The following is a 56,388-nucleotide window of genomic DNA, read 5'->3' as shown; positions in this document are numbered from 1 at the left end:
TCGTGGTCTTCAGCGAAGAGGTGCCGGCGGATAGCCGCATCGATAAAGAGAATACCGTGCTCTCTGTGGGTTCGCTGCTGAATAACATCCGGCCGAAAACCGACGCTAAGCCTGGCGAAATGCGCGCGGTGAGAAAACTGGCGATCACCACTTTCCAGGGAACGACGCTGATCTTCTCGGAAGATGAGATCGACGTAGATGCCACAGCGAAAATGCTCAAGGTCTGAGATACGGCAGACAGTCCCGCAAGTACAACAGGCGTTATCCTGGAGACTCTTTATGAACGATGAAATACCAATCAGATATTACGACGTTGCGGATGAGTATGCGACGGAGAGCGACAAGCCGGTTAGCGACTCGGAACGCGATTCGCTGGCGCGCTATTTCCAGCTGCTGATTACGCGTCTGATGAATAACGAGGAAATCAGCGAAGAAGCGCAGCAGGAGATGGCTGTGGAAGCGGGCATCGACGCGCAGCGTATTGACGAGATCGCTGAGTTTCTTAACCAGTGGGGCAACGAGTAACCTCGCAAGGCGCGCCTGACATCGACAAGCGCGCCGCTTTCTTTACGACTTCACGCTGCCGACCAGCTTCTTGCGCTGATCTTCAAGGCTAATCACGCGGTTACAGACTTCCTGGCCGAAGTTTTTGAAATCCTGCTCCTGATTGCTCCACTCCGCCTGAATCGACTGCTGTAGCCCGCCCAGGTTGCCCATGATCGCCTGTAGCGGATTACTGCCGCTCGCCTGCTTGCTGCCCATCTCGTTCAGGCTGTCCTGCAGCACGCCGCCCATGGTGCTCTGAACCAGACGTTCGCCGTCGGCGCGCACCTGGTCGATCGCCTGATGATGGAAGGTCAGGCCGTCGTCGCGATGTTCGATAATACGGTTCATCTGCTGCTTCAGCTGACCGTTGAGCGTGGTAAGGCGGTTACGCACGTTGCTGTCGGCGCCGAGCTTCTCGACAATCACCTTATCCAGCGCGATGCGGCCTTTTTCCAGGCGCGACGAGGCGCCGGTATCGATCCACGGCAGATCGCGACGCAGCGCGTTCTGGTAGTCGATAGCCTGCTGACGCTGCGTATTGTTCACCGCCACCTTCTGGCCGTTGAACTGCACATCGCCCTGCGGGGAGATCTGCAGGTTGCCGTTTGCGCCAACCACCTGCACGCTTTGCGGCTTAATCACCACGTCATCCTGCGGTTTGACGCTGCACTCCCAGGCAGCCTGCGCCTGCGTCGCTGCCAGCAGCAGCGCGGCGATAAGCGTTTTACGAACCATAATCTCTCCCTACTATGTGAACCAGGCGCTGTAATGACAGGTCGGCCGTCGGCGGCGCAGCGCTATTGGCGACGGCCAGCGCACAGCCTCCGGAGCGTACTGCAGTACGTGAGGAAGGCGAGCACTGCCCGGCGTCAATAGCGCAAGCAAGCCAGGCCGATACGGAACTTAGTCCCACCAGACGTCGAAAAGTTCGGTAACCTGCACATCACTCAGCTGACGATCTTCCAGCCACTTGCGCACCAGCTCGCGGTGCTCGTCGGTGCACTTGCCGGTCTTCTGCAGGCAAATCAGCCCTTCCCATACCAGATAGCCGCTGCCGTCATAGGCCAGTCCGTTCGGCGCGATCACGTCGTTGATAAAGTCGTCGACGGTTTTATCAATCTGCTGTTCCGTGGTGCCGTCGGCGAAGCGCCAGGCGACCGAGAAGCCCAGCTCCTGAAATTCGTCGATATGCAGTTTTTTACGTAAACGGCGGCTGCGATGTGTGGCCATTATTTAATCCTCTCAAACATTAAGTCCCAAACGCCGTGGCCCAGTCGCTGCCCGCGCTGCTCAAATTTGGTCAGTGGACGCGTCTCAGGACGCGGCACGTAATCCTGCGTTTCCGACTGATTTTTATAGCCGTCGATGCCGTTCATCACTTCCAGCATATGTTCGGCGTAGGCTTCCCAGTCGGTCGCCATATGGAACACCCCGCCCAGCTTCAGCTTGCGCATCACCAGTTCGGCGAAAGGCGTCTGCACGATGCGGCGCTTGTTGTGGCGCGCTTTATGCCAGGGATCGGGGAAGAAAAGCTGCACCATGCGCAGCGAGTTATCCGGGATCATCTTCTCCAGCACTTCCACCGCGTCGTGACACATCACGCGCAGGTTCTCGACGTTCGCCTCTTTCGCGGAGGCGAGACAGGCGCCCACGCCCGGCGCGTGCACTTCGATGCCGAGGAAGTTCTGCTGCGGATTATTCTGCGCCATGGTCACCAGCGACGCGCCCATGCCGAAGCCGATCTCCAGCACCACCGGCGCGTCGCGGCCAAACAGGCGCGTCAGATCCAGCGGCTCGGGTTGAAACTCAACGCCCATCTCCGGCCAGTATTGGTCGAGCGCCAGCTGCTGCCCTTTGGTCAGACGCCCCTGGCGGCGCACAAAACTGCGTATACGGCGCAGCGGCCGCCCGTTCTCATCAAATTCCGGAGTGATGACGTCATTAATCATGTTGTAGCCTGCTGAGTAGCCTGTTTGGGGAAAGGCGCATTATGCAAAGTTAATTAGCAGAAGCAAGCCCTTGCGATCTTCAGGTTTACACCGGGGCCGCGCCTGTGCTGGAATGCCTGCCTGAGTGTAGAGTAATCACGGAAAATTTCCTTCTTATGATGCAAGCGCCGCAGTTCGCGCAACAGGTGCTGGACTGGTATCAGCGCTTTGGCCGCAAGACCCTGCCGTGGCAGCAGGAGAAAACGCCCTATAAGGTGTGGCTCTCTGAAGTGATGCTGCAGCAAACCCAGGTCGCCACCGTTATTCCCTATTTCGAACGCTTTATGGCGCGCTTTCCCACCGTCGCCGATCTGGCCGCCGCACCGCTCGACGAGGTGCTGCACCTCTGGACCGGGCTCGGCTACTACGCCCGCGCGCGCAACCTGCATAAGGCGGCGAAGCAGATAGCCGACCAGCATCAGGGCGAGTTCCCGCGCAACTTCGACGACGTTGCGGCGTTGCCTGGCGTGGGACGCTCCACCGCAGGCGCGGTGCTGTCGCTGTCGCTCGGCCAGCACTTCCCCATCCTCGACGGCAACGTAAAGCGCGTGCTGGCCCGCTGCTACGCGGTCGGCGGCTGGCCGGGTAAAAAGGATGTCGAGAAGCGGCTGTGGGAAATCAGCGAAACGGTCACGCCGGCAGAGGGCGTCAGCCAGTTCAATCAGGCGATGATGGATCTCGGCGCGCTGGTCTGCACCCGTTCGAAGCCCAAATGCGACATCTGTCCGCTTAACAGCGGCTGTATCGCCTACGCCAACAATAGCCAGGCGAGCTATCCCGGCAAAAAGCCGAAGCAGATCCTGCCGGAGCGCAGCGGCTGGTTTTTGCTGCTGCAGGATGGCGACGATGTCTGGCTGGAGCAGCGTCCGCCGGTGGGATTATGGGGCGGTCTGTTCTGCTTCCCGCAGTTCACTACAGAGGATGCGCTGCACGACTGGCTGCAGGCGCGCGGCATCGCGGCGAAGCCGCAGCAGCTCACCGCTTTTCGCCATACCTTTAGCCATTTCCATCTGGATATCGTGCCAATGTGGCTATCGTGGTCATCTGTCGGGGCGGCGATGGATGAACCCGGCGGTCTCTGGTATAACTTAGCCCAGCCGCCGTCAGTGGGGCTTGCGGCGCCGGTTGAGCGGCTTCTGCACGAGCTACGTCACCCGCAACAGCTGGCCCTGCACCGGCATGAGATTAGAGAGGAAAAGTAATGAGCCGCACGATTTTTTGTACGTTTCTACAGCGCGACGCCGAAGGGCAGGATTTCCAGCTCTATCCGGGCGAAATCGGTAAGCGCATCTACAATGAGATCTCGAAAGAAGCCTGGCAGAAGTGGATGGCCAAACAGACCATGTTGATCAACGAGAAAAAGCTCAACATGATGAATCCGGAAGACCGTAAAGTGCTGGAGAAGGAGATGGTGAATTTCCTGTTTGAAGGCAAAGAGGTCCACATCGAAGGCTATACGCCGCCAGAAGCATAAATTTTAGGGCCTCAGCGTTGAGGCCCCTCTCTTTTCCGGGTCAGGCACGTATTTACAATGAATAAGAAATTACTCGCACTGCTGGTGATCGCTCCTCTTTTGGTCTCCTGTTCAGGAAAGAAGTCTTCGCAGTATCACGAAGAGTGGGTAAAGGACACCAACGGCTTCGATATTTTAATGGGCCAGTTTGCGCATAACATCGAGAACATTTGGGGTATCAACGAAGTCCTGATCGCCGGACCGAAAGATTACGTCAAATACAGCGACAACTATTACACCCGCAGCCATATCAACTTCGAAAGCGGCAACATTACTATCGAAACCATTTCTGGTACCGATCCGATGGCAAGCCTGCGCCAGGCGATCGTGACCACGCTGCTGATCGGCGACGATCCAGGTAATGTCGATCTCTATTCCGACGCCAACGATATCGTCATCAGTAAAGAGCCGCTGCTCTACGGCCAGGTGCTGGACAACACCGGTCAGCCGATTCGCTGGCAGGGCCGCGCGGGCAGCTTCGCCGATTACCTGCTGCAAAATAAACTGCAGCGTCGCGTTTCCGGCCTGCATGTCATCTACTCGGTCACCATACCGATGGTGCCTAACCACCTCGACAAGCGTGCGCACAAATATCTGCCGATGGTGCGTAAGGCCGCCGAGCAGTATGGCGTCGACGCGTCGCTGATTCTGGCGATTATGCAGACCGAGTCGAGCTTCAACCCCTATGCGGTCAGCCATTCCGACGCGCTGGGGCTGATGCAGGTGGTGCAGCATACCGCAGGCGTCGATGTGTTCCGTATGAAGGGCAAGTGGGGCAAGCCGAGCCGCAGCTATCTGCTCGATCCCGAGAACAATATCGATGCGGGCACCGCCTATCTTTCGCTGTTGCAGAAAAGCTATCTGGGCGGGATTCAGGATCCGCTGTCGCGTCGCTATGCGGTGATTACCGCCTACAACGGCGGCGCGGGCAGCGTGCTGCGCGTCTTCTCCAGCGATAAGGATCGCGCCTTTAACGCCATTAATAATATGTCGCCGAGCCAGGTTTATAACACGCTGACGACGCAGCATCCGTCTGCGGAGTCGCGCCGCTATTTGTATAAGGTGAGTACGGCGCAGCGCAGCTATCGACGTTATTGACAGGGTGGCTGCTGCGCAGGCGGACTCTGAGCGGGTTCCGCCCGCCAGGCGGGTTGGCCTGCTGCGCAGGCGGCTCTGAGCGGGTTCCGCCCGCCAGGCGGGTTGGCCTGCTGCGCAGGTGGCTCTGAGCGGGTTCCGCCCGCCAGGCAGGTTGGCCTGCTGCGCAGGCGGCTCTGAGCGGGTTCCGCCCGCCAGGCGGCAGGGAGTTTCAGCCGCTCCGCTGCTGGCGTGCGTGTTAAGGGGCTCGCCAGCCCCTTAACAATCCCGGCTTCCGGCAGCCTCCACGCCGCGCTCCGCGCGGTCCCTTCGTTGCTTACGTCGGCCGCACGGACCCGTCGGGACAGGCCGTCCTGGCCTGGCCCTCCCTCTCGCCGACCTCCTGCCGGCTCGTCCTGGCCGCCGTGCGCGCCTCAGCGTGTCGGATGCCTCTACCAACCCCTCGCCTGTAATTTCCTTATTTTTTATTAACGACTGTGTCGTCTGATCACATGGCTTGCGCTTTCAGCGACGAAGTTGCGCCTTCAATAATCAGAACGTGCAGCGGGGGTTGTGGGGGCCATCGCAGCCGCTGAGCGAAGGAAGGATTTCAGGATGAGGCGACAGGACGTCGCCGAAAGCGCAGGCCAGGCCAGGACGGCCTGTCCTGCGCGGTCCGTCCGAAATCCTGACGAAGCGAAGGAACCCGCGCAGCGGGCGGGTGAGCTGGCCCGGGGCGCGGGTGCAGGGCCGGCGCCTACCGGCCCTGCTCGGTCGCCCGCAACGGGCGAAATGAAACTGCCCAGTTATCGGGCGAACGAAACCTGCACCAGGGCCCGTCTGCGCAGCAGACAATTTCCCATTGGGCAGAACCGCTTATAGCCGGTTCGCGCAGCGAACACCGAGCCCGCCTGCGCAGCAGGCAAACTTCCCGTCAGGCGGGACGGAACCCGCCGCCGCTACCGCCCGGCCTGGCGCCCCTCCACCATCATATTCGCCACCAGCTGCAGACGCCCCTGCCCGTCATCTTCGGTATAAACTCCCTGCAGCTCCGGCGAGAAGCCCGGCAGCTGATTGACGCCCTCTTCCAGCGCCAGGAAATAGCGCTGCACCGCGCCTCCCCACACTTCGCCCGGCACCACGCAGAGCACGCCTGGCGGATAAGGCAGCGCGCCTTCGGCGGCGATGCGCCCTTCGGCCTGCGCGATCGGCACCAGCTCGACGTCGCCGCGAATATAAGCCTGATGCGCGTCCTGCGGGTTTACCTTCACCGCCGGGAAACGCTTCTGGCGGAACATCGCCTTCTGCAGATCCTTCACGTTGAAGCTGACGTAGAGATCGTGCATCTCCTGGCACAGCTGACGCAGGGTATAGCCCTTGTAGCGCGCCTGATTCTTGCGATAAATCGTCGGCAGCACCTCCGCCAGCGGCGCATCCTCTCTGACGTGCTGTTCGAACTGCGCCAGCATCGCCACCAGATGCGCCATCTTCTCCGCGCTCTCTGCCGGCGTCAGCAGAAACAGAATAGAGTTAAGGTCGCACTTCTCCGGCACGATGCCGTTTTCGCGCAGATAGTTCGCCAGAATCGTCGCGGGAATGCCGAAGTCGGCATACTCGCCGCTCGCCGCGTCGATGCCCGGCGTGGTCAGCAGCAGTTTGCAGGGATCGACCAGATACTGATCCTGCGCGTAACCGGCAAAACCGTGCCATTTCGCCTCTGGCTCAAAGCTGAAGAAGCGGCTGTCGCGGGCGATGGTCTCCGTGGGCGCATCCTGCCAGCGCATGCCGTCTACCTGCTCCGGTACAAACGGCAGGATCATCTCGCAGCGATCGAGGATCGCCTTGCGCGCCTCGATGCCGAGCGTCACGCACGCCTGCCACAGCTGGCGGCCCGCTTCGCCCTGATGCATTTTGGCGTTAACGTCCAGCGCGGCGAAGAGCGGATAAAAGGGACTGGTAGAAGCGTGCAGCATAAAAGCGTTGTTCAGCCGCTTGTGCGGGCAAAAGCGTTTCTGACCGCGAATATGGTTATCTTTTTTATGGATCTGCGACGTCTGCGAAAAACCGGCCAGCTGCTTATGCACCGACTGGGTAACAAAGATGCCCGGGTCTTGCGCGGTGAGTTCCAGCGTCAGCGGCGAGGTGCCCGCCATCACCGGAATAAACTGCTCATAGCCGAGCCATGCGGAGTCGAACAGAATGTAGTCGCAGAGATGCCCGATGCGATCTACCACCTGACGCGCGTTATAAACCGTGCCGTCGTAGGTGCCGAGCTGAATAATCGCCAGCCGGAAAGGACGCGCCTCTCCGGCGCGCTGCGGCGCCACCTCTTTGATGCGCTCGCGCAGCCAGCCCTCGTCGAAGCAGTGCGCGTCGATGCCGCCGATAAACCCGAAAGGATTACGCGCCGCCTCCAGATAGACTGGCGTCGCGCCCGCCTGAATCAGCGCGCCGTGATGGTTCGACTTATGGTTATTGCGGTCGAACAGCACCAGATCGCCGCGCGTCAGCAGCGCGTTGGTCACCACCTTGTTGGCGCTGGAGGTGCCGTTCAGCACGAAGTAGGTTTTATCCGCGTTGAACACCTTTGCCGCGAATTTCTGCGCATCTTTCGCCGAGCCTTCGTGGATCAGCAGATCGCCGAGCTTAACGTCGGCGTTGCACATGTCGGAGCGAAAAACGTTCTCGCCGTAAAAATCGTAAAACTGCCGTCCCGCCGGATGCTTACGGAAAAACGCCCCGCCCTGATGCCCCGGACAGGCGAAGGTGCTGTTCTGCATATCGACATAGCGCGTAAGGGTATCGAAAAACGGCGGCAGCAGGTTCGCCTCATACTCCGCCGCGGCCGCTTCCAGCGCCGCCCACTCTTGTGCGGAGCCGTTCAGCTCGCCGGTCACGCCCGGCAGATGCAGCACCTCCTCCTCATAGGCGTTGGCGACAAATACCGGCAGATTGAAGCCGGTATGGCGCAACAGCGCCAGTACGCCGCTGCGCGTATCGGCCAGCGAGACGACCACCGCCGCCACGTCGGTAAAGTCGGTGTTGTCCAGCGTCACTACGTCACGCCCGGTATTCAGGGTAAGGCTGGGAGCCACAGCGGCGCTGGCGGCAATTTTCAGTGGTGTCATAACACAAATCCCCAACGGTGAAGGATGAGTGGGTGCCAGAGGCACGGCAATAGGGAAGATTCCCCGGCGAATAACGTCAGGCGGAAGCGGAGACGAAGCAAAAGGTAAAGCCGCACCCGATAGACATCAGTAAAGCCAGATCGCGTCTGTCTTTACGCATGCCCAACAGCGAACGTTTAGCTGGCCTCACCGCATGACGCGCGGGAACGGCTGAAAGCGGCGAGCAGAGAGGAGTGCCGTGCGCACAGGGTAAAGCGAGCGGAGGCAGGTGCGGCTGCGCATTGTTTCGGCCATAGCGACATCCTCGACGAACAGGCAAAAAGAGGCGCAATCATGTCATTTTTTTAGCATGGGAACAACCCGCCCAAATTAATAATCCCGCAACAGCATAAATCATAAGCTAATGATAAATAAGAACTTAAAACAGGGGTGCATTAAATAAATGCTTAATTATCTTTGCTTTATGAAAGATTATGCATTTATTAGCGCTTTCAGGCAGCGCCTGCGCCCTCTCTACCCCTTCCCGTCGAGGAAGAGTAGACTGGCCGGCACATTTCCTGATTGCCGGAGGCTGCATGTTTACAGCATTAGTCATTGAAAATGATGAGCAAGGCTACCGCACCAACCTGAAAGATCTCAACGAATCCCAGCTGCCCGACCATGACGTCACCGTCGATGTCGCCTGGTCCACGCTGAACTACAAAGACGCACTCGCCATCTGCAATAAAGGCCCGATCGTGCGTCAGTTCCCGATGGTGCCGGGCATCGATTTCGTCGGCCGCGTTACCGCCAGCCGCCATCCAGAGTGGCGGCTGGACGACGTGGCGCTGCTGACCGGCTGGGGCGTCGGCGAGAAACAGTGGGGCGGCCTGGCGCAGAAGGCGAGCGTGCCAGGCGACTGGCTGGTTGAAGTGCCCGCCACGCTTAGCCCGCTACAGACCATGGCGATCGGTACCGCGGGCTTTACCGCGATGCTGTGCGTGATGGCGCTGGAGAAACAGGGCGTGACGCCGGATCGCGGCCCGGTGCTGGTCACCGGCGCGAGCGGCGGCGTCGGCAGCTTCAGCGTCAGCCTGCTGGCGCGCCTGGGTTTTGAGGTAATCGCCGCCAGCGGACGCGCCAGCGACGAAGGCTATCTGATCGATACGCTCGGCGCGCGTTCGGTCATCGACCGCAGCGAGCTGTCGCAGCCCGGCAAGCCGCTGGCGAAAGAGCGCTGGGCGGCGGCGATCGACAGCGTCGGCAGCCATACGCTGAGCAACGTGCTGGCCGCCACCCAGCGCGACGGCGTGGTCGCCGCCTGCGGCATGGCGCAGGGGCTGGATCTGCCCGCCAGCGTCGCGCCCTTTATCCTGCGCGGCGTGACCCTGACCGGCGTCGACAGCGTGATGTGTCCGAAACCGCTGCGCCAGCAGGCGTGGCAGCGCCTCGGCGAACTGCTGAACGGCGACACGCTGACCCAGCTGACGACGCTGATCCCGCTCAGCGAAGCGAAACAGGGCGCGCAGGATCTGCTGGACGGCAAGGTGCGCGGCCGCCTGATTGTCGACTGCCGTTAAGCGTTCTGATGCAGGGCGGCGTCGCGCAGCAGCACCGCAAGACGCTCGAGCGCGAACTGCGCGCCCTGCTCCATCACCGCTTTCGGCTCGCCCTCGAAGCGTCGCATCTCCGCCACCACGCTGCCGTCGGGCAAGGTCCAGCCAAACCAGATGGTGCCTGCGGGCGTGCCGTCTTCGCCGCCGTCCGGTCCGGCATAGCCGGTAATCGACAGGCTGACCGGCTCGCCGGAGCGCTCGCGCGCGCCGATCGCCATCTCGCGCGCCGTCTGTTCGCTCACCGCGGTATGCGCCTCCAGGGTCTCCGGCCGTACCCCGAGCAGCTGGCTTTTCGCATTATCGCTGTAGGTGACGAAGCCGCTGGTATAGAAGTTGCCGCTGTTTTCCACTTTCGCCAGCGTCATGCTGATCAAGCCGGCGGTGCAGGACTCGGCGGTCGCTAACCGCCACTCAGAGGAGAGAAGCCGCTCGCCAAGCTGTTCGGCGGCCTGATCTAATGCATCGTTCATATCTTGCTTCCCTGTTCAGTGATTCAGAGTAGAAAGTATGGCCGAAAATCGGCGCGCCGCTAAGCGCTAACGCCATGAATAATAAGCCAAACGGCTTTATGCGCGCAGCTGAATCGTCGGCCTGCCGCTTTCATGATGAGCAGAGACGCGCAGATCCGCCCGATACCAGCGCGTCAGCGTCGCCTCGGTCATCACCGCCTGCGGCGAGCCCTGCGCCACCAGACTGCCCTGATGCAGCAGCAGAATGCGATCCGCCCAGAGCGCGGCCAGGTTGAGATCGTGCAGCACGGCGCAAACGCCGAAATCGCTCTGGCGCGACAGCTGGTGCAGCAGCCGCAGCGTCTTTTGCTGCCAGTAGAGATCGAGCGCCGAGGTCGGCTCGTCGAGAAACAGCCAGCCGCGCGGCGCCCCGTCGCGCCAGAGCTGCGCCAGCACGCGCGCCAGCTGCACGCGCTGCTGTTCGCCGCCGGAAAGCTGCCGATAGTCGCGCCCGGCCAGCTCGCTGCAGCCGGTCAGCGCCATCACCTCCTCGACAATGGCCGCCGCGCCTGCGGCAGGCCAGGGCGCGCGGCCCATCGCCACCACGTCGGCGGCGGGCAGCGCGAAGGCGACCGGATTCTGCTGGCGCATCACCGCGCGCCGCTGCGCCAGCCGCGCGCGCGGCCAGGCCGCTAAGGGACGATCGCCCAGCCGACACTCGCCCTCATCGGGCGTCAGAAAGCCGGTCAGCATCCGCAGCAGCGTCGATTTGCCTGCGCCGTTCGGGCCAATCAGCGCCACCAGCTCGCCCGACGCCAGCGACAGATCCAGCGCGTCGATCAGCACCCGTCCGCCGCGCGCATAGCGCAGGCTGCGCGCCTCTAACTGATCCATTATTCCACTCCTCGCTGCTGGCGCAGGATCTGCCAGAGAAACCAGGGACCGCCCAGCAGGCTGGTCAACAGTCCTACCGGCATCTCGGCGGGCACCACAAGGGTGCGCGCCAGCGTATCCGCCAGCAGCAGCAGGATCGCGCCCGCCAGCGCCGAACCGGGCAACATCCAGCGGTGATCGCTGCCAAGGCAGAAGCGCATCACGTGCGGCACGACCAGGCCCACGAAGCCGATAATGCCGCTGACCGAAACCGCCGCACCTACCAGCAGCGCGCTCAGCGTCAGCAGCTGCCGCTGGGTGCGCCTGACGTCGAGGCCCATATAGTGCGCATCCTCTTCGCCCAGCTGCAGCAGGTTAAGATGGCGCGCGCGTCGCTGCGTCAGCAGCAGCGCTGGCAGGATAAAGGCGGCGCAAACCGCCAGCATCGGCCACTGCGCCTGGCTCAGGCTGCCCATGCCCCACAGCGAAAGCTGACGCAGCTGCTGGTCGTTGCTGAGCCAGGAGAGCACGCCCACCGCCGCGCCGCACAGCGCGTTGATGGCGATGCCCACCAGCAGCAGCCGTGCCAGGCTGCCCTGCGCCCGCTGGCTGAGGCTGAAGATCAGCGCCATCACCGCCAGGCTGCCGAGAAAGGCCGCCAGGGTCGGCAGCCAGAGCGCCAGCAGCGGGGGCAGCGTCAGCGGCAGAAGAATGGCGATCGCCACCGCCAGCCCCGCGCCGCTGCTGATGCCGAGCAGGCCGGGATCGGCGAGCGGATTGCGAAACAGCCCCTGCATCACCGCCCCGGAGACCGCCAGCGCCATGCCGATCAGCACCGCCAGCAGCACGCGCGGCAGGCGGATATGCAGCCAGATCTGCCAGACCATATCGCTGAGCGGCGCCCGCCACAGCGCGCGCAGCGACAGCGGCATCGCGCCGAGATTCGCCGCCAGCGCCATCGCCGCCAGCATGCTCGCCAGCATCAGCGCCAGCCAGCGCGGCGCGGCGGCATTACTCATGCCGCGCCGCTTCCGCCGCTTTGCGCAGCTTAACGATGGCGCCTGGCGTATCCAGGCCGAAACCGAGCAGCGCCATCTCGTCGATCACCAGCAGGTTCTTATGCTGGCCAGCCGGGGTCAGCGCCAGGCCCGGCAGCTGCCACACCTTCTCTTCGTCGCCGAGGGTTTTCAGCCCATCGTCGCCGATCACCACCAGATCCGGCGCGGCGGCGATGACGCCCTCCTGCGACAGCGGCTGATAACGCGGCACCGCCGCCATGGCGTTGATCAGGCCCGCGCTGCGGATGGCGCCGTCGGCGGCGGTATCGCTGCCCGCCGCCAGCGACTTCATGCCGCTGTGCGACATAATAAACAGCACCTTCACCGGCAGCGGCCGCTTCGGCAGTGCCGCCAGCGTCCGGTTAACCTGCTGCGCCAACGCCTGCGCCTCTTCGTCGCGGTGCAGCGCCTTGCCGATGGCGGCGATCTTTTTGGGGATCGCCGCCAGGCTGTTCTCGCCGCTTATCTCCACCACCTTAACGCCAGCCTGAGCGACCTGCTGCAGCGCCAGCGACGGTTTCGCCAGCTCGCTGCTCAGCACCAGCGTCGGCTTCAGCGCCAGAATGCCCTCGGCGTTGAGCTGACGCATATAGCCGATGTCCGGCAGCCGCTTCGCCAGCGCCGGATGCTGGCTGGTGCTGTCGCGCGCCACCAGCGCCTGCTGCGCGCCCAGCGCGTAGACGATCTGCGTGACGTCGCCGCCGATGGAGATCACCCGCTCCGCCGCCAGCGACGGCAGCGCCAGCAGCAGCGTTAGGCCGGCGATTACCCCTTTCATACGGCTTCTCCCGCCGCGCTCAGCGAGGTCACCTGCTCGCGCCAGCACGCCTGCTCCGGCGTGCCTTCGCTGCGCTGGCCGTAGAGCTGGGCGATCTGCGTGCCGTCGGCCGCGAACAGCTCCAGGCTGGTGACGAAGCCGTCGCCGGTCGGTTTGCGCGTCACCCAGCTCTCATGGATCTGATCTGCCATCAGGTGCAAGGTAAAGTGTGGATTGAACAGATTGAGCCAGTTATCCATCGGCGCCACTTTTTCCACCGCGCCGGTAAAGATCTGGGTGCAGCCGCGATTGCCGACGAAAATCATGATTTCGTTGCCGTCTCGCTGCGCCAGCGTCAGCAGCCGCGCCAGCGCGTCGTTATCCACGCGCCACGCCAGATCGCTGCCCGCCGCGCGAAACGCCTGGGGTCGCGAGACGTTATGCCGCTTCAGCAGAGCGAAAAACTGATGCACGTCGGTCATGGCGCGCCATTCGCTGTCGATAGCGGCGGCGTCGATATGCTCGGCGAAGCGGGCGGTTTCCACAGGCTCTGTATGCAGCGCGGCGGGCGCGTCGTCGACAAAGCGCGCGATCAGCGCCTGCCAGGCCGCCATATCGGTGTGGTCGGTGGCGTAAATTTTCAGCACCGCGTCGCCGTGACGATCGAAGATCTGAATGCTCTGCCGCTCGCCGTGCGCGCTCTGCTCGCGCAGAAAGAAAGCGCTGCGCCACTGGCTGAGGAAGATGCGCAGGTCGAGCGCGCGCGGGTTCAGCACCAGCCCGGCGTGATCGCCCAGCTTCAGGTTCTGATAAAGGCCAAGATGCTCATGCACCGCATATTCATTGCGGGTGATGCTTTTCGTTTCGCCCACCGCCTCCAGCGCCGACAGCAGCTCGCGAAACTGCGGCTTCAGCGGCTGCGCCTCCTGGCCGACGCGCGCTGCGCACAGCTCCGCTTCGCTGATGCCCATCAGCGCAGCCAGCTCGCGGGCATATTTTTTCGGATGACGGCTTTTCAGCGTCTGGTAGTGCTGCCACAGTGAATTCATTGCGCCTTGCTCCCCTAAGAGATGCGCCCTGCGCCTGCGCAGGGCGTTCCAGTGATTAGAAATCGACGTTGACGCCCAGCTGGTACGTCCGGCCCGGCATCACCGCCAGCGCCACGTCGTTGCGATCCTGCGCCGTGTCGCTGGTCAGCTCGCGGCTGCTGGTGTAGTCCCAATATTTGCGGTCGGTCAGGTTATAGACACCGCCGCTCAGCCGGACGTTTTTCGCCACCTGCCAGTAGGCCGTTGCATCCACCATGCCATAACCCGGCACGCGCATATACTCGCCGGCGGCGTCAGCGAGCGCCGCGCCGCTGTTGCTGTAGCTTTCGCGGCCGGTCTCGGTGGCGCGCTTGCCTTTCACGAAGGTCGCGGTCACGGCCGCGCCATAGCCGCGCTGCACGTCGTCCCACGCCAGTCCGACAATCGCCTTCAGCGGCGCGACGCTGTCGAGATCGACATATTTGTCGCCTGAGTAGCTCGACTTCGATTTCCCTTCGTTATAGCCCAGCGCGAAGGTGGCGCTCAGCCCGTCGACCGGCTGGAACCAGCTGCCGAAGTTGATGCGGGTCGCCAGCTCAGCGCCGTAGATATAGGCCTTGTCGCGGTTCTCCGCCTGATAGGTGGTATAGATGTTGCCCGGCACGTTGACGAACTTATCGGGGTTGCCGGCGCGGGTGTAGCGCGTGTAGGCGATAAAGTTTTTGTACTGGTTGTAGAACAGCGAGGCGTTTACCGTCACGCCTTCCACCGCCTGGCCTTTCAGGCCCCATTCAAAATTATTGCTGGTTTCCGTGTCGAGATCAGCATTACCGACCAGCGCGTACTGGGCGCGCCCTGCATAGCTGGATCCAAGGTTCCAGGAGCCGTAAAGCTGGCTGGCGGTCGGGAACTGTACGCCGCGCTTGTACTGCAAATAAGTGATAAGCGCAGGGGTGAGATCGTACTGCAGGGTGAGCGATGGCAGCACTTCGGTATCGCTGTTGCCGGAGCCGTAGAGCGTTTCCAGCTGTTCTTCGGTCAGCACGCGGCTGCCAGCGGTGAGATCGGCGAGGTTGCGCGGTTTGGTGTTCTGATACATCACGCGCACGCCGGGGATCAGCGCGAAGCCGTGGCTGTCGAGGTCGAAGTTGATCTTATCCTGCACAAAGCCGGCGACAGTGTAGCTGCGGCTGTCGGCCTGCGGCTGCATAATCACGCTGGTCTGGCTCGGCGCGGGCGACTGGCGGAACGGACGCTCGCTGTTTTCCATGCGGGCGTTGACGCCGGCGCTTAGCTCATGGCGGCCGACGATTTTGCTGGCGCGCGTGTCGAAGCCCAGGCTGCGGGTGTTGTAATCCGAATAGACCCTTTGATATGCGCTGGCGCTGCCCGGCATAAACGTATTGTCGTGCGATTCGGTTTTCTGCCAGTAGAGGCGCGTGGTCAGCGTGTCCAGCAGATCGTTGTAGGGCGTCCACTCATCCGCCAGGCTGACGCCGAAGCGGCGCGTGTCGCTCTGCTGCTGCGAGGTGCCCCAGATGGTATTGCCAGAGGTGTCCCAGCCGTCGTAGTGGGTGTGGTTGGTTTTATGGTAGTAGTCGAAGGTGGCGCTCAGCTTGTGCTGGTCATTCGGCTGCCAGATGCCGGAGGTCATAAAGGCGTCGGAGTGCCAGTTAGCCGGATAGGCCTCTTTCACACCGCTGTTGTTTTGCGTCTCCTGCCCGTCGCGGCGGCTGTAGACGAACAGGCCGCGCAGTTCGTCGTCACCCGCCGCGGCCGTGATGCCGTTGTGCCAGCTGCGGTCGGCGGAGTTGTAGTTGCTCTGATAGCCGAAGTACGTGTTTTTGCTGCCGCTCAGGTAGTCGTCGGCGCTTTTGTTGTGAAACGAGACGTTGCCGCCAATCGAGGCGTTGGGCTGATCGACCGCGGTCGCGCCCTTCTCAATCTCGATGCTGCCGAACATATAGGGATCGATGTAGTCGCCGCGACCGATGCCGAAGGTATTGTTGCCAGCGCGGCTGGCATAGGCGCGGCCGGTGGCGTCCGGCAGCGGAATGCCGTCAACGTCAAGTCCGACGCGGTTGCTCTCCAGCCCGCGAATGTTGTAGCCGCTGTAGCCTGCGCGATCGAAGCCGCTTTTGCCCGAGGAGGAGCCGCCCGCCGAGCCGGTGGCGGCGATCAGCGGCTCGTAGCGCATGATGGAACCGAAGTCGTTCGCGCCGCGCTTTTGCAGATCGGCTGCGGTCAGGGTGGTTTTGTTGCCCGCTTTGGGTTTCGGCGCGGTAACGGTCATCACCGCATCGCTGCTGGCGGTGTCAATGAGAGGCGAATCGCTGGCGGCGTAGCCGCAGGCGGCGTGAACAGATGAGGCGAGCAGCGCAATTTTACACAGCCGCTGTTGGGTCAATCCCTGAAACATTAAAGACATAAGCGCAAATACCTTTTGATTGTTAGTATTTGCTCACTTACTTGCTGTCAGTAGCTAAATTTCGGCTTCGCACATAAAGCCGTAAAGAGAAACGTCATTTTTATAGGAATAATTTCGCCAGAAATGTAATGTAAGTGGTAATCATTATCAACTAGCTTTAGAGTAAGATGTATCTTACACCGCACGAATTGCCAAGCTGCGCCGTGCGCTCTTCTCTTTTTTCGCTACGGAAACCCTATGACTGAGAAACCGTCCGTCACCATTCACTACTGCACGCAGTGCAACTGGCTGCTGCGCTCCGCCTGGATGGCGCAGGAGCTGCTGCAAACCTTCGCGGACGACCTGTCGGCGGTGACGCTCAAGCCGGGCACCGGCGGCATTTTTGTTATTACCCTTGATAACGAGACGCTCTGGGAGCGTAAGCGCGACGGCGGTTTTCCCGATGCGGCGGCGCTGAAGCAGCGCGTGCGCGATCTCTGCTTCCCGGAGCGTTCGCTGGGTCATGTAGACAAGAAGAAGCCCTGAGGCAGCGGCGTTAGCTGGCGGCGATTTTATCCGCCGCCGCATTCAGCGCTTCGACCACCTTTTCCAGCGTTTCAGCCGAGATATCTTGCTGCGACAGGCGGCTATTGAGCGTGGTGCGTATGCGATGAATCGCCCGATCGACGTCGGGAAGGCTGCGGTTGTTAACCAACACCGCCAGCGACGAGAGACGCTCGATAAGGTGCGCGATATGCGCCTGCTGTTCAGCCAGCCGCGCGCGCCCTGCCGCATTCAACGTATAGGCCTTGCGCGACGCCTGCGCGTCCACCACGCGGATAGCGTCCATCTCTTCCAGCAGCGTCAGGTTGGGGTAAATAATGCCGGGGCTGGGAGAATATTCCCCTCTGGAAAGCTCTTCGATCGACTTGATCAGCTCATAGCCGTGCGCATCGTTTTGCGCGAGGAAGTGCAGCATTAACAGGCGGATATCGCTGGCATCCAGCATCTTCTCACGACGTTTGCGACGACCGCCGCATTCACCGCGCGCAGCGGAATCCTGGTGACACGAGAAAGCCGGATCCTGTTTCATTGCCTGCCTGAAGGGAGTTTTTACGGGAGGATGATAGTAGTCCGCCGCCTGGCAAAATTCAACACGGGCGGCGGCAGCAGTCTATCTGGCGTGCCAGTAAGCGACGGCGCGCACCTGGGCGGCATCCAGGCCGCGACGTTCGACAAAGTAGTCGCCGAGCGCTTTCGCGAACGCGCCTTCGCCGGTCAGCCAGATAAAGTAATCCTCCTGCGGCAGCCTGATGTTATCCAGCTCGGCAATTAGCGCCTCAAGCTTACCCGACTGCGCGACGCCGCTGCCGAGCCAGTGCACATTCACGCCGGCCAGATCTGGCAGGTAGTCGCGGCCGGTCGCCTCATCCACGCAGGCAAACAGATGAATCTCCTGCGCCTCGGCAGTCGCCACGCGGCGCTTAAAGGCCGGCAGGCTGGTTTCGTCGCAGACGTAGAGCTGAAACGCGTAGTCGGTCGGCACCACCAGCGAGCCGCGCGGGCCGCCGATAATTAACCGATCGCCCTCTTGCGCCTGCTGCGCCCAGCCGCTGGCGACGCCGCCCTCATGGATGTAGAAATCGATGGTCAGCGATGATTCGCCGTCAAAGGCGAGCGGCGTGTAGTCGCGCGCCGGCGGACGAGCGCCATTCGCCCAGACCACGCCTTCGTCGGTCATCTGCGGCAGCGGCAACTCCGCGCCGCTCTCCTGCGGGAAAAAGAGTTTGATATGGTCGTCAAAGCCTGGCGAAGCGAAGCCTGCAAGATCGCTGCCGTGAAACACCACGCGCCAGAATTCACCGGCGACGAGCGTTTTGCTGGCGACGCTGATGCGACGGAAACGCAGCTCGTTGCGCACGCGCTGCGGCGCGCGGCTGCGGGAGGCTCGGTTGTCGGAATGCATAAGTTCTCCTGTTACGCAGCTGGCCAGCGCCTTCGGCTGCAAACGTCATTACGTGAGATATTTTAGAAATGATTCTCATTTGAGACGCTCAGATTACTCATGATATATCTTACGCGCAAGGATGGATTGTGCTGTTTTCGCACAGCCGAAAACCTGCGCGGGCAAACGCCTGCACAGCGGTAAAAGAAGGGATAAAGCGAAGGCGCGCGCCGAATGAGCGCGCGTGGCAATCAGACGTTGTCGTTTAACACGTCTGAGCTGAACTGTTTTTGCGACTGCTGCGGCAGCGCATTGTCGCCCAGGATTTCGTGCTGGGTCGGCTGGGCATGCGGGTGCAGGCCGGCAGGCGGCGTAAAGGGTTCAGCCATCTGGGCGCTGGCGAAAAGCGGCAACGCAGCAAGCGCCGTAGCAAGGAACAGCGTAGAAAGTTTCATGATTGTCGTCGTTTTAACTGTCTGGTTCGGAATGAACCTGAAAGGCAGATGAATATCCAGTCCGGCAGGCCAAATGCACGATATCCGCATGGCTTCCGGGTTAAGGCAGGAATTTTACGCCAGAAAGCGCATCTATTTTATAAAATCGTGCGGTTTATCACATTTCACCGCACGAAAAGCCGTTTTCAGCTCTGGGCGACCGGTATCGAGAAGAGCCCCACCAGCGCATCCGGCGTCGAGGCTTTCATATCCAGTCGCAGCAGATCTTTGCCCTGCCGGCGCGCGACGCCCAGCGCGGGCAGATGCACGTAGTAGAGATCGGCGATAAAGCGCGTCAGCTGCTCGGGCGCGCCCTGCCAGGGAAAGGTGGCGTAGAGGCCGCGCGCCGAGGTCCAGTTGACGATTTGCGATCCCAGAATGTCGGCGTGCTGGCTCTCCAGCGCCTGGAACAGGCTGATATGCTGCTGCTCCGCCGCCGAGCTGCCCGGGCCGTACTGAAAGCCGAGCCAGCCGCGCTCGACGTGGGGCGCGGCCAGCTGCACGAAGTGGCGCGCCTGCTGCGCGACAGTTTGCGCATGGTCGCGCACGTAGTCGCCGAATTTGCACTCCCATTCGATCAGTTCGCCGCGCAGCTGCAGTTCATCGCGCTCCACCAGCTGCGCCTGCAGCATTTCGCCATATACGGAGATAGGCCCATGAAAGCTTTGCAGCTGCAGGTCAGGCACGCGGCGGAAGGCGCCCGGCGTAAGCGAGAAGTGACTTTTGAAGACGCGGGTGAAGTTCTGCTGGTTATCAAAGCCAAAACGCACCGCGATGTCGATCAGCGGCATGCGGGTCAGCCGCAGCGCCATAGCGGACATGGTGAGACGACGCTTGCGCGTATAGGCCGCCAGCGTCTGGCCGGTCATCTCTTTGAACATGCGCTGCATGTGCCATTTGGAGTAGCCGGATTTCAGGGTAATCAGATCGATATTAAGATCGTCGGTCAGATTCGCCTCAATCCAGTCCACCAGATCGCTGATGTACTGTTTTTTAACGTTCAGGCTGAGCATTTCGGTGCGGATCGTAGAAAGTATTGCGAGATTAGTCACATAATCATAACAAAAATGCCTTCCGCATGTAAGGAAGGGTAAAGGAAGCGTAAGCAAAGCGCGGGTAAAAGGCACTTAATGTTTAGCCAGAAAACCGAACAGAAAAGGCTGGCAAAGTCGGCCTGCTTATTATGGATGATGGTGCGGTGCTGGTGCAGACGCGGATGGCATGGCCCGATCGCAAAGTCGCTTTACGCATCCCTGCTCGCTCGTCCCGCGACATCCCTGTCGCGGGACGCTTTGCTCTTCGGTCCATGCCCTCCGCGTTTCAATATCTGTGCGGTTTTTACAAGGCTAAAACCCCGGATGCTCTTCGGTCCATGCCATCCGCATCCACTCCGACATTCACACCAGCATAAAAAAAGGCTGGCAGAGCCAGCCTTCATCATCAACCAGAAACCACTAGTGGCTGCGCATCCCTGCCGCTGTCATCATCATCCGGAACAGCGTGGCCACGACGCCGAGCGCCAGCACGCTTGCTCCATAGATCACCACCAGCCACAGAATGCGTTTCCACAACGGGGCTTTGGGTTCCTTGTGGTTTTTCACGCTGCCGACCTCGGTTCGCATATCAATGGTATCCTTCGTCTGCTTTGACTTTCCCACGGAACACGTAGTAGCTCCAGAAGGTGTAGCCCAGGATCATCGGAATAATTAACAAACTGCCCACCAGCATAAAGGCCTGGCTAATCGCCGGCGACGCCGCCTGCCAGATAGTCACCGAAGGCGGAATAATATTCGGCCATACGCTAATGCCCAGGCCAGAGAAGCCAAGGAAAATCAGCGCCAGCGTCAGCAGGAACGGCGAATAGTGCGCCTCGCGCTTAATGGCGCGCACAATGCCCCACGAGCAGAGCAGCACCAGCACCGGAACCGGCAGGAACCAGTAAAGGTTTGGACGGGTAAACCAGCGCTGCGCGATGGCGTCATGGCTGAACGGCGTCCAGAGACTGATAATGCCGACAACCACCAGCAGCGCGATCACCAGCGGCGTCGCCAGCGCAGACATCTTACGATGCAGCTCGTTCTCGGTTTTCATAATCAGCCAGGTACAGCCCAGCAGCGCATAGGCGATAACCAGACCCACGCCGCAGAACAGCGGGAACGGCGCCAGCCAGTCCATCGCCGAGCCGCTGAAATGACGGCCCGTCACCTTAATGCCGTCGAGCATCGCGCCGACCGCCACGCCCTGGCTAAAGGTCGCAAGCACAGAACCGGCAACGAACGACTTGTCCCAAAATGCGCGGTGCGTCTCGGTCGCCTTAAAGCGGAACTCGAAGGCAACGCCGCGGAAGATCAGACCGATCAGCATCGCCGTCAGCGGAATAGAGAGCGCATCGGCAATCACTGAATAGGCCAGCGGGAAGGCGCCATACAGGCCCGCGCCGCCCAGCACCAGCCAGGTCTCGTTACCGTCCCAGACCGGCGCGACGGTATTCACCATCATGTCGCGCTCGACCGCGTCCTTGTTAAAGGGAAACAGCAGGCCGATACCGAGATCGAAACCGTCCATGACGATGTACATCAGGGTGGCGAAAACAATAATCGCGAACCAGATAATGGAAAAATCGATCATTTTATTTTCCCTCCTGCGGATCGTTCAGACTTTCATGGGCCGCAGAGAGCGGACGAGCCGGGGTCTTGCCGTGGCCTGGACCGCCGTGACGCACATCCTTACCTTCGCCGGTAAGCGGGCCTTTCTTAATCAAGCGCACCATATAGACGTAACCTACGCCAAACACCGCGGAGTAAACCACGATAAAGGCCAGCAGGCTGATGCTCATATGCAGATCGCCATGACCGGAAACCGCGTCGATAGTGCGCTGCACGCCGTATACCACCCACGGCTGACGGCCAATTTCCGTGGTGAACCAGCCTGCCAGCAGCGCGATCAAGCCAGACGGCCCCATCAGCAAAGCAAACCACAGGAACGGACGCGACTGATAGAGACGGCCTTTATAGCGCAGCCACAGGCTGACCACGCCGAGCGTAATCATCAGCAGCCCCATCGCCACCATCACGCGGAACGACCAGAAGATAATCAGCGAGTTAGGACGATCCTCTTTCGGGAAGGTCTTCAGCGCCGGCACCTGCTTATCGAGGCTGTGGGTCAGAATCAAACTGCCGAGATAGGGAATTTCCACCGCGTATTTGGTGCGCTCTTCATCCATATCCGGGATACCGAACAGGATCAGCGGCGTCGCTTCGCCCGGCGGGTTCTCCCAGTGGCCTTCAATCGCGGCGATTTTCGCCGGCTGATGCTCAAGGGTGTTCAGACCGTGCGCATCGCCGATCATCGCCTGAATCGGCGCGACGATCAGCGCCATCCACAGCGCCATCGAGAACATCTTGCGGATCGCCGGGTTGTCGTTGCCGCGCAGCAGATGCCATGCGCCGGAGGCGCCGACAAAGAAGGCGCTGGCGAGGAACGCCGCCACCGACATATGGAACAGGCGATAGGGGAACGACGGGTTGAAGATGATTTTAAACCAGTCCTCCGGCACCACAATTCCGTTCTGGATCAGGTAGCCCTGCGGCGTATGCATCCAGCTGTTAGAGGCGAGGATCCAGAAGGTGGAGATCAGGGTGCCGAGCGCCACCATACAGGTCGCGAAAAAGTGCAGACCCGGACCGACGCGGTTCCAGCCGAACAGCATCACGCCGAGGAAGCCCGCTTCAAGGAAGAAGGCGGTCAGGACTTCATAGGTGAGCAACGGACCGGTAATACTGCCCGCGAACTGCGAGAAGCCGCTCCAGTTGGTACCGAACTGATAGGCCATCACCAGACCCGAGACCACGCCCATACCAAAGTTAACGGCGAAGACTTTGGACCAGAAGTGATAGAGATCGCGATAGGTTTCGTTACGACTTTTCAGCCACATCCCTTCGAGCACGGCCAGAAAGCTGGCGAGACCGATGGTAATGGCGGGAAAAAGGATATGAAAGGAGACAGTAAACGCGAACTGTATCCTGGCCAGGTGAAAGGCGTCTAATCCGAACATTGCTTACCTCGTTGCCACATATAACACCATATATTTACTTATAGTTAACAACTAAAGCACAGCGTTAATATTTACGCTGCGCTTAAGCCAATTGCTGACGCGAATTTATAAGAACTCGCGCCTGACAAACAGAAACAGTCTGGGATGCAAAAACTATAACAGCGTTTTTTGATTTTGGTCATTGTTTTTGTCCGCAATTACCTATTTTAACGCGATACTTTAGGTTAATTCAGAGGCATCAATGTGACATCTTTGTTATTTATTGTTGCGTGATTACAGCGGAGGAGAACCCAGGCGGCGCGGCGCCTCTTTCCTGGCGCAACGCCCTGTTTAGGCATGTTATTTTATCTATACCCACAGCTGAAAAGCGGTCAATTTTGCGGTTCGGCGCGGCGCTTAATGAAAGTAAATTAGGCATTTAGGCCATTAAGAATTCTTTTTAAGGCGTTACGTTTAAAAAACGTGACTTATCACCTCTGGCCATTATCGCTATTTCCGTCACGCTTAATTAACCCGCTGCGCAAACATGAAATAAAGTTGTTAATAACAATCAGAGGTTGCGCAGCGGGAATAAATGAATCAGCGCCGCTTTTTATTCAGGACGAATATTGCCCGCGCCCCATCGCCTGCTCGCGCGTGGCCGTACGGGAGCGCGCCGTCAGGCTTTTTCCCGCTGCGCCAGAATCCGGTCCACGTTGAGTTCCAGCCAGTCCGCCAGGCCGACCACCTGCCCTTCCAGCTCGCGGCCGAGCGGCGTCAGGCGATATTCTACGTGCGGCGGCACGACGTTATAGGCGATGCGCTCGACGAAGCCATCTTCTTCCATATGGCGCAGCGTCTGCGCCAGCATGCGCTCGCTGACGCCGCCGACCGCGCGGCGCAGTTCGCTAAAGCGCAGTGTGTCATTACGCAGCGCGAGAAAAATCAGCACGCTCCAGCGGCTGGTAACGCGCTTAAGCACCTCGCGCGACGGGCAGTTGACGTTGAGCAGTTCGCCGCGGCTAAATTTTTCACTTATCTTTTCAGACATTTAATCTCTTTTCTCTAAACTAACAAAGTTGTAAGTACTTACGAAAAGTTAGCTTATATCCTACTCTTGCTTTCGACAACGACAAACGCAAAGGAGAGAGAAAATGATTGCAGTGACAGGCGCAACCGGCCAGTTAGGCCGTCTGGTTATTGAAGCCCTGCTGAAAAAAGTGCCGGCAGAGCAGATCGTCGCCGCCGTGCGCTCGCCGGAAAAAGCCGCAGACCTGGCGGCGAAAGGCGTGACGGTGCGTAAGGCGGACTACAGCCAGCCGGATACCCTGATGTCAGCCTTTTCCGGCGTGGACAAGCTGCTGCTGATCTCCGGCAGCGAAGTGGGTCAGCGCGAAGCCCAGCATCAGGCGATCATCAATGCGGCCAAATCCGCGAATGTGAAATTTATTGCCTATACCAGCCTGCTGCATGCCGATAGCTCGCCGCTCGGCCTTGGCGTAGAACACCGCGCCACCGAGGCGCAGCTTCAGGCGTCGGGCATTCCTTACGCGCTGCTGCGCAACGGCTGGTACACCGAGAACTATGCGGCCAGCATTGCGCCTGCGCTGACGCATCACGCCTTTATCGGCGCGGCCGGTGGAGGCCGTATCGCTTCCGCCGCGCGTCGCGACTATGCCGAAGCAGCGGCAGAGGTAATCAGCCGCGACGATCAGGCAGGCAAAGTCTATGAGCTGGCGGGCGACGACAGCTATACGCTGGCGGAATTCGCCACAGAGATTGCGCGCCAGTCCGGCGAAAAAGTGGATTACGTTAATCTTTCAGAAGCTGAATTCGCCGCCGCGCTAAAAGGCGCCGGTCTGCCGGACGGCCTGGCGGAGATGCTGGCGGATTCCGACAAGGGCGCGTCGCAGGGCGGCCTGTTCGACGACTCGCGCAGCCTGAGCAAACTGATCGGTCGCGCCACCACGCCTTATCAGGAGGTCATTAAGGCGACGCTGGCGAAATAAGGCGAAAACCGGAGCGCGCCGCGGGTTCGACGCTCGAGTCCATCCGCGTCGCGTCTCTGACGCAGCACAGGGAGCGTAGGCTGCGGGAGAAGTCTCAGGGTACATTGCACGGCGAATCGGTTCTGATATTCCCCTCTTCGACATCGCCTGTGGCACTTCGGCGGTGCGCTCAGACGGGAATACCTGCGGCTGAAATACCACATGACCAAGAGGGTGCTATGTCTCTGTTTTCTGAATTTCGTCTGAAAGACGTGACGCTGCGCAACCGCATCGCGGTGCCGCCTATGTGCCAGTACAGCGCCGAGCAGGGCCTGATCAACGACTGGCATCGCGTGCACTACGCGGCGCTGGCGCGCGGCGGCGCGAGCCTGGTGATTGTCGAAGCGACCGCCGTTTCGCCGGAAGGCCGCATCACCCCCGGCTGTCTGGGCTTATGGAATGACGCGCAGGCCGAAGGGCTGGCGCAGGTCGCGCAGGCGATCAAAGCGGCGGGCGCCGTGCCGGGCATTCAGATCGGCCATGCCGGCCGTAAAGCGAGCGCCAATAAACCCTGGGAAGGCGACGACCATATCGCGGCTGACGACGGACGCGGCTGGGAGACGATTTCGCCTTCCGCTGTCGCCTTCGGCAACAATCTGCCGCAGGTGCCGCGCGCCATGACGCTCGACGATATCGCGCGCGTGCGCAACGACTTCGTGCAGGCGGCTATCCGCGCGCGCGAGGCAGGCTATGAGTGGCTGGAGCTGCACTTCGCGCACGGCTATCTGGCACAGAGCTTTTTCTCGGTGCACGCCAACCAGCGCACCGACCAGTACGGCGGCGACGCCACAGGCCGCAGCCGCTTCCTGCGCGAAACCTTCGACGCGGTGCGCGAAGTCTGGCCGGAAAACCTGCCGCTGACTGCGCGCTTCGGCGTGCTGGAGTATGACGGCCGCGACGAAGAGACGCTGGCTGAAGCCATCGACCTGACGCGCTACTGGCGCGCCAACGGTCTGGATCTGCTGAGCGTCAGCGTCGGCTTCTCCACGCCGGACGCCAATATTCCGTGGGGCACGCCGGCTTTCCTTGCGCCGATTGCCGAGCGCATTCGCCGCGAAGCGGATATCGCCGTCGCCTCTGCGTGGGGCATTGATGCGCCGCAGATCGCCAACGCCACCGTCGAGAAAGGCCAGCTTGATCTGGTGATGGTAGGCCGCGCACACCTGAAGAACCCGCACTGGCCTTATCAGGCGGCGCTGGCGCTCGACAAGCCGCAGCCGTCATGGGTGCTGCCTGCACCGTACGCGCACTGGCTGGAGCGCTATCGCGTAAGCGAGTAAAGCTTGCGACAAGCGACGCCGCCTGTTTTCTGGGGCGGACAATTTCTCGCTAATCCTGGTGCCCTCGCTGGAGGGCACCGCCGTTAATTGCGCAAAAATGCCACAAATTGCTCAACCCACAGCGCAACGGCAACGTCGGTTTTTGTCAATTTTTGCCGCTTTTTTTCAACTCTCCGCGATTTATTTCTGTTCTTGAAAGATTACTCCTAAATAGATGTTTTAAGCGCAGCGCGTTATTTACTTGATAACCAGAGCAATTCCGCTAAATAACCCATTGATAGACAATTTTTATTACGTTCATAGATATTCTGCATTGTTGTTTGCGCCTGCCATAAGTCTATAATTTTTCTTTTATGAAACCCTCAGACTCCAGGAGGCCGCTATTAATACTTATCGCCAGCAACTCAACGCATTCGATGAGGTTCGCAAAGGGGCGGAAGTTGAGTATCAATACGATCCCCACGAGCTCAAGCTTGATCGTATGCAGGATTCCGAGCCGGAACCGGAGCTGATTGAAGGCTTACCGGCGCCAGACGCGCTCACGCCTGCCGATCGCTACATGGAGCTGTTCGAGCATGTGCAGATGTCGCGCATCTTCGAAGACAGCAAAACCTTTCCCGACTGCTCGCCTAAATACGATCCGCTGGACGTTTTAATGCGTTATCGTCGTCAGAAACGCAGCCGCGATTTCGATCTGGCGCGCTTTGTGGCGGACCATTTTTATTTACCGGCGATAAACGAAAGTTTTTACGTTTCGAATCCAGATAAAACGCTGAACGAGCATATCGATGCGCTGTGGCCGGTGTTAACCAAAATGCCGCAGCAGCATTTGCCGCATTCTTCTCTGCTGCCGCTGCCGAAACCTTACGTGGTGCCCGGCGGCCGCTTCGGCGAGACTTACTACTGGGACTCCTACTTCACCATGCTTGGCCTGGCGGAGAGTGGACGCGACGATTTGCTGCGCCATATGGCGGACAATTTCGCGTGGCTGATCGACAACTACGGCCATATTCCCAACGGCAACCGCACCTACTACCTGAGCCGCTCACAGCCACCGGTGTTCGCGCTGATGGTCGAGCTGTTTGAAGAAGATGGCGTGCGCGGCGCGAAACGCTATCTCGACCAGCTGATGAAAGAGTATCAGTTCTGGATGGACGGCGCGGGCGCGCTGATGCCGCGTCAGGCCTACCGCCACGTGGTGCGTATGGCTGACGGCTCGCTGCTGAACCGCTACTGGGACGACCGCGATACGCCGCGTGACGAGTCCTGGATTGAAGATGTCGAGACGGCGCGTCATTCCAGCCGACCGGCGAGCGAAGTGTATCGCGATCTGCGCGCGGGCGCGGCATCCGGCTGGGACTACTCTTCCCGCTGGCTGCGCGATCCCAAACGGCTGGCCAGCATTCGCACCACGCAGTTCATTCCGATCGATTTGAACGCGTTTCTCTACAAGCTGGAGCTGATGATCGCCACGCTCTCCCATGCGAAAGGCGAAGAGCTGACCGCGCTGGCGTGGCAGAAGAAGGCGGAAGCGCGCAAACGTGCGATTAACCGCTACCTGTGGGACAGCACGGCGGGCGTCTATCGCGACTACGACTGGCGCCGCGAGCGCTTCGGCGCCTTTACCGCCGCCGCCGTGGTGCCGCTGTTTGTCGGCCTTGCCACGCCGAAACAGGCGCACCTGCAGGCTATCGCGCTGCGTCAGCTGCTGCTTACCAGCGGCGGTCTGGTCGCTTCAATGGTTGAAAGCGGCGAGCAGTGGGACAAACCCAACGGCTGGGCGCCGCTGCAGTGGATGGCGATTATTGGACTCAACCAGTACGGTGAAGAGACGCTGGCGACGGAGATCGCGGTCAACTGGCTTACTACGGTGAACAATTTCTATCAGCTGCACCATAAGCTGGTAGAGAAATATGACATCAGCGGCGATCGCGCCCGTCCCGGCGGCGGCGGCGAATATCCGCTGCAGGACGGCTTCGGCTGGACCAACGGCGTCACGCGTCGCCTGATGGCGATGTATGGCCATCTGATGGTCAACTAGCGCATTTCCGCGCTGGCGCAAAGCTTATGCAAAAAAGGCGTTTAGCGCGTCCCTGACGCGCTTTTATCATCAGCCTGATGATAACCCTCTGACAGGAACGCCCATGAAACCCTTTAGTCCGTTACTGGGCGGTGCGCTGTTGCTCACCGCCCTTTTCTCGTTCTCTACGCACGCAGATGAAACCCTTCGCATCGGCTATCAGAAATCCTCTACGCTGCTGACGCTGATCAAGCAGCGCGGCGATCTCGACAAAGCCCTGGCGGCGCAGGGCGTAAAGGTAAGCTGGCATGAATTCTCCAGCGGACTGCCGCTGCTGGAGGCGCTCAATCTCAATAACGTCGATCTTTCGGCCGATGTCGCCGACACCGTGCCGCTGTTCGCCCAGGCGGCGGGCGCGAACCTCACCTACTATGCGCGTGAAACCCCGTCGCCGGCGGCGCAGGCGATTCTGGTGCCTGCCGATTCGCCGATAAAAACATTACAGGACTTAAAAGGGAAAAAGATCGCCGTGACCAAAGCGGCGGGCAGCCACTATCTGCTGATTGCCGCCCTTAAGAAAGCCGGGCTGAGCTTCAGCGACGTTTCGCCCGCCTGGCTGACGCCCGCTGACGGACGCGCGGCGCTGGAAAACGGCAGCGTCGCCGCCTGGGTCACCTGGGAGCCCTACGTTACCAGCGCGCAGGTTGAACAGCACGCGCGCGTGCTCGCCAGCGGCAGAGGGCTGGCGAACTATCAGCGCTACTACCTTGCGTCGACGCCCTACGCCAGCGCGCATCCTCAAGTGCTGAACAGCGTCTATCGCGCGCTGAAGCAGGAAGCCGCCTGGCTGAAAGCGAATCCTGCCCAGGCGGCGGCGCTGCTTTCGCCGCTGTGGGGCAAACTGCCCGCGGCGACGATTGAGAAGGCGAATGCCCAGCGCAGCTACCAGGTTGAGCCGGTGAAGAAAAGCGATCTGGCGGAGCAGCAGATCATCGCCGATGCCTTCTACGATGCGAAGCTGCTGCCGACGCGCATCGATGCGCAGGCACCGGCCGTCTGGCAGCCCGCAGCGCCCTGATCTTGTCGCTGGCTCAGCCGAGCCAGCCTGTTTCACACGTCGCTTGCGATGAATAGTAAGTACATACTTTCAATAATCGGACTGATATATCTGACTTTTGACAGAAATCATATTAACTCTTTTTCTTTGGACCTTATCCAGATTTGTTTTCACTGCGCGCCAGCGATATTTAAGGCGCTGGCGCCCAATCCGTTACTTCGCGCTAACCTGCTGTAATCACAACGATGTTGATGCGCACGCTTCTCTGGCGCAACGCAATCAAAGCACCCACGACTCGTCTCCGTACAGGCAGGCCGCTGTCAGCTGCTGTTATTCCTTTTTTAATGTAAAGAGGATGGTTTCCACCAGGCCTGCGGTCTTTCATCGAACCGCGATAAAAAAGCGTTCTTTGTCCGGGTGCAATTTCACAAAATTTTCACCCGCTATTAAACAAAAGTGGCATGCAAAATGCATTTTTCCATTCACAGCAAGGAGTTAGCTAAATTTACTTTTTTGCCTGCTGCAAAATTTAAATGCCATTCTCTCGCGCATAATTGTACAAGCTGCAGATCCTTGTATAAATTAAAGCGATTTTTCAATAATCGATATCAGTCGTGCTGCGCCATGTAAATCTGAAAGTTAACTTTTCTTCTGCGCCATTTTTTACAAAAAACAATAAAAAAACCGGACAGGGAAAAGACCGAGTCCGGTTTAATTATGGCGATCCTGATTTTCAGAGAAAGACAGGAACATGCTCTTGTCAGGTGTGTTTCGCAAGGAGAACTAAAAGAGAAAAAAGATGACTCACCCGCGGTCAGATGTTGACAGCCAATACATCTAACTTACTGATATTTCAGCTACGACGGCTAATCTTACCTCCTTTCCGCCCGGCTTCGATTGCGCGCTCAGGGTTATTTTTGAAATTGCCGCCGCTCTTCTGGCCGCCTTTTCTACCTGCTTCTGCTGCACGCTCACGATCCACCGCAAAGTTCCCGGCTCCACCACGATATTGAGACATACTGTGTTCCTCTTAAGGATTAATAATAAAAATATCACAGCCTACGCTTCATCAGCGTCGATGGCGCAGGGTTAAATGTAGCTTTTAAAAATAATGGATCAAGTATTGGTTGCCAGCGAATAAAAAAAAGTTGTCGGCAATAACAAACAAATCAATGTGCCAACTATTTCTTGAGGAAATCATGTTTTCCCGTTATCAGCGTGTAAAAAACCTCAGATCTTTCCTGTTATTTAGCCTTATAAAGGCGCAAAACAACTCTATTTAACCTTCTCTCAAGAGGAATAGCATTATTTAAGCGAAGCGTGAAAGAGGGAGCAGCAGGCATAATTAAGCGAAGCGGTTGATCATAAAACGATCGTTTTATACAGAAAAATAGGATAATTCCTCACTCAATAAGCGAGGCGTAAAAGGTAAATAAAGCGAAGCGGTATAAAAGGCCATTCTATGCGCTAAAGAATTAAAAACGATCAATAAACAACCTGACCTTCAGCTTATTGAGGCTGCGGTTTTCTGAACCTTATTTGGCGCATGCGCGTTAAGCGAAGCGCAAATAAAAAACGCCCGCATGGGCGTTTAGCGTCAGATTTACAGAAAATGCGATTAATGCTGCTGTAAAAACGCCAGCAGATCCTGATTGAGCTGCTCCTGATGCGTCACGGCGAAACCGTGCGGGCCGTTGTCGTAAACCTTAAGTTCCGATCCGGCGATCAGCTTGTGCGCCAGCTTGCCGGTTGCTTCGAACGGCACGATCTGGTCGTTGCTGCCGTGAATGATCAGCGTCGGCACGTCTACTTTCGCCACGTCGCCGCGAAAATCGGTTTGCGAGAAGGCGGTAACGCAGTCGAGAGTGCCTTTCAGCGACGCCAGCAGCGCGATATTCAACGTCTGCGTCAGCACGCCGTCGGAGACGGTCTGCCCGGCGTTGATGCCATAAAACGGCGTGGCGAACTCTTTGATAAACTGCGCGCGATCTTTGCGCAGCCCGTCGATAATGCCGTCGAACACCGCTTTTTCCGGTCCTTCCGGATGATCGGCGGTTTGACCGAAGATCGGCGTGACCGCGCCGAGCAGCACTAGGCTTTTCACTTTTTCCGTGCCGTAGCGGCCGATATAGCGCGTCACGTCGCCGCCGCCCATAGAGAAGCCTACCAGCGTTACGTCGTTCAGCCCCAGATGTTCAATCAGGCCGTGAATATCCTCGGCAAAGGTATCGTAGTCGTAACCCTCCCACGGCTGATCGGAACGACCAAAACCACGACGGTCGAAAGCAATCGCACGGTAGCCGTTTTCGGCCAGGTGAACCAGCTGGCTCTCCCACATATCAGCATCGAGCGGCCAGCCGTGGCTGAACAGAATCGGCTGCCCTTTGCCGTAATCTTTGAAGTAAATGCTTACGCCATCTTTCGTCGTGAAGGTGCTCATATCGGGTCTCCGTTATCAGTGAGGTTGTGTCTCGCTAATCAAGCTAACCTGGACGTACCGTAAAACCTAAAGCAGAAATTTTAATAAGTCGTTAAAGAATTTTAGCGGCCGGCGTTGTGAAAAAATCCTGGATAAGTTGCCGCAGATATTCCGCTATCAAGCCTGGCAGAGCGCCCGTAATGTTCCAGCTATCGCTACTTAATGACGCTGCGCTAACCGCCGCGGCCGGAGACTGAAGATGAGCCAGAATATGACCCCCACGCCTGCGGGCGGCGCCTTCTCCCCTTTTCGCTACGCCATGTTCGCCCTGATATGGAGCGCTTCGGTGCTGGGCAATACCGGCAGTTTTATCCGCGACGTCGCCAGCTCCTGGCTGATTACCGGACTGTCGGATAATCCCGCCGCGGTGGCGCTGATGCAGACCGCCGCCACGCTGCCGGTGTTTTTGCTGGCGCTGCCGGCGGGCGTGCTGTCCGATATTTTTGACCGTCGCCGCCTGCTGATCGCCATTCAGATCCTGATGGCCAGCGTCAGCGGCGCGCTGCTGATCCTCTCGCATAACAACTGGCTGACGGCGGAGTGGCTGATTGGGCTGACCTTCGTCGGCGGCATCGGCGCGGCGCTGTTCGGGCCGGCCTGGCAGGCGATCGTGCCGGAGCTGGTGCCGCGCAAGGAGATGAAAAACGCGGTCGCGCTTAACTCGCTCGGCATTAATATCGCGCGCGCCATCGGTCCGGCCACCGGCGGCCTGCTGCTGGCGAGCATTGGCGCGATGGCGGCCTACGGCGCGGATGTCGCCAGCTACTTTATCGTTATCGCCGCCCTGCTGTGCTGGAAGCGCCCGGCGAAAGCGCAGGATGCGCTGAACGAGCACTTCTTCGGCGCCTTTCGCGCCGGGCTGCGCTACGTCAAAGCGAGCCGCGAGCTGCACCGCGTGCTGTTTCGCGCCGCGATGTTCTTTATCTTCGCCAGCGCGCTCTGGGCACTGCTGCCGCTGGTGGCGCGCCAGCTGCTGCAGGGCACGGCGGGTTTTTACGGCATGATGCTCGGCGCGGTGGGTATCGGCGCGATTGCCGGCGCGCTATTGCTGCCACGCCTGCGCGCCCGGATGAGCGCCGATGCGCTGCTGCTGCTCGCCGCCGCTATCAACGGCCTGGTGATGCTCGGCTTAGCGCTGACGCCGCCGCAGTGGCTGGCGCTGCTGCTGATGCTGGTGCTCGGCAGCGGCTGGATCGTGGCGCTGACCACGCTGAACGGCGTCGCCCAGGCGGTGCTGCCGGACTGGGTGCGCGGCCGCGGGCTGGCGGTCTATCTGATGGTGTTTAACGGCGCGCTGGCGGGCGGTAGCCTGCTGTGGGGTCTGGTGGCGCAGCAGGCGGGCGTGGTGGCGACGCTGGTGGTCGCGGCGGCGGCGCTGATGCTGAGCGCGCTGCTGCTGCGTCGCAAAACGCTGCCGCAGGGCGAGGCGGATCTGCAGCCCGCGCTGCACTGGCAGGAACCGGCGGTGGCGGAAAGCATCGACGCGCGTCGCGGTCCGGTGATGGTGCAGATCCACTACCGCGTGGCGGAAGAGGATCGCCCCGCCTTCCTGGTGGCCATCAATAAGCTGGCGCTGGCGCGTCGTCGCGATGGCGCTTACGCCTGGGGCGTTATGTCGCATACGGAAGACGCGGCGCTGATTCAGGAGTGGTTTTTAGTGGAATCCTGGCAGGAGCATCTGCGTCAGCATCAGCGCGTATCGAAAGCGGACGCGGCGCTGCAGGCGGCGGTGCTGGCGTTCCATCAGGACGAAGGCGCGCCGAAAGCGCACCACTTTATCTCGCTCTAGCTTCAGGCGCGCGGCGCGGCGGCCGCGCGCTTTTGCTCAGGGCGCGGCGTAAATGTCGCGCAGTCCCTCCAGGCTTTGCAGCCTTTCGCGCCACCAGCGCGCCGCATTGCCGCTGGCGCTCTCATTCCATGCCATATAAGCCATATCGCGCCGCGTTTCGCTGTCGAGCCGGCGCGCCACCAGCGTGCCGTCCGCCAGATGCGGCGCGGCGAGATAGCTCGGCAGATAGCCGCATCCCAGACCCGCCAGCTGCGCCTGCAGCTTGGCATGAAAGTCGTGCACGCTCAGCGTTTTCTGTTCGTCCAGCACGCGCAGATCCACGCCGGCGCCGTGGCGCGAGGAGTCGTGCACCGTGACCGCGCGATACTGGCGGATCTGCTCGCGCAGCAGCGGCTCCGGCATCTGTGCCAGCGGATGGGACGGCGCGACGGCAAAAACATAGTCGAGCCAGCCCAGCGCCACGCAGCCGATATCTTTGCGCGTCGCCGGCTCCTGCACCGCGCCGAACACCAGATCCGCCTCGCCGTAGCTCAGCGCCTCCCAGCAGCCCGCCAGCACATCCTGACGAAACTGCAGCTGCGTATGGGGATGCTGCTGATAGAACTCGTCAATCAGCGGCGACAGCAGGGAAAACGGCACCGAGGCGTCAACGCTAATGGTCAGGTTGCTCTCCCAGCCGCTCTCGACGTAGCGCGCCTGCTGCTCCAGTTCGTTGACGGCACGCAGCAGCGCGCGTCCTTTTTCCAGCATCAGCCGTCCGGTTGGGGTGAAGGTGGCGCGGTGACCTGAGCGATCGAGCAGCGTGATCTTCATGTCGCCTTCCATCTTCTGCACCGTATAGCTTAGCGCCGACGCGGTTTTAAACAGCCGCGCAGCCGCCGCCGCGAAGGTGCCGTGACGGTCGAGCGCATCCAGAATCAGCAGCGCCTCGAGGTTTAATCGCATTCCTCAGTTCTCCCCAAAATTTGTTGAACAACAACCCAAAATCATTCCGCTAACAATAAAGATTCTCATCTCGTATTTTTGTATCCAACAGCGCCACTGCTGTAAATCACTTTCAACGCGCCGGGAGGCGATATGAACAATTCGCATCAGGCCAGTCACGTCACGCTGGTGATCACCCACAGCGTTCAGGCGGAGAAACAGCAGGCTTACGAGCAGTGGCTGGAACAGATCATGCCGCAGGCGGCGCAGTTTCCCGGCCATCTGGGGGTGAACGTGCTGCGTCCGGTGCATGGCGAAAGCGTCTACACCGTGCTGATCCGCTTCGACAGTCTCGATAACTTGTTCAACTGGACCCAGTCCGAGGCGCGCAAGACGCTGATCGCCGAACTGCCGCAGCTGCTCTCCGGGCCGGAGCATATCGACGTGCGCCCCGGCGCCGCGTTCTGGTTTACGCCCGCCAGCAAGGCGACGCCGCGTCCGGCGAAGTGGAAACAGTATCTGCTGACGCTAGGCGTGATTTTCCCCTCGACCCTGCTGATCCCGCCGCTCTGGGCCGCGCTGCTGCCCGCCAGCCGCGGCACGCTGTGGGGACATTTTTTAGGCGATGCGACCGTGGTCGCGCTGGTGGTCTGGCTGTGGATGCCGCTGCTGACGCGCTGGTTGAAAAACTGGCTGCTGCCACGAGGATAGCGCCGGAGTCTGGCGGATCAGCCCAGCCCGACGCCGTTTTTCCCGTTGCGCTTGATGCGATACATCGCCTCGTCGGCACGGCTCACCGCCGCGCTGAATCCCTCCTGCGGCTGCGCCTGCACGATGCCGATCGAGGCACCGATAGTCGCCGTGCCGTTCTCCAGCTCAAACGGGATCAGCGCCGCCTGCAGACAGGCACGGCTTACCTGCTCCACCCGCGGATCGTCCTGACCGTACGGCATTAGCAGCACAAACTCGTCGCCGCCCAGCCGCCCTGCCAGCACCGAGTCGGGGCACGCCTCGCACAGGCGCTGGCTGAGCTGGATCAGCAGGCGGTCGCCGCTGCGATGGCCGAAGGTGTCATTTACATGCTTGAAATCGTCGAGATCGATAAAGGCGACGCAGAGCGCGTTCTCTCTGCGCATCTGGCTGAAGGCGTTGCGTAAGGCGTGACGATTGGCGAGCTGCGTCAGGGGATCGTGATTCGCCAGCATCGCCAGCTGCGATTCATACTGCTTCTCTTTGGTCATGTCGATATGGGTGCCGGTGACCTTCAGCGGTCTGCCCTGCTCATCCCATTCGCTGATGCGGCCGCGATCCAGCACCCAGGTCACGCCGCCGTTTTTGGCGATCATCCGGTGCAGCGCCTCATAATAAGGCGCCTTGCCTTCGATATGGTCGTAAAAGGCTTTCAGCACCTCGGCGGCATCGTCGGGATGCAGGCTCTCTTGCCACTCGGAGAACAGCGCCCTGCTCTCTTTCGGCTGATAGCCCAGCATCGCGCCCCAGCGCCGGTTAAAGATCACCAGCTTGCCCGAGGGAATATCCAGCTGCCACAGGCAAAGGCCGGTGCCGTCCAGCGCCGCGTCGAGTTTGCTGCGGGCGTCGTGCGCTATACGCTTGAGTCGCGCATTATGCTTTTTCAAAATCTGTATCTGCTGGCGCAGCGCTTCGTCAGACATGGCACGCGGACGTTGAGAAATAAGATGTATTTTGCCTGTGCGGATTTTTCTGTAAAGAGAGGCGCTGGAAACATGATCAGCCGCGCTTTATCGGCTTAAGCGCAAGATTTTATCCGGTTTAAATCAGCCTTTCCGCATAGTCAGCGGCAGCGCGCGCAAAATCGGCCACTTGCCGGGCAATCGTTCGTCTGCGTGGTCAGCGGCTATAGTCAGAGTAACCTTTATTCTGGAGAAGATAATCATGCGACTTTGCGCCACCTGCGGCACCGCCTACGCTGAGGTTTCGCCACAGCGCTGCAAAATCTGCGAAGACGAACGGCAGTGGGTGCCCGCCGCCGGACAGCAGTGGACCGATTTTGCCGCGCTCACCCGCAGCCATCAGAACAAATGGCAGCAGCTTGAGCCAGGCCTGCTCAGCATTAAAACCGTGCCAAACTTCGCCATTGGCCAGCGCGCGCTGCTGCTGCGCAGCGGCGGCGGCAATATTCTCTGGGACTGCATCGCCAATCTCGATCCTGCTACCGTCCAGCTGATCCATGCGATCGGCGGACTTTCGGCTATCGCTATCTCGCATCCGCACTACTACACCACCATGCAGGCGTGGGCGGAGGAATTTCACGCGCCGATCTATCTGCACGCCGACGATCGTCAATGGGTGATGCGCGACAGCGACGCCATTCATTTCTGGCAGGGCGAGACGCTGCCGCTCAACAGCGAGGTCGATATCGTGCGCCTCGGCGGTCATTTCGCCGGCGGCAGCGTGCTGCACTGGAAAGCCAACGGCGGCGTGATGCTGGCGGGCGATATCATTCAGGTCGCGCCGGGCAAAGATGCGGTCTCCTTTATGTGGAGCTATCCCAATATGCTGCCGCTCTCCGCCGCGACGGTGAGCGAGATGCTGCGCCGCTGCGACGCGCTGGCGTTTTCGCGGCTTTACGGCGCGTTCGAAGGGCAGGATGTCGCGCAGCAGGCGAAAGAGATCGTGATGCAATCCGGGGCGCGTTATCTACGCTGCCTGACGTAATCTGGCCCTGTCGGAAAAATAAATCGCCGCCGCCATTACGCAAAAGTAAAACGATCGGTTTACTTTTAAAAGATGAACAAACGCGACGATATTTTGCAGGCGGCCGAAAGGCTGTTCTACAACAACGGCTTTCATGCCACCAGCACCGACCAGATTTGCCGGGCAGCGGGCGTCTCGACGCGCACGCTCTATCACCACTTCCCCTCGCGCGAGGCGCTGACCATCAGCGTGATGGCGGCGCGCCGGGCGCGCTTTTTCGGCGATCTGCTGCCTGCGCAGCATCCGCAGGCGCTGCGGCGGCTGTTTGAGACGCTAGGGGAATGGACAGAGCAGTATGGCGCGCAGGGCTGCTTTTTTATCAAGGCCTGGGGCGAGTATGCGGAGAAAGACGCGATGCTGGCGGCGCACGCGCTCGACTATCGCTATGCGCTGCGCCGCTATATCGGCGACTGCGTGGCGGATGAGCGCCTGGCGAACGCGGTGTGGATGCTGTTTGAGGGCGCGGTGATCTCGGCGCTGATGCTTGGCGCGGACGCGGCGAAGCATGCGGGCGACGCCGCTGCGCGGCTGATGCTGCCGCGCGAGGAGCAGCCATGAGATCCGCTCTTGGGCTGGGCGTGACCGGCTTTTCGCTGATTGCCGTCACCTACGGCATGGCGCGTTTCGCATGGGGCCTGATGATGCCGGCAGTGATGAAAGAGATCCCGTTCAGCGTCCATCTCGCCGGCATCGTTACCGCCTGCAGCTATATCTCCTACTGCCTTTCTACCGCCGCCGCGCCCTGGCTGGTGGCGCGCTTCGGCGCCAGAGCCTCGGCCTGCCTCGCCGCGCTCTGCGCCGCAGGCGGACTGCTGCTGCTCGCCTGCGCCGTTTCGCCGCTAATGCTCGCCGCCGGGCTGTTTATCGCCGGACTGAGCGCGGGCGTCGCCTCGCCCGCCATCGCCAGCGCGGTGGGCGAGGCGCTGCCGCCTGCGCAGCAGGATTCCGCCAATACCGCCATCAACGCCGGCACCAGCGCGGGCATTATGCTTTCCGTACCGGTGCTGCTGCTGTTGCCCGGCGGCTGGCGCGCCGCCTGCGTCGCCTTTGCGCTGCTGGCGCTGCTCTGTTTGCTGCCGGCGCGGCGCTATCTGCCTGCGGATCGGCGCGCCGGGCAGAAAGAACGCGCGGGCTGGCGCGATCTGATGCGGCAGCGATCGCTGCTTCGGCTGGCGATCGTCGCTTTTATCAGCGGATCCGCCAGCGCGGCCTGGTGGAGCTTCGGCCCTGATATTCTGCGTAATCATCTGCATCTCGACGCGCGCACCAGCAGCCTGCTGTGGCTGATCGGCGGCGGTGCCGGCATTGCGGGCGCGCTGACCGGCGCGGCGCGGCGCGCCCTCAACCTGGGGCAGATCTATCGGCTGTCGCTGCTCTGCATGGCGCTGCCGCTGCTGCTGCTGGCGAGTCTGCAGGGCTTTTCATGGTGGCTGTTTCCCGCCGTGGCGCTGGGCGGCGCGGGCTACGTGACGCTTTCCGGCGTGCTGCTGGTGTATGGCGCGGCCGCCACGCCCGCTGCGCCCGCGTCAGGCGTCGGCGTAGCGTTCTTTATGCTGGCGGCCGGTCAGGTCGCGGGCTCAGCGCTGTTCGGCGCGGTTTATGCTGGCCTGAGCGCAGGCACGGCGCTGCTGGGGTTTGCCGTGCTGGCGCTGGCGATGACGGCGGTGCTGCCGGGCGCGCGTAAGCGTTAAGTGGGTTAACGGGTTCCGCACAAAAGCAAAAACCCAGCCATAAGGCTGGGTTCTTTAATTTGTGGTGCCCGAACCCGGACAAAAATGCCGGGAGCATTTTTGCTTTGTCGCGCCTGCGCGGCAAACCCGCAGGGCGAGCCGCAGGACGCGGCGAGGTCATCGAACCGGTTCGATGACGGGTTCCGCACAAAAGCAAAAACCCAGCCATAGGCTGGGTTTTTTAATTTGTGGTGCCCGAACCCGGAATCGAACCAGGGACACGGGGATTTTCAATCCCCTGCTCTACCGACTGAGCTATTCGGGCAACGGGGCGCATTAAACCTTAATGGCCTCACAGCGTCAAACGCTTTTCGCTAAATTGCCCGCTGACTGCTGCGTTTTATAGCAACCGATAGACCGTCTGGTAAAAAAAAGCGCAGTCGCGCCGCACCGCGCTTACTTTTTCGCCGCCCTGGCCGATAACGATAGCGACACTACATACCCATAATAAGGTGCACCATGTTCTCCACTATTTCATCAGGTCTGCTGTCACGCCTTGCGTGGCAAAAACAAACGCGCCCTTCGGCGACGCTCAACTCGCTCAACAACGCTATCGCGATGATCGAGTTTACGCCTGAGGGCATTATCCTTAATGCTAACCCGCTGTTTCTTGAACGTATGGGCTATGCGCTGAGCGAAATCGTCGGTCAGCATCACAGCCTGTTTTGCACCGCCGAGTTTGCGCAGTCGGCGCACTATCGCGACTTCTGGCTGCGCCTGAAGCGCGGCGAAAGCTTTAGCGACAAATTTCTGCGCCTTTCGAAAAACAGCTGCCCGGTCTGGCTGGAGGCCAACTATGTGCCGGTGAAGGATCGCAATGGCCGCGTGGTGAAAATCGTCAAGCTGGCGACCGACATCACCGCGCGTATCGTCGACGCCCAGGAGCAGCGCGCCATGACCACCGCCATTGATCGGTCGATGGCGGTTATCGCCTTTAACCTCAAAGGCGAAGTGCTGACGGCGAATGCCAACTTCCTTAAAACCATGGGCTACCGCGCCGACGAAGTGATCGGCGTGCCGCACAGCCGCTTCTGCTCCGAAGCGCTGCGTCAGAGCGCCGAATACAAAGCGTTCTGGGAAAAGCTCAACCGCGGCGAATTTATCTCCGGTCAGTTTCAGCGGGTAAATAAACAGGGGCGCACCATCTGGCTGCGCGCCACCTATAACCCGGTCTTTGATGGTGAAGGCAAGCTCTATAAAGTGGTGAAGTTCGCCACCGACGTGACGGCGCAGGTAGAGAAAAATCAGCAGGAGCGCGACGCGGCGCAACAGGCATACCAGACGGCTTTACAGACCCGCGAGAGCACCCGCCACGGCGCCAGCGTAATTGAAGAGAGCGTGCAAACCATTAATGCGCTGGCGGGCGAGCTGCACGGCATCTCTGACGATATCGCCGATCTCAGCGACTCCTCCGACCGCATCGGCGCCATTGTCGCCAGCATCCGCCGCATCGCCGATCAGACCAACCTGATCGCGCTTAACGCCGCGGTCGAGGCGGCGCGCGCCGGCACGCACGGCCGGAGCTTCGCCGTGGTGGCCAATGAGGTGCGCACGCTGGCGGCCAATATCAATCAGGCCACCAGCGAGATTGAAAATCGGGTGCGGCAGAATCATCTGCTGGCGTCCAAAGCGCTGAAAGGCATCGCCTCCAATATGCAGCGCGCCGATCACGGCGTGGTGCTGGCTCAGCAGGCGGGCGGCGTGATCGGCGAGCTGCGCGACAGTTCGTCGGAGGTGGTGCGCGCCATCAGCCACGTTACCCAGACCTTGAGCCAGGAGTAGCCCGCAAGGCCGGCCCTGCGCCGGCTTTTTCGCAGCAACTGCGCTGCTATAGCCGCTTTTTACGGCTGCTGCGTCATCTCGACCGGCGGCGCCGTCGTCGGCGGCAGGAAGATGTGGTCGAGGATCTGGCGCATCACCGGCGCGGCGGTCACGCCTTCATTGCCGCCGTTCTCCAGTATCAGCGCCACCGCCACCTTCGGATTGTTAAACGGCGCGAACGCGGTATAAAAGATATGGTCGCGCAGGCGCACCGGGATAATCTTCGCGTTATAGGTCTGGTTCTGCTTCAGGCTAAACACCTGCGAGGTGCCGCTCTTCGCCGCAATGCCGTAAGGCGCGGTGTGAAAATATTTATAGCCGGTGCCGTTCGGCGCGTTGGCCATACCGAACATGGCGCGACGCACCAGCGCCCAGTAAGGCGAACGGGCGTCGCCGATCTGCGGCTGCGGCAGCGTCGGCTGATAGGGCTCCACGGTTTTGCCGCGCTCGGCTTTCGCCAGCAGATGCGGCGCAATCACTTTCCCGTTGTTGATCAGCGCCACCATCGCCTTCACCATCTGAATCGGCGTGGCGATCCAGTAGCCCTGCCCGATGCCCACCGAGACCGTATCGCCCTGATACCATCCTTTTTTGTGCACTTTGAGCTTCCATTCGCGGCTCGGCAGCAGGCCGCTGTACTCTTCGTTAAGATCGATGCCGGTGGATTTGCCGTAGCCGAACTGACTGAGCATGCTGTGGATACGGTCGATGCCCATCATAAATGCCACCTGATAGAAGAAGGTGTCGGCGGACTCCTCAATCGCTTTGGTAACGTCCAGCATGCCGTGGCCGCTTTTTTTCCAGTCGCGATAGCGGCGATCGGTGCCCGGCAGCGTCCAGGTCGGCGCGCCGTAGAAACTGGTCTGCGGCGTGATGACGCCGGTCAGCAGCGCCGACATCGCCATATAGGGCTTCACCGTCGACGCGGGCGGATAGAGTCCCTGGGTGACGCGGTTAATCAGCGGCAGATTCTTGTCCTGCAGCAGGGTCTTATAGGCCTGATAGCTGATGCCCTTGACGAAGGGATTAGGATCGTAGCTCGGGCTGGAGACCATCGCCAGCACCGAGCCGTCGTGCGGATCCTCCACCAGCACCGCCGCGCGCTGCCCGGCCAGCAGGCTCTCTACGTACTGCTGCAGATGCAGATCGATGGTCAGCGTAATATTTTTACCCGCTACCGGCGGCACCTCTTTCAGTACGCGCACGATGCGGCCGTGGTTATCCACCTCGACTTCCTGATAGCCTGGCTTGCCGTGCAGCAGCGACTCGTAATAGCCCTCGATGCCCTGCTTGCCGATATTGTGGTCGGCGGCGTAGTTCTCGGCGATGCCCGCGGCGTTGAGACGCTTGTAGTCGTTATCGTTGATTTTCGAGACGTAGCCGACGACGTGCGCCAGGTCGGCGCCGTAGGGATATTCGCGATCCTGATAGGTCTCGACGCTGACGCCGGTAAAGCGATACTGGTTCACCGAGAAGCGCGCCACCTCTTCGTCGGTCAGCTCCTCTTTCAGCACCACCGGCTTGTAGCGGCTGCTCTGCTTCAGCGTGCGGGTAAAGGCGTCGATCTCGTCCGGGGTCAGATCGACGATCGGCGTCAGCGCCTTCAGCGTCGCCTGCATATCGTCGATTTTGTACGGCGTCAGCGTGATGTCGTACCAGGTAACGTTATGCACCAGCGGGATGCCGTTGCGATCGAAGATCAGCCCGCGCGTCGGCGCGATGGGGATCATTTTGATGTCGTTCTGGTTCGATCGCGTCTGGTAGTAGCCGTGATCGCGCACCTGCAAACGATAGAGATTGACGCCGAGAATAGTGAAACAGATAACGACCAGCGCAAAGGCGACCAGCGCGCGGCGCGCGAAGAGCTTTTCTTCAGCTTCGAAATTACGGAAATTCATTAGGCGGCATTGGCGGACAGGTTATTTTTTGTTGTCGCGCTAATGATAGGGAGCTAAGAGGTCAGCGCCAGCAGGAAGATGCACAGGAGTCGGGAAAAGTGTGTCATTTGGTGAGAATGTTACGAAAATCGCCTGGAATTCCCCGCCTCACGCAGCAAAGCACGAGACGGGGAACAGGCAAGCGCAGGCTTAGTCGCCCAGCAGCACCGACTCCAGCGCGATCTTAATCATATCGTTGAAGGTGGTCTGGCGCTCGGCAGAGGTCGTCTGCTCATGGGTGCGGATATGGTCGGACACGGTGCAGATAGTCAGCGCTTTCGCGCCAAACTCCGCCGCCACGCCGTAGATGCCCGCTGCTTCCATCTCCACGCCGAGGATGCCGTACTTCTCCATCACGTCGAACATCTGCGGATCCGGGGTGTAGAAAAGATCGGCAGAGAAGATGTTGCCGACGCGCGCGTCCACGCCCAGCGCTTTCGCCGCGTCAACCGCGTTGCGCACCATATCGAAGTCGGCAATCGCTGCGAAATCGTGATCCTTGAAGCGCATGCGGTTGACTTTAGAGTCGGTGCAGGCGCCCATGCCGATAACGATATCGCGCAGCTTGACGTCGGCGCGCACCGCGCCGCAGGAGCCGACGCGGATGATCTTTTTCACGCCAAAGTCGGTGATCAGCTCTTTGGTGTAGATCGAGCAGGACGGAATGCCCATACCGTGGCCCATCACGGAAATTTTGCGGCCTTTGTAGGTGCCGGTGTAGCCCAGCATGCCGCGCACGTTGTTTACTTCAACCGGGTTTTCCAGAAAGGTTTCCGCAATGTGCTTCGCGCGCAGCGGATCGCCCGGCATCAGTACCACGTCGGCGAAATCGCCCATTTCTGCATTAATGTGAGGAGTTGCCATTGTTGTTTGTCCTTTTTAAATTCAGCGGCTCTGTTTACAGCATGCTCTTGCCGTAGTCCATATCGGACAGGCCAAAATAGTGCGCAATCGTCTGACCGATGTCGGCGAAGGTTTCGCGATAGCCCAGCGAGCCGGGTTTCACTTTCGGGCCGTAGATCAGAATCGGAATATGCTCGCGCGTATGCTCGGTGCCCTGCCAGGTCGGATCGCAGCCGTGATCGGCGGTGAGGATCAGGATGTCATCCTCTTTCACCAGCGCCATCAGCTCCGGCAGACGGCGGTCGAACAGCTCCAGCCCGCCTGCGTAGCCGGCGACGTCGCGACGATGTCCCCAGGTCGAGTCGAAATCGACGAAGTTGGTAAAGACAATCGACTGGTCGGGCGCCTTCTTCATCTGCTCGATGGTGGCGTCGAACAGCGCGTCCAGGCCGGTGGCTTTCACCTTCTGCGTGATGCCCTGCTGGGCGTAGATATCGGCGATTTTCCCCACCGAAATCACTTCGCCGCCCTTTTCGTCCACCAGCTTTTTCAGCATGGTCGGCGAAGGCGGTTCCACCGCCAGATCGTGACGGTTGCCGGTACGCTCGAAATGACCCGCTTTGTCGCCGACAAACGGACGCGCGATGACGCGGCCGATGTTGTAGCCGCCTTCGGTCAACTCTTCACGGGCGATTTCGCACAGCTCATAGAGGCGATCGAGGCCAAAGGTCTCTTCGTGACAGGCGATCTGAAACACCGAGTCCGCCGAGGTGTAGAAAATCGGCTTGCCGGTTTTCATATGCTCTTCGCCCAGCTGGTCGAGGATCACCGTGCCGGAGGAGTGGCAGTTGCCGAGATAGCCCGGCAGCTTCGCGCGCTCGACCAGCTTGTCGAGCAATTCCTGCGGGAAGCTGTTCTCTTTGTCGCTGAAGTAGCCCCAGTCGAACAGCACCGGCACGCCGGCGATTTCCCAGTGGCCGGACGGCGTGTCTTTGCCGGATGAGATTTCGCTGGCGTAGGCGTAAGCGCCGGTAATTTCCGCATTGGGATCGAGGCCCAGCGGGAAGCGGCCGGTAGAGAGCTCGGCGGCTTTCCCCAGCCCCAGCGCGGTCAGGTTCGGCAGATGCAGCGGGCCTTTGCGCCCCTGATCCGCTTTGCCGTTAAAGCACGCTTCGGCGATGTGGCCGAGCGTATCCGATCCTGCGTCGCCAAATTTGTCGGCGTCTTTGCTTGAGCCGATTCCAAAGGAATCGAGCACCATAATAAAAGCACGTTTCATGCAAGTCTCCTGCGCCTGCGCGCGTGACAAGTCAAAAAAAAGCGATCAGATCAGTATACCCGAATGAGTGCGCAGCGGCAGCATAAAGCCGCATTTTTGCGGCTTTTTTGCGAGTGCGTCGCGGACGACAGCGGCCGTCCGCAAAAGTAACTCTCTGCCCGGTCGGCCGCTGTCAGGCGCTTTATGCTTCGCAGTCGCCGGCGCGCACGCGACGGTAGACCGCAGGCAGCGCCTCGGGCGCGCTGTCGCTCAGCGTGACCGCGGCACGCACCGCAGCGGCCGCCTGCTGCCAGCTCGCCTCGCTGCTGGCGTGCACGATCGCCAGCGGACGTTGCCCATCGGCGCGTTCGCCCAGCGCGATCGTCTCGCTCAGTCCGACGCTGTAGTCGATAGCGTCGCTGGCGCGCTGGCGTCCGCCGCCCATCGCCACTACCGCCATCCCCAGCGCGCGCGTGTCCATGCTGCTGACGATGCCGGGACGATCGGCGTAGACCGCTTTGCTGAGCGTCGGCTGCGGCAGATAAGCCTCGTGGCGTTCGACAAAATCGGCGGGGCCGCCCTGCGCGGCGACCATACGCGCGAATACCTCGGCCGCCTGGCCGTTATCCAGCACCTGCTGCAGCTTGCCGCGCGCCTCTTCTTCGCTGGCCGCCAGCTTGCCGGAGATGAGCATCTCGCTGCACAGCGCCAGCGTCACCTCCAGCAGGCGCGGGTTGCGCTCCGCGCCGGTCAGGAAGCGCACCGCTTCGCGCACTTCCAGCGCGTTGCCCGCGCTGGAGGCGAGCACCTGGTTCATATCGGTAAGCAGCGCGGTGGTGGTGCAGCCCGCGCCGTTGGCTACGCCGACGATCGCCTGCGCCAGCTCGAGCGACGCCTCGAAGGTCGGCATAAAGGCGCCGGAGCCGACTTTGACGTCCATCACCAGCGCGTCCAGCCCTTCCGCCAGCTTTTTCGCCAGAATCGAGGCGGTGATCAGCGGAATAGAATCCACCGTGGCGGTGATATCGCGCGTAGCGTAAAAGCGCTTATCCGCCGGCGCCAGCGAGCTGGTCTGGCCGATAATCGCCACCCCGACCTGTTTGATAATCTGGCGGAAACGATCGTCGTCCGGGAAAATATCGAAGCCCGGGATCGCCTCCAGCTTGTCCAGCGTGCCGCCGGTATGGCCGAGGCCGCGTCCGGAGATCATCGGCACATAGCCGCCGCAGGCGGCCACCATCGGTCCCAGCATCAGCGAGGTGACGTCGCCGACGCCGCCGGTAGAGTGCTTATCGACCACCGGCCCGTTGAGATTCAGCGCCTGCCAGTTCAGCACGGTGCCGGAGTCGCGCATCGCCATGGTGAGCGCCACGCGCTCCGGCAGCGACATATCGTGAAAAAAGATGGTCATCGCCAGCGCGGCGATCTGACCTTCGGAAACGCTGTTATCGCGCACGCCGTTGATGAAGAAGCGAATTTCCTCTTCGCTCAGCGTCTGGCCATCGCGTTTTTTACGGATAATTTCTTGCGGCAGAAACACAATCGCCCCCATGATCAGGGTTGAGATGAGAATGGCGGCCAGCGGCCGCCGTCACGCAATCAGTAGCCGGTTTTGCTGGTGGCGGTCTGATGACCCAGCGCGTTCAGCAGGCTGGCTAACAGGCTGGACGCGCCGAAGCGAAAGTGGCGCGCGTCGGCCCAGCCTTCGCCAAGGATATCGTCCGCCAGCTTGAGGTAGATGGCCGCATCATCCGCCGTGCGCACGCCGCCCGCCGGCTTAAAGCCCACCTTCTCTTTCACGCCTTTGTCGCGGATAACGCTCATCATGATCTGCGCCACTTCCGGCGTGGCGTTGACCGGCACCTTGCCGGTAGAGGTCTTGATAAAGTCCGCGCCTGCGTCGATGGCGATCTCAGAAGCCTGACGGATCAGCGCCTCTTCTTTCAGTTCGCCGCTTTCAATGATGACCTTCAGCAGCACGTTAGCCTGCGCGCACGCCTCTTTGCAGGCTTTCACCAGATCGAAACCGATCTGGCCGTTGCCGGCGATCAGCGCGCGGTAAGGGAACACCACGTCGACTTCATCCGCGCCGTAGGCGATGGCGGCGCGGGTTTCCGCCAGCGCGATGTCGATATCGTCGTTGCCGTGCGGGAAGTTAGTGACGGTGGCGATGCGGATATCGGGTGTGCCCTGCTCGCGCAGCGCTTTACGTGCGACCGGAATAAAGCGCGGATAAATACAGATGGCGGCGGTGTTGCCCGCTGGCGATTTCGCCTGACGGCAAAGCGCGATTACCTTCTCATCGGTATCGTCTTCATTCAGAGTAGTCAGGTCCATCAGTTGCAGCGCGCGCTGCGCGGCGGCGGTAATGTCAGTCATGGTGTTCTCCAGATAACAAACAGACGCGGAAGCGCCGGTGTAATGTGATAATTCTAACAACATGAGGCGGCAGATAATGTGTATTTCATCACACCACCGTCAGGAACTGTTGGCAATAGCGTTATTATAACGCAGAGAAGCGTAATGTTACTATTATCACATCAGGAGATGTTTAGTCAGGCAGGTTGAACAGCGTGCGCGTATTGCGCCACAGCGCCTCGGCAATAACCTGCGGCGGCTCCGGGCGTAGTTCGCACAGGGTTTGCCACACCAGACGCGCCCGCTCCGGTCGGTTCGGCTCGCCCTGAAAGCCGTGCAGCGGCATATCGGGCGCGTCGGTCTCCAGCAGCAGCGCGTCGAGCGGCAGCTGCGCCAGCGTATTACGAGTTTTGCTGGCGCGTTCATAGGTCAGAGTGCCGCCGACGCCGATCGCGTAGCCGAGTTTGATAAACGCCTGCGCCTGCTGCAGGCTGCCGGCAAAGCCGTGCACCACGCCGCGGCGCGGCAGATCGTGACGGCGCAGGTGCAGCGCCAGCTTGTCGTGGGTGCGGCGCGAATGCAGGATCACCGGCAAATCATACTGCTTCGCCAGCCGCAGCTGCGCGTCGAGCAAAAACTCCTGGCGCGCAAACTGCGGATTCTCCATATAGAGGTCGAGGCCGATCTCTCCTATCGCCGTTAGCTTCGCCGGTTGCTGCCGCAGCCAGTTTTCCAGCTGCTCAAGATGGGCATCCTCGTGGCGCTCAATGGCGATGGGATGCAGGCCGAGCGCGGCGTAGAGAGCGGCATGCTGCTCCGCCAGCGAAATGATGCGCGCAAAGCGGCTGGCCTCCACCGCCGGCACGATAATGCGCTCCACGCCCGCTTCGGCGGCGCGCGCGAGGCTGGCAGGCTCATCGCCGACAAAGGGCGGGAAATCGAAATGGCAGTGGGTATCGGTAAATCTCATGCCAGCGAACCTTCATCGTAGTCTGCATCATTGCCCGCCACCGGCGGCGTCATAATCGGCCGGTTGTCGGGCGCGTTGGCGACCGGCGCGGGCGGCGTAACGGTGGTATAGCGCACAAACGGCTCGGCGTCGCTGAGCCACTGCCCCAGCGTGGCGAGGAAGTAGCGGCCGCAGCGCCGTCCCAGATGATAATCCTGATTTAACGCGGCGACGCGGCTGCCCAGCGCCATACTCGCCAGCACATGCGGCGGATAGATTTCGATGATACGCAGGTCGTCGGGCGGCTGCTCGATAAACTGCTGAATCTCGCGGTAGCTCGCTTCATGGTGATGCAGGATATTGATCATCGGCTGCAGCGCGCTGGCGTTGAGCCAGCGCTCCATGCGCTTCATCCATTTTGGCGTATAGAACATCTGCGACGGCACGGTGCGGATCACCACGATGGTGTCAGCGCCGCGTCGCGCTGCTTCGCGCACGGGAATGGCATCGCTGATGCCGCCGTCGAGATAGCTGATGCCTTCCAGATCGACGCCAAGACGGTAAAAGCCGGGGATGGCGCTCGACGCCTTAATCAGATCGTGCCAGTTGGCGCTGGTCGGCGCAAAGTAGCCGGGCGAGTAGTCGTCGCTGCGACAGGCGCACATATAAAACTCGCGCCCGCCGTCGAACAGCAGCTTCGCGCTGTCCAGCGCCAGCGGCAGTTCGCGCTGGGTTACGTCTATCAGCCAGTCGAGATCGATCAAGTTGCCGCCGCGCACGAAACGCAGCGGATCGAAAAAGAGTTTGCTGGTGGTGTAACGGGTAATGACGCGCCGCGCGTAGCCCTGCTGTCCGCAGACAAAGGCGGAGAGATTCTGCGCGCCGGCCGAGGTGCCGATAAAGAGATCGAAGGGATTGAATTTGGCCCGCTGAAACTCATCCAGCACGCCTGCGGTGAAAATGCCGCGCTGGCCGCCGCCTTCGCACACCAGGGCGATTTTTCGCGCTTTGAACGGGGAAAGGGCTAAGGGCTCAATCGCGCCCAGCGTTACAGGGATCCGGATACCCACTTCTGTTCCTCAGAAAGGGTTCTGAGGTTTGCCGTTGCGTTTATCCGCTTTAGGTCGACAGCATCCCGGAGAACCAGCCATGTTTTACTCCTGACCTGCCGCCGAAAAAACTGGCGGCAGCCGCCGCGCCTGGTGCGTTTTCCTTTACGCGGCGCGGCGGCTGGCTGGTCTCCGCTTTATGCATGCTCGTTGCGAAGATCAGAATGACACAACCGGTCAGGGTCGTTTGCGGCCGGTAAACAGGCTCACGAGGAACAGGATAATACCAACAACGAAGACAACTTTAGCCGCCCATGCTGCCGTACCGGCGAGGCCGCCAAATCCTAACGCCGCCGCGATCAGTGCAATTACCAGAAAAATAATACCCCAACGAAACATAAGCCTCTCCTTACCATAGTGAAATCGAACTGCTCGTTTCTTCCCAGTTTGGGTTTTGTTTTGTCAGCGCGGCGCCACGCGGACGCCGCGCTCACGACGTTAAGACTTCACAGTCAGGTCATTCTTAACGCTTTTAACGCCTTCAATGGCTTTCGCGATACTTTCAGCGCGATCCGACTGCGCTTTAGTGGCGACGGTTCCTGAAAGCTGGACCACGCCGTCAGTGGTTTCTACCTTGACGTTACGTGACGGGACGATGTCGTCGGCTAACAGTTTAGCTTTAATTTCGCTAGTCGTTGCCGCATCCCCGGCATATCCCTTCATACTTTGTGATTTGCTGTCTTTAACGTGCAGTCTGTCGCTGACGGATTTAACACCTTCTACGTTTTTCACAACGGCGACGGCTTTTTCAGCCTGATCCTGCGAGGTGACAAAACCGCTCAGGGTCACTACGCCATCATGGGTTTTCACGGAGATATCCGTACTTTTTATTGCTTCGTCATCTACCAGAGCCGCTTTGGCTTTTGCAGTGACGGCGCTGTCATCCATAAATCCATCGACTTTTTTCATAGAACTATTGATTTTCGCACCGGCGTTGTCCGCACTTTGCTGCGCTTTTTGCGTCAGCGAGTCGTCAGCCAGGGCGCTGCCGCTTAACAGGGCGGAACCAACCATTACCGCCATCAGCGTTTGGGCAATCTTAGTCTTATTCATCGATATCTTCCTTCTGTCAGTGAGCTCACCCACAACCGTGGGCGCAACAGCAGCAAACGGCGCTGCTGCATCGTTGGACGTAAGCGAGAAGCAATTTCTCTTTTCCCGTCCGACAGAATAATCATAGTCGGTGTTTGGCGTTTTGCTTGAATAACTGGTTGATAGCACGCCAGTTAAGCGAAAAAACAGAGTTTTTAGGAGGAGTCTGGAGAGGGAGAACAGGGCCAGCCAAAGCTGGGCGGCCCTGTTGCAGCGCGGATTAATGCTCGCGCGTTTTACGGAAAATCACGTCAGGATAGCGCTCTTGCGTGATGTTGAGGTTAACCATGGTCGGTGCGATGTAGGTCAGATTGTCGCCGCCGTCCAGCGCGAGGTTGACCTCGTTTTTACGCTGGAACTCTTCGAATTTCTTCGCATCGCTGCACTCGACCCAGCGCGCCGTCGAGACGTTGATCGCTTCGTAGATCGCTTCGACGTTGTATTCGCTTTTCAGACGCGCCACGACGACGTCGAACTGCAGCACGCCCACCGCGCCCACGATCAGATCGTTATTGTGCACCGGACGGAACACCTGCACCGCGCCCTCTTCCGACAGCTGCACCAGCCCTTTCAGCAGCTGTTTCTGCTTGAGCGGATCGCGCAGGCGGATGCGACGGAACAGTTCCGGGGCGAAGTTCGGAATGCCGGTGAACTTCATGTTCTCGCCCTGGGTAAAGGTGTCGCCGATTTGAATGGTGCCGTGGTTGTGCAGACCGATGATGTCGCCCGGCCAGGCCTCTTCCACGTGCGAGCGGTCGCCCGCCATAAAGGTCAGCGCGTCGGAGATCACCACATCTTTGCCGGTGCGCACCTGACGCAGCTTCATGCCTTTTTCATATTTACCGGAAACCACGCGCATAAAGGCGACGCGGTCGCGGTGTTTCGGGTCCATGTTCGCCTGAATCTTGAACACGAAACCGGTGAACTTCTCTTCCTGCGCGGTGACGGTACGCACGTCGGTCGCACGCGGCATCGGCGCGGGCGCCCAGGAGACCAGGCCGTCGAGCATATGATCGACGCCGAAGTTGCCCAGCGCGGTGCCGAAAAAGACCGGCGTGATATCGCCGCTCAGGAACAGCTCGCGATCGAACTCGTGCGACGCGCCTTTAACCAGCTCCAGCTCTTCGCGCAGCTGCGCCGCCAGCTCTTCGCCGACCGCGCTGTCCAGCTCCGGATTATCCAGCCCTTTGACGATGCGCACTTCCTGAATGGTGTGGCCTTTACCCGTCTGGTAGAGATAGGTTTCGTCGTTATAGAGGTGGTAAACGCCTTTGAACAGCTTGCCGCAGCCGATAGGCCAGGTAATGGGGGCGCAGGCGATTTTCAGCTCGCTCTCCACTTCGTCCAGCAGTTCCATCGGATCGCGGATGTCGCGGTCGAGCTTGTTCATAAAGGTCAGAATCGGCGTGTCGCGCAGACGGGTGACTTCCATCAGCTTACGGGTACGATCCTCGACCCCTTTGGCCGCGTCGATCACCATAAGGCAGCAGTCCACCGCCGTCAGAGTACGGTAGGTATCTTCCGAGAAGTCTTCGTGCCCCGGCGTGTCGAGCAGGTTGACCAGGCTCTCGCGGTAGGGGAACTGCATAACGGAGGTGGTAATAGAGATGCCGCGCTGCTTCTCCATCTCCATCCAGTCCGATTTGGCGTGCTGGCTCGAGCCGCGACCTTTTACCGTACCGGCGGTCTGGATAGCCTGTCCGAACAGCAGCACTTTTTCAGTGATGGTGGTTTTACCGGCATCGGGGTGCGAAATGATCGCAAAGGTGCGGCGGCGCGCCACCTCTTGCATGAAATTAGACATGAGTGAGTTCTTCTCATCGAGGCAACGTCACACAGGAGGACGCTGCAGAGTAATCATGATGGCCGGAAATCCGGCAGGTAAACGGAGCCAGGCGTGACGCAACGGCGTCAGAAGGCGGTGGTTGATGCGCGTTCTACATTGGCGGCGATTCCGGTTACCCAGTCTTCGTTAAGGCGGCATAGCATACAATATTTTGCGCGCGGCGGCGAACAGGGCCGGGAAAATTTCAGCGCCGCCCGCAGGCATGCGGGCGGACGGCCTCTTATTTACCCCAGCACCCTTTTTACGCAGGATTTAAAGATATTCACCCCGATCTCCAGCGCGTTGAGATCGAAGCGCATGTCGGGATGGTGCAGACCCGGCGTCAGGTTGGTGCCGAGCCCCCAGAAGCCCGCCTTGACGTGCGGGCGCTTAACCGGATAGAAAAAGAAATCTTCGCTGCCCGGCGTGGTTTTCGCCTCCAGCAATCCCTCTGCGCCCAGCACCTCGGTAATCGCCGCGCGGATTACCGCCGTCGCTTCATCATGGATCTCCGCCGCCGGCATCTCTTTCAGCACCACCACCTGCGCCGTCGCGCCCAGCGCCGCAACGCTGTGCTGAATCGCCTGCGTGACCTTCTCCTTCAGCACCTCCATCGGCGCGTTCTCCTGCGAACGCAGATCCCAGACCACGCGCGCCTCGTCGGGCACCGAGTTAGTGACGCCGGCGTCGCAGAGAAAGCGAGTCGCCTTCACGCTCCAGTTAAGCCCCGGCGAGAGATGAATCGCGTTGACCGCATTGACCGCCTGCACTGCCGCGTCCAGCGCGTTGACGCCGAGATGCGGACGCGCGGCGTGCGCGGGCGCGCCTTTAATGGTGGCCTCCAGCGTCGAGCAGGCGGAGTAGAGCACCGCCGGCGTCGCCTGGCCTACCACGCACTCCTCCAGCGGCCGCAGATGGAAACCGAAGATCATCTCCACGTCATCCAGCGCGCCGCCCTCTATCATCGCCAGTGCGCCGGCGCCGAGCTCTTCGGCCGGCTGAAAGAGAATTTTCAGCCGGCCTTTTTTCACCGCACCCTCCGCCAGCAGCTCCTGCGCAGCGGTCAGCACCACGGAAGAGTGGCCGTCATGGCCGCAGGTATGGCGCGCGCAGGCGACGCCGTCGATGATATGGCCGAGCGCGTCCATATCGGCACGCAGCGCCAGCACCGGCCCCGGTACGCCGCTGTCGATCTCCGCCACGATGCCGGTGGTCTGATTGATATTGCGCGTCACCTTCAGCCCGGCTTTCTCAAGCTGATCGGCAATGTAGGCGGACGTTTTAAATTCCTGAAAGCCCAGTTCTGGAATCTCATGCAGATAGTGATAGTGCTCTAAGACCTTTGACACCGCTTCTCTCCTAAACAAAAAGACGCATAACGAACATCGCGATCGCCGCATTGATAACGCTTACCAGCATCAGCAGCGGCCAGTATTTTTTCGGCACGTCGGCCACGCCCAGCAGGCGGCCCATGTACTGCAGCTGCGATCCCATCAGGAAAATGGCGGGCGCCAGAATAGTGACATCCGCGCCGGTCAGCACCCCTTTCGTCAGCAGGCTTACCGCTACGCCGGTACCGGCTGAAGAGGAGAGCCAGGCGGTAAGCAGCACGGTAATCGCTTCGCCCGGCAGGCCGAACAGCCCCATCACCGGCGCGAACAGCTGGCCGAGGAACGGCATAATACCGAGTAAATTAAGCACTTCTGCCAGCACATAGGCCATCACTACGTTTGGCATCAGGTTATGAATGGCAATATGAAAACCTTTGCGCGCGCCGGCGACAAAAATATCAAAAGGGTTGTGACTGCTTTTTACCGCGCCGTTATTTTCCATCGCTGAAATCCTTTTTATAAACACTGTTTAACACACAACGCGTCAGCGCCGCACCGACAAATTTAAGAACGAACATCAAGGCGAGCGGAATAATAATCGGCAGCGTCATTGAGGCGAACAGCGCCGACCCGATAGCAAAATAGTTATTGATCAATCCTGCGCCGGAATATTGCCAGGCGCTCATTACCACAATATCTTTTTTCGTTACCTGTCCGCGGTCATACATCTCTTTGGTCAGCGCGGCGCCCGCATCGGTGCTCTGCAGATCGGTGATCAGTGCCAGCCCGCAGCGCCCCGGCAGCCCCATCAGCGGCTGCAGCAGCGGCGTCAGCAGCTTGTGCGCCGCGCGCATTGCGCCGTAGTGGGTGAAGATTTCCAGCACGCCCAGCGCCAGCATGACGGTCGGCGTCAGCGAGAGCGCGAAGAGAAAGCCCGCTTTGGCGCTCAGTCCGCCCGCGCCGAGAAAGGTATTGCTGGCGGGATCCTTCATGGTGCCGAAGCTGCCGCCGAGCGTGGTAAAGTCAAAGGCGCCCAGCCAGTGGAAGCCGTCGACCTGGTACAGCAATCCTGAAAAAAAGAGGATAGCCACAATCAGCGCCAGATAACTTCCTTTGCTGGCTGAAACCCGTTCGCCTGTCAGCGTTATTTTTTCTTCAGACATGGTTATTCCCTGCGAATAGTTTATCAGTTGCGATATATGGAACTCTGACGGTTGCAGGATTTATGCCAGCCGCCGCATAACGTCTCTTTTGAAAATAAAGTTTTCCTCTCTTTGGCTTTTAAATAAATAATCGATTAAATCTGCACCGTTTTATATTTTTCAGCGGCAGCCTGACGCGGCGAATATCGCTCTTTTTTTGCATCGCAACAGGAAATAAGCCGCGCTGCACCATCAACGCGCAAATGCTTCGCACTAACGTAGTGCGAAGCGCAACTGATCGAGGAATGATAATCGCTCGCATTCAAATAGCTAAATAATTCTATTTAAATCAATTAGATAAAATGTGATTTTCAAGTAAAAAACTATCTTTCGCTACGCCTCATGGTGCATAATTCACCACTTCTCACCTGTTTACTTATTCTGCTTCTATAAAGGAATCGCTCATGCTGACTGCTGAAATGACCGCTCGTCTTAACGATCAACTTAACCTCGAATTTTTCTCCGCGAATCTCTATTTACAGATGAGCGCGTGGTGCAGCGATAAAGGTCTGGAAGGCGCAGCGGCGTTTCTGAAAGAGCATTCCCGCGAAGAGATGGAGCATATGCAGCGCCTGTTCGACTACCTGAGCGACACCGGCGCGATGCCGGTGCTGGGCTCTATCGCCGCGCCGCCGGTCGCCTATAACTCGCTGCCGGAGCTACTGGAGCAGGCGCTGGAGCACGAGAAGCTGATTACGCGCAAGATCAACGAGCTGGCGCATGCGGCCATTACCTCGCTCGACTACTCCACCTTTAATTTCCTGCAGTGGTACGTGGCTGAGCAGCACGAAGAAGAGAAGCTGTTCAAAACCGTACTGGATAAGCTGGCGCTGGTGGGCAACAAAGGCGAAGGCCTGTTCCTGATCGATAAAGATCTGGCGCGTATGAATGCGGAAAGCCACGGCGCTAACTAGTACCTCTGTTGTTGCCTTTAAAGGCGTACAGACAGCATAAAAAGTCAATAAGCGGGTGAGATGGCCCGAAGAGCAAAGCGTCCCGCGACAGGGATGTCGCGGGCCGAGCGAGCAAGGATGCGTAAAGCGACTTTGCGATCGGGCCATCTCACCTGCTTTCGCGCCTCGCTCGCAAACATCTCTTCTTCGTTTTTACAAGCTAAACCGCCCGCCCTTCTCGCCGTTGATCCACAGCTCGCGCTGCTCGCCAGCAGGCAGCAACACCTCAATCTCACGCCACGCTGGCTGATAGTCGCCGCGCTTCTCCAGCGTCAGCTCAAGACGATCGCTGCTGCTGATCAGCGCCCAGCGCACCCAGAGCGCATTGCCCTGCCGCCAGCCGTGACTCTCGCCGTCGTCGTCGAAAAACTCGCCCTCAGTGCGCGCTTCGCCCGGCGCAGGCCACAGCTGCAGTTCGCGCACGCTGTCGAGCCGCGCATCGGTGGTGCTTTCGCAGCGTCCCAGCGGAATGGCGGAACCGGCGCGCGCCAGCAGCGGCAAGCGATCGAGCGGCGCGTCCAGCGTCACGGTCTGACCGCCCGCCAGCCACTGGCCGCTGTGCCAGTCATACCAGCCGTGAGCGTTGTGCGGCAGATAGACCTCGCGCTCGCGGCTGCCCTCCTCCACCACGCTGGCCACCAGCAGATCGCGCCCCAGCAGAAAGTCGTCGTTTTCCCGGTACGTCTCGCTGTCCTCTTCGTGATCGAGGAAAGTGGGACGCAGCATCGGCTCATCCTGCGCGCTCGCCTGCCACAGCAG

General features: G+C 60.0%; 54 protein-coding genes and 1 tRNA gene (2 of these 55 running past the window's edge). 18 read left to right on the top strand and 37 right to left on the bottom strand.

Annotated features, from left to right (window positions below):
• Together PVE98_RS03300 and PVE98_RS03295 are read left to right on the top strand one after the other, a co-directional pair.
• Positions 1-227, top strand: partial view of a cold-shock protein gene (locus PVE98_RS03300; RefSeq protein ID WP_033752289.1) — the final stretch only. It extends 250 nt beyond the left edge of the window; only the last 227 of its 477 coding nucleotides appear in the window; its start codon lies off the left edge, out of view; it ends in the stop codon at positions 225-227.
• Positions 228-279: 52 nt separating this feature from the next.
• Entirely contained in the window at positions 280-525 is a 246-nt protein-coding gene (locus tag PVE98_RS03295) for a DUF2543 family protein (protein ID WP_033752291.1), read from the top strand.
• A 42-nt stretch (positions 526-567) separates the two neighbouring features.
• Here the strand turns inward: PVE98_RS03295 and PVE98_RS03290 are convergent, their stop codons facing one another.
• From PVE98_RS03290 to trmB, 3 genes are all read right to left on the bottom strand, one after another.
• Positions 568-1,281, bottom strand: a complete 714-nt coding sequence (locus tag PVE98_RS03290; RefSeq protein ID WP_313620803.1) for a DUF2884 domain-containing protein — start codon at positions 1,279-1,281, stop codon at positions 568-570.
• Positions 1,282-1,449: 168 nt separating this feature from the next.
• The gene (locus PVE98_RS03285; protein ID WP_096073772.1) at positions 1,450-1,776 is read right to left on the bottom strand and encodes a YggL family protein; all 327 of its coding nucleotides are present in this window, start codon (positions 1,774-1,776) and stop codon (positions 1,450-1,452) included.
• Positions 1,776-2,495 (bottom strand): tRNA (guanosine(46)-N7)-methyltransferase TrmB, encoded by a 720-nt coding sequence (gene trmB / locus PVE98_RS03280; protein WP_048780873.1) that lies wholly within the window; start codon positions 2,493-2,495, stop codon positions 1,776-1,778. Before trmB ends, PVE98_RS03285 begins: the two co-directional genes overlap by 1 nt.
• Before the next feature lie 155 nt (positions 2,496-2,650).
• Here trmB and mutY point away from each other — a divergent pair, with 155 nt between their 5' ends.
• From mutY to mltC, 3 genes are read left to right on the top strand one after another with little or no spacing between them, the layout of a single operon-like run.
• Positions 2,651-3,736 (top strand): A/G-specific adenine glycosylase, encoded by a 1,086-nt coding sequence (mutY, locus tag PVE98_RS03275; protein ID WP_096073773.1) that lies wholly within the window; start codon positions 2,651-2,653, stop codon positions 3,734-3,736.
• Complete coding sequence (locus tag PVE98_RS03270; protein ID WP_033752305.1) at positions 3,736-4,008, top strand: oxidative damage protection protein; 273 nt, start codon at positions 3,736-3,738, stop codon at positions 4,006-4,008. The genes mutY and PVE98_RS03270 overlap by 1 nt, the downstream gene beginning before the upstream one ends.
• 57 nt (positions 4,009-4,065) lie before the next feature.
• Complete coding sequence (gene mltC, locus PVE98_RS03265; RefSeq protein ID WP_033752308.1) at positions 4,066-5,145, top strand: membrane-bound lytic murein transglycosylase MltC; 1,080 nt, start codon at positions 4,066-4,068, stop codon at positions 5,143-5,145.
• A gap of 935 nt (positions 5,146-6,080) precedes the next feature.
• Here mltC and PVE98_RS03260 read toward each other — a convergent pair.
• The gene (locus PVE98_RS03260; protein ID WP_096073774.1) at positions 6,081-8,249 is read right to left on the bottom strand and encodes an ornithine decarboxylase; all 2,169 of its coding nucleotides are present in this window, start codon (positions 8,247-8,249) and stop codon (positions 6,081-6,083) included.
• Between the two features lie 575 nt (positions 8,250-8,824).
• Between PVE98_RS03260 and PVE98_RS03255 the strand changes: the two genes are divergently transcribed.
• Positions 8,825-9,808 carry an MDR family oxidoreductase gene (locus PVE98_RS03255; protein ID WP_033752313.1) on the top strand — a complete coding sequence of 328 codons (984 nt, stop codon included), beginning with the start codon at positions 8,825-8,827 and terminating at the stop codon, positions 9,806-9,808.
• On the opposite strand, the gene PVE98_RS03250 is transcribed toward PVE98_RS03255, so the two are convergent.
• The 6 genes from PVE98_RS03250 to PVE98_RS03225 form a co-directional block, all read right to left on the bottom strand.
• Complete coding sequence (locus PVE98_RS03250) at positions 9,805-10,314, bottom strand: CinA family protein (protein ID WP_033752315.1); 510 nt, start codon at positions 10,312-10,314, stop codon at positions 9,805-9,807. The genes PVE98_RS03255 and PVE98_RS03250 overlap by 4 nt on opposite strands.
• A 96-nt stretch (positions 10,315-10,410) precedes the next feature.
• The gene (locus tag PVE98_RS03245) at positions 10,411-11,190 is read right to left on the bottom strand and encodes a heme ABC transporter ATP-binding protein (protein WP_096073775.1); all 780 of its coding nucleotides are present in this window, start codon (positions 11,188-11,190) and stop codon (positions 10,411-10,413) included.
• Positions 11,187-12,185, bottom strand: coding sequence for an iron ABC transporter permease (locus PVE98_RS03240; protein WP_096073776.1), 999 nt, complete (start codon positions 12,183-12,185; stop codon positions 11,187-11,189). Before PVE98_RS03240 ends, PVE98_RS03245 begins: the two co-directional genes overlap by 4 nt.
• The gene (locus tag PVE98_RS03235) at positions 12,178-13,002 is read right to left on the bottom strand and encodes a hemin ABC transporter substrate-binding protein (RefSeq protein WP_033752319.1); all 825 of its coding nucleotides are present in this window, start codon (positions 13,000-13,002) and stop codon (positions 12,178-12,180) included. The genes PVE98_RS03240 and PVE98_RS03235 overlap by 8 nt, the downstream gene beginning before the upstream one ends.
• Positions 12,999-14,030 carry a hemin-degrading factor gene (locus PVE98_RS03230; protein WP_096073777.1) on the bottom strand — a complete coding sequence of 344 codons (1,032 nt, stop codon included), beginning with the start codon at positions 14,028-14,030 and terminating at the stop codon, positions 12,999-13,001. The genes PVE98_RS03235 and PVE98_RS03230 overlap by 4 nt, the downstream gene beginning before the upstream one ends.
• 55 nt (positions 14,031-14,085) lie before the next feature.
• Entirely contained in the window at positions 14,086-16,437 is a 2,352-nt protein-coding gene (locus tag PVE98_RS03225) for a TonB-dependent receptor domain-containing protein (protein WP_096073778.1), read from the bottom strand.
• A 237-nt stretch (positions 16,438-16,674) separates the two neighbouring features.
• Between PVE98_RS03225 and PVE98_RS03220 the strand changes: the two genes are divergently transcribed.
• A complete protein-coding gene (locus tag PVE98_RS03220) occupies positions 16,675-16,962 on the top strand; it encodes a SelT/SelW/SelH family protein (RefSeq protein WP_033752326.1) in 288 nt (95 codons plus the stop codon).
• Between the two features lie 10 nt (positions 16,963-16,972).
• Here the strand turns inward: PVE98_RS03220 and PVE98_RS03215 are convergent, their stop codons facing one another.
• From PVE98_RS03215 to PVE98_RS03180, 8 genes are all read right to left on the bottom strand, one after another.
• Positions 16,973-17,509: a PadR family transcriptional regulator gene (locus PVE98_RS03215; protein ID WP_033752328.1), complete on the bottom strand. Its 537-nt coding sequence runs from the start codon at positions 17,507-17,509 to the stop codon at positions 16,973-16,975.
• Between the two features lie 81 nt (positions 17,510-17,590).
• The gene (locus tag PVE98_RS03210; RefSeq protein ID WP_096073779.1) at positions 17,591-18,382 is read right to left on the bottom strand and encodes a siderophore-interacting protein; all 792 of its coding nucleotides are present in this window, start codon (positions 18,380-18,382) and stop codon (positions 17,591-17,593) included.
• Between the two features lie 230 nt (positions 18,383-18,612).
• Positions 18,613-18,816, bottom strand: coding sequence for a hypothetical protein (locus tag PVE98_RS03205; protein ID WP_033752333.1), 204 nt, complete (start codon positions 18,814-18,816; stop codon positions 18,613-18,615).
• A 185-nt stretch (positions 18,817-19,001) separates the two neighbouring features.
• Positions 19,002-19,868, bottom strand: coding sequence for a helix-turn-helix domain-containing protein (locus tag PVE98_RS03200; protein WP_033752335.1), 867 nt, complete (start codon positions 19,866-19,868; stop codon positions 19,002-19,004).
• Between the two features lie 441 nt (positions 19,869-20,309).
• Positions 20,310-20,477 (bottom strand): DUF2474 domain-containing protein, encoded by a 168-nt coding sequence (locus PVE98_RS03195; RefSeq protein ID WP_065426289.1) that lies wholly within the window; start codon positions 20,475-20,477, stop codon positions 20,310-20,312.
• A 1-nt stretch (position 20,478) separates the two neighbouring features.
• The gene (gene cydB / locus PVE98_RS03190; RefSeq protein WP_033752337.1) at positions 20,479-21,483 is read right to left on the bottom strand and encodes a cytochrome d ubiquinol oxidase subunit II; all 1,005 of its coding nucleotides are present in this window, start codon (positions 21,481-21,483) and stop codon (positions 20,479-20,481) included.
• Between the two features lies 1 nt (position 21,484).
• Entirely contained in the window at positions 21,485-22,909 is a 1,425-nt protein-coding gene (locus PVE98_RS03185; protein WP_033752340.1) for a cytochrome ubiquinol oxidase subunit I, read from the bottom strand.
• 658 nt (positions 22,910-23,567) lie between these two features.
• On the bottom strand, positions 23,568-23,939 hold the full coding sequence (locus PVE98_RS03180; RefSeq protein WP_033752343.1) for a helix-turn-helix domain-containing protein: 372 nt from the start codon (positions 23,937-23,939) through the stop codon (positions 23,568-23,570).
• A 103-nt stretch (positions 23,940-24,042) separates the two neighbouring features.
• Here PVE98_RS03180 and PVE98_RS03175 point away from each other — a divergent pair, with 103 nt between their 5' ends.
• The 4 genes from PVE98_RS03175 to PVE98_RS03160 all read left to right on the top strand — a co-directional run bounded on the left by PVE98_RS03175 (position 24,043) and on the right by PVE98_RS03160 (position 29,314).
• A complete protein-coding gene (locus tag PVE98_RS03175) occupies positions 24,043-24,897 on the top strand; it encodes an SDR family oxidoreductase (protein WP_033752346.1) in 855 nt (284 codons plus the stop codon).
• 218 nt (positions 24,898-25,115) lie between these two features.
• A complete protein-coding gene (locus tag PVE98_RS03170) occupies positions 25,116-26,216 on the top strand; it encodes an NADH:flavin oxidoreductase/NADH oxidase (protein WP_096073781.1) in 1,101 nt (366 codons plus the stop codon).
• 382 nt (positions 26,217-26,598) lie between these two features.
• Positions 26,599-28,257, top strand: coding sequence for an alpha,alpha-trehalase (locus tag PVE98_RS03165; RefSeq protein ID WP_033752351.1), 1,659 nt, complete (start codon positions 26,599-26,601; stop codon positions 28,255-28,257).
• 103 nt (positions 28,258-28,360) lie between these two features.
• A complete protein-coding gene (locus PVE98_RS03160) occupies positions 28,361-29,314 on the top strand; it encodes an aliphatic sulfonate ABC transporter substrate-binding protein (RefSeq protein WP_096073782.1) in 954 nt (317 codons plus the stop codon).
• A gap of 832 nt (positions 29,315-30,146) precedes the next feature.
• Here PVE98_RS03160 and PVE98_RS03155 read toward each other — a convergent pair.
• Positions 30,147-30,311 carry a general stress protein gene (locus tag PVE98_RS03155; protein WP_071997459.1) on the bottom strand — a complete coding sequence of 55 codons (165 nt, stop codon included), beginning with the start codon at positions 30,309-30,311 and terminating at the stop codon, positions 30,147-30,149.
• Positions 30,312-30,911: 600 nt separating this feature from the next.
• Positions 30,912-31,733, bottom strand: coding sequence for an alpha/beta fold hydrolase (locus PVE98_RS03150; RefSeq protein WP_096073783.1), 822 nt, complete (start codon positions 31,731-31,733; stop codon positions 30,912-30,914).
• A 238-nt stretch (positions 31,734-31,971) separates the two neighbouring features.
• On the opposite strand from PVE98_RS03150, the gene PVE98_RS03145 reads away from it, so the two are divergent.
• Positions 31,972-33,561: an MFS transporter gene (locus tag PVE98_RS03145; RefSeq protein ID WP_096073784.1), complete on the top strand. Its 1,590-nt coding sequence runs from the start codon at positions 31,972-31,974 to the stop codon at positions 33,559-33,561.
• Between the two features lie 36 nt (positions 33,562-33,597).
• Here the strand turns inward: PVE98_RS03145 and PVE98_RS03140 are convergent, their stop codons facing one another.
• The gene (locus PVE98_RS03140) at positions 33,598-34,506 is read right to left on the bottom strand and encodes a LysR substrate-binding domain-containing protein (RefSeq protein ID WP_096073785.1); all 909 of its coding nucleotides are present in this window, start codon (positions 34,504-34,506) and stop codon (positions 33,598-33,600) included.
• 132 nt (positions 34,507-34,638) lie between these two features.
• On the opposite strand from PVE98_RS03140, the gene PVE98_RS03135 reads away from it, so the two are divergent.
• Entirely contained in the window at positions 34,639-35,196 is a 558-nt protein-coding gene (locus PVE98_RS03135; protein WP_096073786.1) for an antibiotic biosynthesis monooxygenase, read from the top strand.
• Between the two features lie 17 nt (positions 35,197-35,213).
• Here PVE98_RS03135 and PVE98_RS03130 read toward each other — a convergent pair whose 3' ends face one another.
• Complete coding sequence (locus PVE98_RS03130) at positions 35,214-36,158, bottom strand: sensor domain-containing diguanylate cyclase (RefSeq protein WP_096073787.1); 945 nt, start codon at positions 36,156-36,158, stop codon at positions 35,214-35,216.
• Between the two features lie 238 nt (positions 36,159-36,396).
• Here PVE98_RS03130 and PVE98_RS03125 point away from each other — a divergent pair, with 238 nt between their 5' ends.
• The 3 genes from PVE98_RS03125 (at position 36,397) to PVE98_RS03115 (ending at position 38,912) form a co-directional block, all read left to right on the top strand.
• A complete protein-coding gene (locus PVE98_RS03125; protein WP_096073941.1) occupies positions 36,397-37,182 on the top strand; it encodes an MBL fold metallo-hydrolase in 786 nt (261 codons plus the stop codon).
• Positions 37,183-37,254: 72 nt separating this feature from the next.
• Complete coding sequence (locus tag PVE98_RS03120; protein WP_096073788.1) at positions 37,255-37,779, top strand: TetR/AcrR family transcriptional regulator; 525 nt, start codon at positions 37,255-37,257, stop codon at positions 37,777-37,779.
• A complete protein-coding gene (locus tag PVE98_RS03115; protein WP_096073789.1) occupies positions 37,776-38,912 on the top strand; it encodes an MFS transporter in 1,137 nt (378 codons plus the stop codon). Before PVE98_RS03120 ends, PVE98_RS03115 begins: the two co-directional genes overlap by 4 nt.
• Before the next feature lie 228 nt (positions 38,913-39,140).
• On the opposite strand, the gene PVE98_RS03110 is transcribed toward PVE98_RS03115, so the two are convergent.
• Positions 39,141-39,216: transfer RNA gene (locus PVE98_RS03110), tRNA-Phe, on the bottom strand.
• Positions 39,217-39,410: 194 nt separating this feature from the next.
• Between PVE98_RS03110 and PVE98_RS03105 the strand changes: the two genes are divergently transcribed.
• Entirely contained in the window at positions 39,411-40,733 is a 1,323-nt protein-coding gene (locus tag PVE98_RS03105; protein ID WP_313619044.1) for a PAS domain-containing methyl-accepting chemotaxis protein, read from the top strand.
• 59 nt (positions 40,734-40,792) lie between these two features.
• Here PVE98_RS03105 and mrdA read toward each other — a convergent pair whose 3' ends face one another.
• The 13 genes from mrdA to PVE98_RS03040 form a co-directional block, all read right to left on the bottom strand.
• Positions 40,793-42,670 (bottom strand): penicillin-binding protein 2, encoded by a 1,878-nt coding sequence (gene mrdA / locus PVE98_RS03100; protein ID WP_096073791.1) that lies wholly within the window; start codon positions 42,668-42,670, stop codon positions 40,793-40,795.
• A gap of 189 nt (positions 42,671-42,859) precedes the next feature.
• Positions 42,860-43,573, bottom strand: coding sequence for a purine-nucleoside phosphorylase (deoD, locus tag PVE98_RS03095; RefSeq protein WP_033752378.1), 714 nt, complete (start codon positions 43,571-43,573; stop codon positions 42,860-42,862).
• 34 nt (positions 43,574-43,607) lie between these two features.
• Complete coding sequence (deoB, locus tag PVE98_RS03090; RefSeq protein WP_033752381.1) at positions 43,608-44,831, bottom strand: phosphopentomutase; 1,224 nt, start codon at positions 44,829-44,831, stop codon at positions 43,608-43,610.
• A gap of 181 nt (positions 44,832-45,012) precedes the next feature.
• Positions 45,013-46,350, bottom strand: coding sequence for a thymidine phosphorylase (deoA, locus tag PVE98_RS03085; RefSeq protein WP_096073942.1), 1,338 nt, complete (start codon positions 46,348-46,350; stop codon positions 45,013-45,015).
• A 59-nt stretch (positions 46,351-46,409) separates the two neighbouring features.
• Positions 46,410-47,189, bottom strand: coding sequence for a deoxyribose-phosphate aldolase (deoC, locus tag PVE98_RS03080; protein WP_096073792.1), 780 nt, complete (start codon positions 47,187-47,189; stop codon positions 46,410-46,412).
• A gap of 172 nt (positions 47,190-47,361) precedes the next feature.
• Positions 47,362-48,138, bottom strand: coding sequence for a TatD family hydrolase (locus PVE98_RS03075; RefSeq protein WP_096073793.1), 777 nt, complete (start codon positions 48,136-48,138; stop codon positions 47,362-47,364).
• Complete coding sequence (locus PVE98_RS03070; protein WP_096073794.1) at positions 48,135-49,187, bottom strand: patatin family protein; 1,053 nt, start codon at positions 49,185-49,187, stop codon at positions 48,135-48,137. Before PVE98_RS03070 ends, PVE98_RS03075 begins: the two co-directional genes overlap by 4 nt.
• Before the next feature lie 216 nt (positions 49,188-49,403).
• Positions 49,404-49,565 carry a DUF1328 domain-containing protein gene (locus PVE98_RS03065; protein WP_065426276.1) on the bottom strand — a complete coding sequence of 54 codons (162 nt, stop codon included), beginning with the start codon at positions 49,563-49,565 and terminating at the stop codon, positions 49,404-49,406.
• A gap of 99 nt (positions 49,566-49,664) precedes the next feature.
• Complete coding sequence (osmY, locus tag PVE98_RS03060) at positions 49,665-50,279, bottom strand: molecular chaperone OsmY (RefSeq protein ID WP_096073795.1); 615 nt, start codon at positions 50,277-50,279, stop codon at positions 49,665-49,667.
• 259 nt (positions 50,280-50,538) lie between these two features.
• A complete protein-coding gene (gene prfC / locus PVE98_RS03055; RefSeq protein WP_033752390.1) occupies positions 50,539-52,122 on the bottom strand; it encodes a peptide chain release factor 3 in 1,584 nt (527 codons plus the stop codon).
• A gap of 266 nt (positions 52,123-52,388) precedes the next feature.
• Entirely contained in the window at positions 52,389-53,492 is a 1,104-nt protein-coding gene (locus PVE98_RS03050; RefSeq protein WP_096073796.1) for a M20 peptidase aminoacylase family protein, read from the bottom strand.
• A gap of 10 nt (positions 53,493-53,502) precedes the next feature.
• Positions 53,503-53,976: a YjiG family protein gene (locus PVE98_RS03045; RefSeq protein WP_096073797.1), complete on the bottom strand. Its 474-nt coding sequence runs from the start codon at positions 53,974-53,976 to the stop codon at positions 53,503-53,505.
• Positions 53,966-54,637: a nucleoside recognition domain-containing protein gene (locus PVE98_RS03040; protein ID WP_033752397.1), complete on the bottom strand. Its 672-nt coding sequence runs from the start codon at positions 54,635-54,637 to the stop codon at positions 53,966-53,968. The genes PVE98_RS03045 and PVE98_RS03040 overlap by 11 nt, the downstream gene beginning before the upstream one ends.
• Positions 54,638-55,080: 443 nt before the next feature.
• On the opposite strand from PVE98_RS03040, the gene ftnA reads away from it, so the two are divergent.
• Positions 55,081-55,590 carry a non-heme ferritin gene (gene ftnA, locus PVE98_RS03035; protein ID WP_096073798.1) on the top strand — a complete coding sequence of 170 codons (510 nt, stop codon included), beginning with the start codon at positions 55,081-55,083 and terminating at the stop codon, positions 55,588-55,590.
• Between the two features lie 192 nt (positions 55,591-55,782).
• On the opposite strand, the gene PVE98_RS03030 is transcribed toward ftnA, so the two are convergent.
• Positions 55,783-56,388, bottom strand: the 3' end of a protein-coding gene (locus tag PVE98_RS03030; RefSeq protein WP_333620642.1) for a glycoside hydrolase family 31 protein. The gene runs 1,755 nt beyond the window's last position; the window shows 606 of its 2,361 coding nt (coding positions 1,756-2,361); its start codon lies off the right edge, out of view; its stop codon occupies positions 55,783-55,785.

The sequence above is a fragment of the Pantoea sp. GABEPS69 genome, from assembly GCF_045780835.1.
GTDB lineage: Bacteria > Pseudomonadota > Gammaproteobacteria > Enterobacterales > Enterobacteriaceae > Pantoea > Pantoea septica.
This window is presented reverse-complemented; position numbering and strand designations above follow the sequence as displayed.

Coding starts and splice junctions, on each gene's coding strand:
- PVE98_RS03295 (WP_033752291.1), top strand. CDS start 280: ATGAACGATGAAATACCAATCAGATATTACGACGTTGCGGATGAGTAT.
- PVE98_RS03290 (WP_313620803.1), bottom strand. CDS start 1,281: ATGGTTCGTAAAACGCTTATCGCCGCGCTGCTGCTGGCAGCGACGCAG.
- PVE98_RS03285 (WP_096073772.1), bottom strand. CDS start 1,776: ATGGCCACACATCGCAGCCGCCGTTTACGTAAAAAACTGCATATCGAC.
- trmB (WP_048780873.1), bottom strand. CDS start 2,495: ATGATTAATGACGTCATCACTCCGGAATTTGATGAGAACGGGCGGCCG.
- mutY (WP_096073773.1), top strand. CDS start 2,651: ATGATGCAAGCGCCGCAGTTCGCGCAACAGGTGCTGGACTGGTATCAG.
- PVE98_RS03270 (WP_033752305.1), top strand. CDS start 3,736: ATGAGCCGCACGATTTTTTGTACGTTTCTACAGCGCGACGCCGAAGGG.
- mltC (WP_033752308.1), top strand. CDS start 4,066: ATGAATAAGAAATTACTCGCACTGCTGGTGATCGCTCCTCTTTTGGTC.
- PVE98_RS03260 (WP_096073774.1), bottom strand. CDS start 8,249: ATGACACCACTGAAAATTGCCGCCAGCGCCGCTGTGGCTCCCAGCCTT.
- PVE98_RS03255 (WP_033752313.1), top strand. CDS start 8,825: ATGTTTACAGCATTAGTCATTGAAAATGATGAGCAAGGCTACCGCACC.
- PVE98_RS03250 (WP_033752315.1), bottom strand. CDS start 10,314: ATGAACGATGCATTAGATCAGGCCGCCGAACAGCTTGGCGAGCGGCTT.
- PVE98_RS03240 (WP_096073776.1), bottom strand. CDS start 12,185: ATGAGTAATGCCGCCGCGCCGCGCTGGCTGGCGCTGATGCTGGCGAGC.
- PVE98_RS03235 (WP_033752319.1), bottom strand. CDS start 13,002: ATGAAAGGGGTAATCGCCGGCCTAACGCTGCTGCTGGCGCTGCCGTCG.
- PVE98_RS03230 (WP_096073777.1), bottom strand. CDS start 14,030: ATGAATTCACTGTGGCAGCACTACCAGACGCTGAAAAGCCGTCATCCG.
- PVE98_RS03225 (WP_096073778.1), bottom strand. CDS start 16,437: ATGTCTTTAATGTTTCAGGGATTGACCCAACAGCGGCTGTGTAAAATT.
- PVE98_RS03220 (WP_033752326.1), top strand. CDS start 16,675: ATGACTGAGAAACCGTCCGTCACCATTCACTACTGCACGCAGTGCAAC.
- PVE98_RS03215 (WP_033752328.1), bottom strand. CDS start 17,509: ATGAAACAGGATCCGGCTTTCTCGTGTCACCAGGATTCCGCTGCGCGC.
- PVE98_RS03210 (WP_096073779.1), bottom strand. CDS start 18,382: ATGCATTCCGACAACCGAGCCTCCCGCAGCCGCGCGCCGCAGCGCGTG.
- PVE98_RS03205 (WP_033752333.1), bottom strand. CDS start 18,816: ATGAAACTTTCTACGCTGTTCCTTGCTACGGCGCTTGCTGCGTTGCCG.
- PVE98_RS03200 (WP_033752335.1), bottom strand. CDS start 19,868: ATGCTCAGCCTGAACGTTAAAAAACAGTACATCAGCGATCTGGTGGAC.
- PVE98_RS03195 (WP_065426289.1), bottom strand. CDS start 20,477: ATGCGAACCGAGGTCGGCAGCGTGAAAAACCACAAGGAACCCAAAGCC.
- cydB (WP_033752337.1), bottom strand. CDS start 21,483: ATGATCGATTTTTCCATTATCTGGTTCGCGATTATTGTTTTCGCCACC.
- PVE98_RS03185 (WP_033752340.1), bottom strand. CDS start 22,909: ATGTTCGGATTAGACGCCTTTCACCTGGCCAGGATACAGTTCGCGTTT.
- PVE98_RS03180 (WP_033752343.1), bottom strand. CDS start 23,939: ATGTCTGAAAAGATAAGTGAAAAATTTAGCCGCGGCGAACTGCTCAAC.
- PVE98_RS03175 (WP_033752346.1), top strand. CDS start 24,043: ATGATTGCAGTGACAGGCGCAACCGGCCAGTTAGGCCGTCTGGTTATT.
- PVE98_RS03170 (WP_096073781.1), top strand. CDS start 25,116: ATGTCTCTGTTTTCTGAATTTCGTCTGAAAGACGTGACGCTGCGCAAC.
- PVE98_RS03160 (WP_096073782.1), top strand. CDS start 28,361: ATGAAACCCTTTAGTCCGTTACTGGGCGGTGCGCTGTTGCTCACCGCC.
- PVE98_RS03155 (WP_071997459.1), bottom strand. CDS start 30,311: ATGTCTCAATATCGTGGTGGAGCCGGGAACTTTGCGGTGGATCGTGAG.
- PVE98_RS03150 (WP_096073783.1), bottom strand. CDS start 31,733: ATGAGCACCTTCACGACGAAAGATGGCGTAAGCATTTACTTCAAAGAT.
- PVE98_RS03145 (WP_096073784.1), top strand. CDS start 31,972: ATGAGCCAGAATATGACCCCCACGCCTGCGGGCGGCGCCTTCTCCCCT.
- PVE98_RS03140 (WP_096073785.1), bottom strand. CDS start 34,506: ATGCGATTAAACCTCGAGGCGCTGCTGATTCTGGATGCGCTCGACCGT.
- PVE98_RS03135 (WP_096073786.1), top strand. CDS start 34,639: ATGAACAATTCGCATCAGGCCAGTCACGTCACGCTGGTGATCACCCAC.
- PVE98_RS03130 (WP_096073787.1), bottom strand. CDS start 36,158: ATGTCTGACGAAGCGCTGCGCCAGCAGATACAGATTTTGAAAAAGCAT.
- PVE98_RS03120 (WP_096073788.1), top strand. CDS start 37,255: ATGAACAAACGCGACGATATTTTGCAGGCGGCCGAAAGGCTGTTCTAC.
- PVE98_RS03115 (WP_096073789.1), top strand. CDS start 37,776: ATGAGATCCGCTCTTGGGCTGGGCGTGACCGGCTTTTCGCTGATTGCC.
- PVE98_RS03105 (WP_313619044.1), top strand. CDS start 39,411: ATGTTCTCCACTATTTCATCAGGTCTGCTGTCACGCCTTGCGTGGCAA.
- mrdA (WP_096073791.1), bottom strand. CDS start 42,670: ATGAATTTCCGTAATTTCGAAGCTGAAGAAAAGCTCTTCGCGCGCCGC.
- deoD (WP_033752378.1), bottom strand. CDS start 43,573: ATGGCAACTCCTCACATTAATGCAGAAATGGGCGATTTCGCCGACGTG.
- deoB (WP_033752381.1), bottom strand. CDS start 44,831: ATGAAACGTGCTTTTATTATGGTGCTCGATTCCTTTGGAATCGGCTCA.
- deoC (WP_096073792.1), bottom strand. CDS start 47,189: ATGACTGACATTACCGCCGCCGCGCAGCGCGCGCTGCAACTGATGGAC.
- PVE98_RS03075 (WP_096073793.1), bottom strand. CDS start 48,138: ATGAGATTTACCGATACCCACTGCCATTTCGATTTCCCGCCCTTTGTC.
- PVE98_RS03065 (WP_065426276.1), bottom strand. CDS start 49,565: ATGTTTCGTTGGGGTATTATTTTTCTGGTAATTGCACTGATCGCGGCG.
- osmY (WP_096073795.1), bottom strand. CDS start 50,279: ATGAATAAGACTAAGATTGCCCAAACGCTGATGGCGGTAATGGTTGGT.
- prfC (WP_033752390.1), bottom strand. CDS start 52,122: ATGTCTAATTTCATGCAAGAGGTGGCGCGCCGCCGCACCTTTGCGATC.
- PVE98_RS03045 (WP_096073797.1), bottom strand. CDS start 53,976: ATGGAAAATAACGGCGCGGTAAAAAGCAGTCACAACCCTTTTGATATT.
- PVE98_RS03040 (WP_033752397.1), bottom strand. CDS start 54,637: ATGTCTGAAGAAAAAATAACGCTGACAGGCGAACGGGTTTCAGCCAGC.
- ftnA (WP_096073798.1), top strand. CDS start 55,081: ATGCTGACTGCTGAAATGACCGCTCGTCTTAACGATCAACTTAACCTC.